Genomic DNA, 56,543 nt, shown 5'->3' with positions numbered 1-56,543 from the left:
CAGCGGCATACGCAGCAAACGGTTAATCACAAACAGCGACAACACAACCAGCAAAAGCGCGACCAGGTAGAGGAAGATAATCCTGTCGCCGGGGTTATACGCGACGTTAAAGAAGTTGCTGAAGGTGTCCCAACCGCCCTCACGCGCGCTACGGCTGAACTCCAGGCCAAACAGGGTTGGCTTTGGAATCTGGCTGATGCCGTTCGGGCCACCAGTGATTTCGGTGTTGTTAAGCAGCAGGATACGGACTATTTCACCGAAACCCAGCGTCACAATCGCCAGGTAGTCACCTCGCAGACGCAAGACCGGGAAGCCGAGCAGGAAGCCTGCCGCCGCCGAAACCAGTCCCGCGATTGGCAGGCAAGTCCAGAAACCCAGGCCGTAATAGTGGTTCAGCAGCGCAAAGGTGTACGCGCCAATGGCATAGAAACCGCCGTAGCCCAGAACCAGCAAGCCGGACAAACCGACCACCACGTTCAGGCCGAGGCCTAAGATGATGTAAATCATGGTTAGCGTGGCGATGTCGACCGTACCGCGCGAAACCACAAACGGCCAAGCCACGGCAAGCACCAGCAACGCCAGCAGGAACAGTTTTTGTTTAGGTGTGGAACCGTCTAACGCAGGCAGCACAAACTTCGGCCCGGAGACTTTTTTCATGCCTTTCTGGAATGCAGGTCGCAATAACTGGAAGACGAAGACAATCGCCGTGCCAATCAGAACCCATTCCCAGCGCACGGTTTCGGCGCTGTGTACCACAAGTTTAGTGCCATCGAGACTCAGCTGAACGCCCATAAAGACGCCCGCCAGCACGAAAAATATCGCCGCTGAAAGCAGCGCAAGAACAACATGCATCGGTTTCATACTTTTTCTACCTCCGGACGGCCCAGGATACCGGTTGGCATAACCAACAGCACCACGATGAGCAGAGCAAAGGAGACAACATCTTTATATTCAGTGCTCAGATAAGCCGAGGTCAGCGCTTCTGCGACACCTAAAATCAGGCCGCCAATCATCGCACCAGGAATGCTGCCGATACCGCCAAGAACCGCTGCGGTGAAGGCTTTCATCCCGGCCATAAAGCCGATGTACGGGTTGATTACGCCGTAGAATTGGCCGAGCAAGACGCCCGCCACTGCGGCCATTGCCGCACCAATTACGAACGTCAGGGAGATTACGCGGTCAGTGTTAATGCCGAGCAGACTCGCCATTTTCAAATCTTCTGCACACGCACGGCAGGCACGGCCCATGCGGGAATAGCGGATGAAAAGCGTCAACGCGAGCATGGCAAGGAACGTCACCACCCAAATCACCAACTGCATCGTCGTGATGGTTGCGGTGAAGCTTTCGCTAGAACCGACTACCCACTGGCCGTTGAACAGGCTTGGCAGCGCGATATCGCGCGAACCTTCCGTCAGGCTGACGTAGTTTTGCAGGAAGATGGACATCCCGATGGCAGAGATCAGGGCAATCAGACGTTTAGAGTTACGCACCGGTTTATAAGCGACGCGTTCAATACTCCAGCCGTAGGCGCTTGCGATGATAATTGCGCCAATAAAGCCAGCACCGACCAGCATCCAGCCCACATCAATGCCCAGCATCATCAGTGCGGCGATGATCATGAACGAGACGTAGCTGCCGATCATATACACCTCGCCGTGGGCGAAGTTGATCATGCCGATAATGCCGTAAACCATGGTGTAACCGATGGCAATCAGCGCGTAAGTACTGCCCAGCGTGACGCCGTTAAACATCTGTTGCAGGAAGTAGAGGAACTGCTCGGACATACAATAACCTTATTTATTCCCCCTCCGACGCATAGCCGCCGGAGAGGAGGGATGACCCAGAATTGCCGCTACTATTTCGCCACTGAAGACGAACCGTCGGCATGCCACTGGAAGACTCCAAAATCAAATCCCTTCAGATCGCCTTTCTCATCCCAGTTCAGCGGCCCAATCACGGTTTTCGCACCGTTTGCTTTCAAATCTTTGACTAAATCAGCAGGCTCTTCGCTGCCGGTGCGCTCAAGTGCTGTCGCCAGGGACTGCACCGCGGCGTAAGTGATCCACACATATGGGCCACTCGGGTCTTTCTTCTCAGCTTTCAGCTCGTCAACGATAACTTTGTTCGCTGGATCCTGGTCATAGCGTTTTGGCATAGTCACTAACATGCCTTCGCCCGCTTTGCCCGCGATGTTGGACAGCGAAGCGTTACCCACACCTTCTGGCCCCATGAACTGAGTTTTCAGGCCAACAGCACGCGCCTGGCGCAGGATCTGGCCCATTTCCGGGTAGTAGCCGCCGTAGTAAACGAAGTCGATATTTTCTTTTTGCAGACGCGCCACCAGCGTGGAGAAGTCTTTATCGCCCGCGGTGATGCCGTCGAAGAAGACGATGTTCGCGCCGCCTTTTTTCAGGCCGTCCTGTACAGAACGCGCCAGGCCTTCACCGTATTGCTGCTTATCATGAATGATAGCGATGCGCTGCGGCTTAACGGTTTCCAGAATGTATTTAGATGCCGTCGGGCCCTGGGAAGAATCCAGGCCAGCGGTACGCATAATCATTTTGTAGCCGCGAGCAGTCAGCTCCGGGTTAGTCGCACCCGGGGTGATCATCAGGATGCCTTCGTCTTCGTAGATATCAGACGCGGGCTGAGTTGAAGAGGAGCAGAGGTGGCCGATAACATAGCGCACACCGTCGTTAATGATTTTGTTGGCAACCGCAACGGCTTGTTTCGGGTCACAAGCATCGTCATATTCAACCGCGACAAGTTTGTCACCTTTGATGCCGCCTTTAGCGTTGATGTCTTTGATCGCCTGGCGAGCACCGTTAAATTCCATGTCGCCCCACTGCGCGACCGGGCCAGACATGGCACCAACAACCGCAACTTTGATATCAGCTGCTGTTGCCGCGTGAGACACCGCCAGCGCAATAACCCCAGCGAGTAATGTCTTCGCGTTCATTTTCATAGATCCAATTCCTGTTCGTGATTTGTGGTTTTATTTTGGCGAAAAAACAAACTGCGCGCTTTTTAGCCTTTAACCATTTTTATGAGCGCCTTTAAGGGCTTAGCGTTAAAATTTACAATTTTTAAGGCTAAACTCTCTATTTTTCAGGCTATTAAGCAAAGATATTATTCTGTATTTGCTTAGAGTTAAACAAAAAAAAGCAGCTTTTTCAGCATAAAATAGCGATACAAAGAGCGGAATAAATCACTAGGATTTAGCGTTTTATACTGACCATTTTTCAATCTGCCATTTATCGAGCTGGCATATGTTTGACGTAAAAATTAATCGTCTGGGATATGACAGATAAAAGAGAAAGCGTCTGGCGCAAATAAATTGGTTACACTCGGTGTTTTCCCGCTTTTTGGTTAGCTCGCTTATGAAACTCACCATCATTCGTCTGTTTGAGTGTAGTGCCCAGGATGAAATCGATCTCGCTAAGATCTGGCCGGAATATTCCAGCGCTTCGCTTACGCTTAGTGAGAGCCACAGAATTTATGCTGCAAAATTTAACGACCGACTGCTGGGCGCGGTGCGCGTCACGCTGGCAGGAACGGAGGGAGCGCTGGATTCGTTGCGGGTGCGCGAAATCACCCGCCGCCGGGGCGTGGGGCAATATTTAGTCGAAGAAATGATTCGTGATAACCCGGAAATCACCGGATGGTGGATGAGCGACGCGGGAGTAGATGACCGCGACGTGATGAATGAATTTATGCAAGCGGTAGGGTTTAGGGTTCAGAGTGGGGGTTGGGGTAAATAAAATTGCCCTCACCCCGGCCCTCTCCCACGGGAGAGGGAGAAAACCGAGCGATCCCCTCTCCTGGGGGAGAGGGTTAGGGTGAGGGGGTTAAAACTTATTTAGCGTCAGTCGCAGTGCCGTTCGCATGCCACGTAAACACGCCGAACTCAAAGCCTTTCAGGTCGCCTTTCTCATCCCAGCTCAATGGCCCCATTACGGTTTCAACCGTTGCGCCTTTCAGATATTTAGCGATTTCAGCAGGCTCTTCTGACTTGTTCAGGCCAGCCGCCAGCGATTGCAACGCTGCGTAAGTGGTCCACACAAACGCGCCGCTTGGATCTTGTTTCTTGGCTTTGATTGCATCTACAACTGGTTTGTTCGCAGGAACCTGGTCGTAGTTCTTAGGCTTAGTCACTAACAGGCCTTCGGCAGATTCGCCAGCGATGTTAGACAGTGAAACGTTCGCCACACCTTCTGGGCCCATGAACTGAGTTTTCAGACCTGCCGCACGAGACTGACGCAGGATCTGGCCCATTTCCGGGTGATAGCCACCGTAGTAAACGAAGTCGATGTTTTCTTTCTTCAGACGCGCGACCAGCGTGGAGAAATCTTTCTCGCCTGCGGTAATACCGTCAAAGAACACCACGTTCGCGCCGCCTTTTTTCAGGTTGTCCTGAACGGAACGCGCCAGGCCTTCGCCGTACTGTTGTTTGTCATGGATAACCGCGATGTTTTTCGGTTTCACATGGTCAAGGATGTATTTCGCCGCAGTTGGGCCTTGATCAGAGTCCAGGCCGGTGGTGCGCATCGTCAATTTGTAACCACGGGAAGTCAGTTCTGGCGCTGTCGCCGCAGGAGTGATCATCAGAATACCTTCGTCTTCGTAGATATCAGACGCAGGCTGAGTGGAAGAAGAACACAGATGGCCGATCACGTATTTGATGCCATCGTTAACCACTTTGTTGGCGACGGCTACCGCTTGTTTCGGGTCACAAGCATCGTCATATTTGGTGATAACCAGTTTGTCACCTTTGATGCCGCCTTTGGCATTAATATCTGCAACCGCTTGTTCTGCACCGGTAAATTCCTGGTCGCCATACTGCGCAACCGGGCCAGACATCGCCCCAACGACCGCGACTTTGATATCCTTCGCAAATGCTGCGTTGCTCATCGCAAGTGCAATACAACCAGCCAATAACGCTTTGCCCTTCATGTTCATCCTGAGAATCCCCATTCTTGTTGTGATTGGTATTTGTTGTGTTGTTTTGGCACGGTTTTATTTTTGATTTACGAATACCGCGTGTGCCTTCGCCGCACTCAGAGTTAAAAACATACCCGAATTTGCGGTTTTTGGAATAACAATTTTTTCACAATAAGAATGGGAAAGTGACAGGCATAAAAAAACCGCCCCGGAAGGCGGTTTTTTATCTGACGAAAGAACTTACGCTTCGATGGCCATGCGCAGTTTTTTCATCGCGTTCTTTTCAAGCTGGCGCACACGCTCGGCGGAAACGCCATAACGGTCAGCCAGTTCTTGCAGCGTGCTCTTGTTGTCTTCGTCGAGCCAACGGGCACGGATAATATCCTGGCTACGTTCATCCAGACCTAACATGGCATCGCTGAGTTTATCAGCGGCGTGCGATTCCCAGTTGTCATCTTCAATGCCGTCGGCAAAGTTAGAAGACTTATCCTGCAAGAATAGCACTGGTGCCATTGGCGCGCTGTCTGAATCGTCGTCGTTGCCCATGTCGAACGTCATGTCCTGCGCCGCCATGCGAGATTCCATCTCACGGACATCTTTGCTGGAAACACCCAGCTCGTTGGCGACCATTTCAACTTCGTCCTGGTTGAACCAACCCAGACGTTGTTTAGTTTTACGCAGGTTAAAGAACAACTTACGTTGTGCTTTAGTGGTTGCCACTTTCACAATACGCCAGTTACGCAGAACGTATTCGTGAATTTCAGCTTTGATCCAGTGAACGGCGAACGACACCAGACGGACACCCACTTCCGGGTTAAAGCGGCGCACCGCTTTCATCAGGCCGATATTACCTTCCTGAATCAAGTCAGCCTGCGGCAAGCCATAGCCCGAGTAATTACGAGCGATATGAACAACAAAGCGCAGGTGAGACAGGATCAGCCTTTTCGCTGCTTCCAGATCGCCCTGGTAATGCAGCTTTTCAGCAAGCTCCTTCTCTTCCTCAGCCGTCAACATCGGCCAGGAGTTAGCGGCCCGGATATAAGATTCCAGGTTACCAACAGGGGCTAAAGCTAAATTTTGCATTTCTTTGGTCATTCAAACCCTCTCTTAGAGACTAACGTACAGGTTGCTACACAGTGCACACCTGACTCCACGTCAAGCGCCAAACCGTACCACTCACAGTAAACTCAGACAGTGATGTTATCCACAAGTTCCGTGTAAAGCTGTGCATAGATTGCACACAAAATGTGACAGAGCTATGAAACTTGGCAGGAGAAACACTAACCGAGGTGGGAGCGAGTCCCCTGCTGATAGGTACTTCAGTAGCAGGGGACTAGTATATCAAAAAATTTTTACTCTGGGGTAAAACGACGTAAATGTTGTACTGTTGCAATCCACGCAGCCAACCAGCCGCTCATTGATGCCACCAGCAGCAACAGCAGACATTCGTCGAAACCTAAGCCCGTCAAATCGAACTTAGTGCCAAACACTTGCGCCACTTGAGTGACCGCAGATGATAAGCGCCACACCAGAATTTCAGTCAAAATCAGCGACAAAAACGCACCGCTAAAACCTAACAACGCACCGCCGTACAAGAATGGGCGCAGAATAAATCCATCCGTTGCACCAATGAGTTTCTGCACGTTGATGGTGTCGCGGCGGGCAAAAATGCTCAAGCGCACACTGTTACCGATCACCAGGAATACAGCGGCAACCATCAGCACGCCAATCATGGCGGCAACACGCCCCACAAGGCCGGTCAGCGAGGCAAGACGCGCAAACCAGCTGTCATCCATGCGCACTTCATCAACACCGTTAATACGCGCTACGCGATCGCGCAAAGTGTTCAGGTGGTCGGTGGTTTGGAAATCGAGTTTCGGATTCACCACCGCAACGGCTGGCAGCGGGTTTTCTTCCAGCATATCCAGCGCGCCGCCAAAGCCCGACCAGTTGCGGAATTCGCCCAGCGCTTCATCACGGGATAAATAGTTAACTTTATCAACGCCCTCTTCCGCTTGAATCGCGCCTACCACTTGCTGCGCGGCGTTGTCGTCCAGCGCTTTATCGAGGTAAACGGTGATTTGCGGCGAAGGGTAATATTGGGTGGCGGCCTGGTTTACGTTTTTGTAAACCATGTAGCACACGCTAGGCAGCGTCAGGGAAATGGCGATAACCATCACCGTCAAAAATGTGGCTATCGGCTTGCTGCGTAAGTCCTGTAAAGCCCCCTGCCAGGCGTAACGGAACTGTTCGTTCACGCCACCTTTAAGGGATTTGCTTTTCGATTGAGGTCCTTTGCCGCGTTTTTTCACCGAGCGGCCTAAATCCCCTAACTTATTCAGCGAGTTGATTTTATCCAGCTTGTTGCTGAAACGCTTTATGTGATTGAGCGCGCTGCGTTTATTCACCTGCCAGGCCTCCATGCAAATGGCCGTCACTTAACGTCAACATGCGATAATTACGGCGGGATATCAGGCTCATGTCGTGCGTTGCCATCAGAACCGTTACGCCTACACGGTTAAACTCTTCGAACAGACGCAAAATCCCTTCTGAGAGCGCATCGTCGAGGTTACCAGTGGGTTCATCCGCCAGCAAAACAGCGGGCTTATTCACCACCGCGCGGGCAATACCCACGCGCTGTTGTTCACCGCCAGAGAGTTGGATCGGGAGGTTTTTCGCTTTATCGAGCAGGCCGACCTTATCCAGCGCCGCTGACACGCGGCGGCGAATGTCTTCACCGCTGGCACCCGCGATGATCAGCGGGATCGCCACGTTGTCGTACACGGTTCTGTCCATCAACAAATGGTGATCCTGGAAGATCATCCCAATCTGGCGACGCAGGAACGGCACTTCGCGGCTCTTGAGGCGGCTAATATCATGGCCGCTAAAAGAGATCTTCCCGGCGCTTGGCCGCTCAATACCGCAGATAAGCTTGAGCAGGGTACTTTTCCCCGCGCCTGAGTGGCCGGTCAGAAAAGCCATCTCGCCAGGTTGCATATGGAAGGTGACTCCCTGCAACGCTTGTCTCCCACCGAGATAGGCCTTACTAACGTGTTCAAAGCGAATCATGGTTAATCCTCTCGGGCAAAAAGTGCCTCAATAAAATCGCCCGCATTAAACGGACGCAAGTCCTCAATACGCTCGCCGACGCCAATGTAGCGAATCGGAATACCAAACTGATCGGCAACGGAGAAAATCACGCCGCCTTTGGCTGTACCATCCAGTTTGGTTAGCGTAATGCCTGTCAATCCAACGGCTTCATGGAACAATTTAGCCTGGCTAATCGCATTTTGCCCAGTGCTCGCATCGAGAGTGAGCATAACTTCATGCGGTGCATCGACGTCCAGCTTTTTCATGACGCGGACGATTTTCTTCAACTCTTCCATCAAGTGCGCTTTGTTCTGTAAACGCCCGGCGGTATCCGCCAGAAGAACATCGACATTGCGCGCTTTCGCCGCCTGAATGGCATCGAAAATGACGGATGCGGAATCCGCACCGGTATGCTGCGCAATCACTGGAATATCATTGCGCTGGCCCCAAACCTGCAATTGCTCAACCGCTGCGGCACGGAACGTATCGCCCGCTGCCAGCATGACGGATTTGCCTTCCTGCTGGAACTGACGAGCCATTTTACCGATGGTGGTGGTTTTACCCACGCCGTTGACGCCAACCATCAGGATAACAAACGGGGTTTTCCCTTCGACTTTCAGCGGCTCATCGACTTTCGCCAGGATTTCGCCCATCTCTTCTTTCAGCAGACCGTATAACGCTTCCGCATCACGCAGATCTTTACGGCTCGCGCCTTCTGTCAGATTGGCGATGATTTTACGCGTGGTTTCAACGCCAACATCGGCAATCAGCAACTGCTCTTCAAGTTCTTCAAACAGATCATCGTCGATTTTCTTGCCGCGGAACAGACTGATAAATCCGGAACCGAGGTTCTGTTTGGTTTTAACCAGGCTGCGTTTGAGGCGGGCGAAGAAACCTTCTTTGGTTGGGCGCTCTTGTTCTTGCTGAGGTTGTTCTTGCTGGATTTCTTCTGCTGGCGTTTCTTCCGGTTCTTCGACGATAGCCGCAGCAACCGGAGTTTCTTCAACCAGCACTTCTTCAACCTGTACTTCTTCAAGGACAACGACTTCTTCGGCTTCGGCAACAACAGGCTCGACTTCCGGCTGCCACTCTTCTGGCTGCGTTTCAGCTTCTGGAGCTAACTCTTCCGGAATTGGCAATTCTTCGTGTTCTACGACAACTTGCGCGCTAACTTCAGGTTCATTAACAACAGGTTCATTAACAACAGGTTCGGGTTCTGTAACGACGGGTTCCGGTTCCGGAATAATTTCTGGTTCGACCGCCGCCGCTTCGCTCTCAACAAGCTTTTCGGTGACTTCAACAATTTCTTCTGCGAAGACTTCTGGCTCATCACGTAAAACATGCGCGACAGGCTCTTCTTCAGTCAGAATTTCTGGCTGAATTTCAGGCTTAGTCTCTTCTGGCTGTGCAGTTTCTTCAATCGCTTGCGGCTGTTCAGCTTCAATATTCTGCTCAACAACTTCTTCCGCAACCGGTTGTTCTTCAGCTAATTTTTGTTCTGTTTCTTGTTCAGAAGCCTGCTCTTTCTGGCCAAAGCCTAGCCATGAAAAAAAGCCACGTTTTTTCTCTTTCGCCATTTGCGAACACACTCCTCGCTGTTAATTCATGGCACAGGCCCGATTCGGCTTGCCACGGGCACTGAAAATAATTATCTATTGAATGCGTTAGTCTATCACTTTCCCCGCCTTACACACACCGTTACACTAGTCGGCAAGAAATTGCATCACTGTGAGTCTCATGAAAAAACCGCAATCTACTGGCGCTGGCCAGATTCGTATTATTGGCGGCCAATGGCGCGGCCGTAAACTGCCCGTCCCAGACAGCCCAGGCCTGCGCCCTACCACCGACCGGGTTCGTGAAACCCTGTTCAACTGGCTCGCGCCGTCAATGGTCGATGCAACCGTGTTGGACTGCTTTGCCGGAAGTGGTGCATTGGGGCTTGAGGCGTTATCGCGTTACGCCTCCCGCGCCACATTGCTGGAGATGGATCGCAACGTTTCACAGCAATTGCAAAAAAATCTTGTCACGTTGAAAGCAAATAACGCCAAAGTTGTGAACACTAACACGTTGAATTTCCTGGCGCAGCCCGGAGAACCGCACACCATCGTGTTTGTTGATCCTCCGTTCAGAAAAGGCTTATTGGACGAGACGTTAGCGTTACTTGAGAGCAACGACTGGCTGGCGGATGAAGCGCTGATTTACGTTGAAAGCGAAGTGGAAAATGGAATGCCTGCGGTACCGGCAAGCTGGTCTTTGCACCGTGAAAAGGTGGCAGGCCAGGTCGCTTACCGTCTATTTAGCCGTGAAATTTAAGGAGCGACGCAATGCTGATTAATATAGGCCGCCTGTTGATGCTGGGCGTCTGGGCGTTTTTGTTACTGAATATTTTCCACCCGTTTCCACGCCCGCTGAACATCTTTGTGAACGTTGCGCTGATCTTCACAGTGTTAATGCACGGCATGCAGTTGGCGTTGTTGAAATCGACTCAGCCGAAAGGCAGCCCGCCGCTCAGTCGCGCCCAGCAGATTAAAATTTTCATCTTCGGAGTGTTCGAGCTGTTGGTCTGGCAGAAGAAACTTCGTCAGGGCAAATAATCACTCGGGGACGAAGCCCACAAAACGCGTCCCCTTATACTGCAATGTCCCTTTGTCACCGACGCTCATTGAGTGATAAGCCTCTGGCGTCACGCGCATTTTTAGCTCCAGCCCGCCACTTTGTGGGCGAAACCAAACCTCATAACGCATTGTATCTTCTACTGGCGTAACCTGGCGTTGCCTTGAGCGCCGATCGTTGCTGGGCGTTTCACGTTTTGTTGCCACCAGCACGCTTCTTTCCATCACGGGGGCGGCATCATTTTCCGCATTCTGACGACGCTGCTGCACAAAGCGGAACGACGCGGCAACAACAATGACCGCAACGACGGCGATGAAGAAAAGGGGCATTTTACTCATAGATTTATCTCGATTTGTCAGGCACTTTTAAGAATACCCTGCTGCTCAGGACATTGTCATCTGTCGCTGTTGACCACTAGACTTAACTCAACGGTAGATTAACTAATAGAAAAAGGGACATGCCATGCTTTGGTCTTTCATCGCCGTATTCTTCTCCGGATGGCTCTACGTCGACGCCTCTTATCGTGGGCCAACCTGGCAACGCTGGGTGTTTAAACCCGTCACCCTTCTGCTGTTACTGTTGCTGGCCTGGCAAGCGCCGATGTTTAACGCCACGGGCTATTTAATTCTCGCGGGACTCGCGGCAACGCTGCTCGGCGATGCGCTGACCTTGCTGCCCACTCAGCGTATGTTGTATGCCATCGGGGCGTTTTTCCTCTCGCATCTGCTGTATACGCTCTATTTCGCCAGCCAGATGACCTTTAGTTTCTTCTGGCCGCTACCGCTGGTTTTGCTGGTTGTTGGAGCCTTGCTGGTTGCCGTTATCTGGACGCGGCTCGAAACCTTCCGCTGGCCGATTCTGACGTTTATCGGCATGACGCTGGTGATGGTTTGGCTGGCAGGCGAGCTTTACTTCTTCCTACCGACGCGTCCAAGTTTCTCCGGTTTTATCGGTGCCACGCTGTTGCTGTTAGGTAATATTGTCTGGCTGGGTAGCCACTATCGCCGCCGCTTCACAGGCGACAGCGCCATTGCCGCAGCCTGCTATTTTGCCGGGCACTTTATGATTGTTCGCGCCCTGTATATCTGACCCTCCGGGCGGTTTTTTCCGCCCATCAAATTTCCCTCTTGACTCTGGAGTCAACTCCAGAGAGTAACATGCGTAATGAGAACATTATCATTACCCAGGAGGGCGCATGCTCAACTCCCCAAAACCACCGCAATTTGCTAAAGCAAAACTCAGTCCGTTGCCGATAAAACCCGACGTATGCCACGGTAACGACTGCTGTAGCGAAGCCGTGCCTCCTGTGGAAAATGACGTGATTGCTGATACTGGCGAGCGTTATAGCTGGGTCGTCAATGGCATGGATTGCGCCGCCTGCGCACGTAAAGTCGAAAACGCCGTCAAGCAGGTTGCGGGCGTGCAGCAGGTTAAGGTGCTGTTCTCCACAGAAAAGCTACTGGTCAGCGCCGGGAGTGATATCCGCCCACAAGTTGAACAAGCGGTTAAAGCCGCGGGTTACACGCTGCGTAACAGCACCGCGCCGGCTCCGACAACATCGGCACTGCGCGAAAATCTCCCGCTCATCTTGCTGGTCGTGATGATGGCGCTAAGCTGGGGTCTTGAGCAATTCAACCACCCGTTCGGCAATATGGCGTTTATCGCCACCACGCTGGTTGGGCTATGGCCGATTGCTCGCCAGGCCGTGCGTCTGATGCGCAGCGGCAACTGGTTTGCCATCGAAACCTTAATGAGCGTCGCGGCGATTGGCGCGCTGTTTATCGGCGCAACCGCCGAAGCCGCCATGGTTCTGCTGCTGTTCTTAATTGGTGAGCGTCTGGAATCTTACGCCGCCAGCCGCGCCCGCCGTGGGGTTAGTGCGCTGATGGCGTTGAAACCAGAAGTCGCTATCCGCATTCGTAATGGTGAACGCGAAACCGTCGCGCTGGGCGATTTGCGCCCCGGCGATGTGATTGAAGTCGCGGCTGGTGGACGTTTGCCTGCCGATGGCCGCTTGCTAACGCCTTTCGCCAGCTTCGATGAAAGTGCCTTAACCGGGGAGTCGATTCCGGTCGAACGTCAGCAAGACGAAAAAGTCCCGGCAGGCAGCACCAGCGTCGACAGACTGGTTCAGCTCGAAGTCATTTCCGAACCGGGCGACAGCGCCATCGACCGCATTCTGCGTTTGATTGAAGAAGCCGATGAACGCCGCGCACCGATTGAGCGCTTTATCGATCGTTTCAGCCGCATTTATACGCCGATTATTATGGCCATCGCACTGCTCGCAGCGGTCATTCCACCATTGTTGTTCGGGCAAAGCTGGGGCGAGTGGATTTACAAAGGTCTGGCGCTATTGCTGATTGGTTGCCCGTGCGCACTGGTGATTTCTACGCCTGCGGCGATTACCTCCGGACTGGCAGCAGCGGCACGTCATGGCGCACTGATTAAAGGCGGCGCGGCACTCGAACGCCTCGGCAGAATCCAGCATATCGCCTTCGATAAAACCGGCACGCTGACCGCGGGCAAACCGCAGGTGACCGCCATTGAAGTGAATGGCGAGGTTAGCGAAAACGACCTGCTGGCGCTGGCAGCAGCCGTTGAGCAAGGTTCATCGCACCCACTGGCACAAGCGATTGTGCGTGAAGCACAAACTCGCGGTCTGACTTTACCTGAAACCAGTGCGCACCGGGCGCTGGCGGGTATTGGCGTGGAAGCGACGATTAATGGCGAAACCGTGCTGCTAAGTGCGCCGGGCAAACTTGCCGAAAACGTTCTTGATGCACGCTGGCAGGCACGGATTACCGAACTTGAAGCCAAAGGCCAGACGGTGATTACCGCTGTTGTGCAAGGCAAATTACTCGGCGTTCTGGCATTGCGCGATACCTTACGCAGCGACGCTAAAACGGCCATTGCAGCCTTGCAAAATATTGGCGTTCAAAGCGTGATGCTCACCGGCGATAACCCTCGCGCGGCGGCGGCAATCGCTCAGGAATTGGGGATGGATTATCGTGCCAGTTTGTTGCCAGCCGATAAAGTCAGCGCGGTCAATGAACTCAATGCCCGCTCACCGCTGGCGATGGTCGGCGACGGCATCAACGATGCGCCCGCCATGAAAGCGGCAACCATCGGTATCGCGATGGGCAGCGGCACCGATGTGGCACTCGAAACCGCTGACGCCGCCCTGACTCACAACCGCCTGACCGAACTCGCCAGCATGATTAGTCTGGCGCGGGCAACGCATAATAATATTCGCCAGAACATCACGATTGCGCTTGGGCTAAAAGGCATTTTCCTGGTGACAACGCTGCTGGGGATCACGGGCTTGTGGCTGGCAGTTTTAGCGGATTCCGGCGCGACGGCATTGGTTACGGCAAATGCGTTGCGGCTGCTGAGAAAACGTTAAATTGCGTACCGGCTCGGGGATTCGCAGCGAACTGATGGCGTGAAAAATGCTCACACATCACAATGGCAACTCACGGCTCCGGGTTGACTAATTGGCAACTCGGTGTTTAAATAGTTGCCAGATAGTCAACTTCAGGAAGAAGTATGCACTTAATCTCTCTAAAAGCGCTGAGCGAAGCCAGCCAACGATTTCCGCAGCATTCACAAGAACTGCTGATGCTGGCGCGGATTATTGAAAAAGGGAATTTCCCGACGCCTGAATCACTCAGGAAAATTTATCCGACACTGGATAATTTTAAGTATCTCGACAAGCACTACATCATCAATATCGCCCGCAATGAGTTGCGTGTGATCGCTCTGATTTTTTTTGAAAGCCAGAAATTCTATGTGCGCGACATCATGACGCATGCGGATTACATCAAATTTACCGAGGCCCATCGGGGAAAGAAAAGATGATTGCAGATGCACTAAAAGCCGCCGAAGCCCTGAAAGCCGCCGTGCCGTTCCTTGCCGGGAAAACAGGTGAAAAAGAGTATTTAGAAGTGCTGGAACTGGTGGAATATCTACTGGTGAATGACCCCGCCAATCCTTTGCTGGAATGGGTCAGCAATAAGATTTCTGAATATGAAAGCAATTTACCAGAGGTTATCGCATTTCGTGAGCAGATGAACGCGCTGCCACCCGGCATTGCGGTGCTACGAACCTTGATGGATCAATACGAGTTGAATCAAAACGATTTTCAGCAGGAGATTGGCAGTAAATCCATGGTTTCTCGCGTTTTACGCGGTGAGCGCCAACTCACCACAGAACATATTAGAAAGCTGGCGCAACGATTTGGTATTTCTCCGGCACTGTTTATTTAACCCTCGCCCATCCTGGATCGAGGGTTATTCAGCTTTTTAACTCGTCATTCCCAGTATATGCGGCAGCCACAACGAAACTGCCGGGATGTAAGTCACCATCGCCAGCACCACCAGCAGCATGGCGTAGAACGGCAACATGGCGCGAACCACTACCTCGATTTTCTGTTTGCTCACCGCGCTGGCAACAAACAGCACCGAACCCACCGGCGGCGTAATCAGGCCAATCCCGAGGTTGACCATCATGATCATGCCGAAATGCACCGGGTCGATGCCCAGCGAATTGGTCACCGGCAGCAATACCGGTGTCAGAATCAGGATAATCGGGGCCATATCCATCAGCGTGCCAATCAGTAGCAGCATGACGTTGAGATACATCAGGATCACGTATTTGTTATCAGACAGCGACGTGAAGAACTCCGTGATGCGTGAAGGCAACTGCATGTAGGTCATTACCGCGCCAAATGCCGCCGCAAAACCAATCAAAATCATCACGATAGAGACGGTTTTTACGGTGCGGAACATCAGCTTCGGCAGCTCGTTCCACTTGTAATCGCGGTAGATAAACATGGTGACGAAGAACGCCCAAACGCAGGCAACAGCCGCCGATTCCGTCGCGGTGAAAACCCCGGTTAGAATCCCGCCGAGGATGATAACCACCGTCATCAAGCCCCACAGCGCGTCGAAGAAAATCTTAACCGCCTGTTTGAAGGGAATGCGCTCGCCTTTTGGATAACCTCGTTTATGAGCAAAGGCCAGGCACATCGCCATCAGGCAGAAACCGAGCAATAATCCCGGCAGCACGCCTGCGATAAACAGCGTGGCGATTGACACCGTGCCGCCCGCCGCCAGCGAGTAAATCACCGAGTTATGGCTCGGCGGGATCAAAATCGCCTGCACCGATCCGCTCGCCGTAACCGCCGCCGCATATTCCCGCGGATAACCCTTTTTCTCCATTTCCGGGATCATCACACTGCCGATGGACGCGGTATCCGCCACCGACGATCCTGAAATCGCCCCGAAGAAAGTCGACGCCACGATATTCACCAGCGATAAACCGCCGCGAATAAACCCAACGAAGATGTAGGCAAAGTTAACCAGGCGGCGAGCAATGCCGCCTTCCGCCATAATCGCGCCAGCCAGGATGAAGAACGGGATCGCCAGCAGAGTGAATTTGTTCACCCCGCTGGTGATTTGAATCATGATCGCTTCCAGCGGTAAATCTATCCATAACGCGCCGACGATAGCACTTAGCCCAACGGCAAACGCCACGGGCATTCCCACCGCGAGTAGCACCGCAAGCGTTGCTAATAAAATAAATGCGTCCATGTTATCCCCTGACCTTAGCCGTGATTACCCAGCAACACTATTGGGCGGTTCTCTTGCGAGCCGAACATCAATCGTTCAACAACAAACAGAATCATCAAAATCGCGCCAATGGGCAGCGGAAGATAGGTTTGACCGGATGTGAGGATCGGGAATTCGGCAACAGGCTGTTCCCAGAGATCCGCGCACAAATAGAAGCTGTAATAAAACATCACCAGCGAAATCAGCAACATCAGCAAATCGACGACACGCGCACAAAACGCCTGCGCAGCCTGTGGCAGTCGGTCAGTCAGCATATTCACGGCGATGTGTGAACCGGCGCGGTAGCTCACCGCCGCGCCGATAAACGTGAAGGTCACCATGCAGATTATCGCCACCGGCTCCGGCCAGGACTCGCCACGGTTAAGGACATATCGTGAGAAAATCCCAATCGGAATAATGACTGTCATCACCAATAGCGACAGCCCGGCGATAACCATCGCCAGCAAATAAACTTTATCCATCAAGTCAGAGTAGCGTTGCGACATATTGCAAACCCCCACGGAACTAAAAGTTACTGAACGTCAGCAATGGCTTTCATCAGATCCTGATGCTTATCGCCGTACTCTTTACGCACCGGCTCCGTCGCTTTCACAAACCAGGATTTGTCGATTTCGTGGAACTGCACGCCACCGGCTTTCATTTTTTCCAGCGCTTGTTTGTTGTACGCATTCCACAGTTCACGCTGTTCCATTTGCGCATCACGAGCCAGTTTGAGGATTTTTTGCTGTTGGTCTGGGGTTAATTTGTCCCACTTCACTTTTGAATAAAGCAGCATTTCTGGGGTGATGAAGTGGCCGCTCAGAGTGTAGTTTTTGGCGACCGGCATGTAGTTGTGGGCAATAAAGGTTGGCGGATTGTTTTCTGCGCCGTCGATAACGCCAGTTTGCATGCCGCTATAAACTTCACTCACGCCCATCGCGACCGAGTTTGCGCCCATGTCTTTCAGCGTTGCCAGCGCGACCGGGCTGCCCTGAACGCGGATTTTCATCCCTTTCAGATCTTCAGGTTTCACCACCGGGTTTTTGGTAATCAGGTTACGCGTGCCGGAGTCCATCCAGCCGAGGAACACCAGGCGGGATTTCGGGTTGTTCGTCAGCTTGTCGCCAATCTCTTTGCCCAAATCGCCGTCGATCACTTTGTGCATATGATCTTCATCGCGGAATACATACGGCAGGGTAAAGACTTCCACATCCGGAAGGATTGCCGCAACCGGTGCCATCGAAACGCGGATGATGTCGATTGCCCCCATTTGCGCCTGTTCAATCATCTGTTTTTCGTCCCCCAGCACGCCGCTTGGGAACACTTTAATTTCTAAATCACCGTTAGTTTCTTGTTTGAGTTTTTCACCCATGTGCTGAACCGCAACTACGTTTGGATAGCCTTCAGGGTGGACGTCGGCGGCTTTAATTACTTGTGCGATTGCAGATTGCGCAAATAAAACGGACGCGGTAGACAGACATAAACCAGCAAAAGCAGGCAGAAAAGTCTTCTTCATTGTGTCGCTCCAGCAGAGGTAGGGGTAAGAAATAAAACAATGTTTTAATTTATCGTTTAAAAACTAGCCTAAGTGGAGAAAAACGTGGGTGAAGCACTTCACAAAAAGCGACAAAAAAATGAAATTGGGGTTCAACGCGGATGCAAAGAAGGTTCATAAGCCCAAAGCGGGGGAGCAAAGGGCTGGGCGGAATTACTGGCCTTTACGCAGCAAGTATTGGTAAGGCAATGATTCCACTTGTTTAGCGAGTAATTCGTGTTCCATAAAAATGCAAAAACCGGGAATGTCGCGGGTGGTTGCGGGGTCGTCAGCAATCACCAGCAGGGTTTCGCCAGGCTGCATACCGCGCACGGTTTTGCGCACCATCATTACCGGTTCCGGGCAACGAAGGCCCAACGCATCAAGCGTATGGTCAGGATTAGAGAAAAGATCGGTCATCAGCTGTCTCGGATTTAACAAACCGCGATAGTTTACGCGCGGTAAAATCTCGCGCAAGTGACGTGAACGATTGCGCTAAAATTAACCATTGCAATGGCGGGCTAAAGCAGTATCATCGCCACCGCTTTAAAAATCAGGGTTCCCTCACCCCTTTCACTAAAAAGGCTACAAAATGACGCAGTTCAATTCTATGCAGCGCACTAAAGCGCTGTTCTGGCTATCGCTATTCCATTTGCTGGTGATCACTTCCAGCAACTATCTGGTGCAATTACCGGTCGCGGTTTTTGGGTTCCACACCACCTGGGGCGCGTTCAGCTTTCCGTTTATTTTCCTCGCAACCGACCTGACGGTACGCATTTTTGGTGCACCTTTGGCTCGCCGCATTATTTTTGCCGTGATGCTCCCCGCGCTGGTGATTTCCTACGCCATTTCCGCACTGTTTTATATGGGCACCTGGCAAGGATTCGAAGCGCTGCTGCACTTTAACCTCTTCGTTGCGCGTATCGCTGTCGCCAGCTTTATGGCTTATGCGTTGGGGCAGATTCTCGATGTGCATGTGTTTAACCGCCTCCGCCAGAGCCGTTACTGGTGGCTCGCGCCGACCGCATCAACACTTTTCGGTAACATCAGCGACACGCTTTCCTTCTTCTTCATCGCTTTCTGGCGCAGCCCGGATGCCTTTATGGCGCAGCATTGGGTCGAAATCGCGGTCGTGGATTACTGCTTCAAAGTGTTAATCAGCATTGTATTCTTCCTGCCAATGTACGGCGTGTTGCTGAATATGTTGTTGAAACGGCTGGCAGATAAGTCTGAAAACTCAGCGTTACAGCCCGGTTGACGGTGGTTGAATTATCTTGTGATAAGATGATGAGATCGGCCGCAAAGGCTTGCTAACGTAAAGGAAGAAGTCATGGGTAACCTGGTAAAATATGTCGGTATTGGCCTGCTGGTATTGGGCCTGGCCGCTTGCGATAACAACGACAGCAAAACGGCCACAACAAACAACGCGGCGGAAAGTAGCGCGGCGGGTCAGCCGGTTAGCCTGTTAGACGGGAAAATTAGCTTTGCACTGCCTGCCGATATGACTGACCAGAGCGGTAAAGTTGGGACTCAGGCAAACAATATGCACGTTTATTCTGATGCATCCGGTCAGAAAGCGGTGATTGTGATTGTGGGTGATAACACGCCTGACGACCTGGCTGCACTGGCAAAACGTCTTGAAGATCAACAGCGCGCTCGTGACCCACAGCTGCAAGTCGTGACCAATAAATCCGTTGAGATTAAAGGCCACACACTGCAACAGCTCGACAGCGTTATCTCAGCCAAAGGCCAGACCGCTTATTCGTCTGTTATCCTGGGTAAAGTGGATAACCAACTGTTAACCATGCAGATCACGCTGCCTGCGGATAATCAGCAACTGGCGCAAACCGCCGCTGAGAACATCATTAACACCATCACTATCAAATAATTAAGATTGTGATGATGACGCGGCCTCCGGTTCTTCAACCGGGGGCCGTTTTTTTAGCTGCCTCGCCATCAAAAATGCGATACAAACCAATACCGCCGCTGAAAGATAAATCACCGAAACACCCGCGTATGCCATCACAAACCCAGCCAATGGCCCGGTAATCCCCAGCGATAAATCCATAAACACCGTGTAGGTCGCCAGTGCGCTGCCCTGATTTTGCTGCGGCACCATTTTCACCGCCACCACGCCCAATGCCGGGAACACCAGAGAGAAACCGGCGCCCGTCAGGAAAGTGCCCACTTTTGCCATCCACGGTTCAGCCGCAAAGCCCACCAGCAGCAAGCCGATAATCTCGACTGCAAAGCAAATCATCGCCACGTTCAGGCCGCCAAGCCGGTTAATGCCGTTCGGGAAAAGTAAGCGAGCGCCCACAAACGCGCAGCTAAACAGGGTTAATGCGAAGGCCGCGCCGTCCCAGCCTTTGGCGTCATAAAATAGCGTAATGAACGTGGCGATAACGCCGAAACCGGCTGATGCCAGCGCAAGTGCCATGCCGTAAGGCCAGACGCGCCCGAGCACTGCGCGGAACGGCAGCGGTTTGCCTTTGCTGGCTTTCACCGCCGGGCGCGGAAGTGCGAGCAGTATCGCAATCAGCGCCACCGCCATAATGATTCCCGCCAGTAATTTCAGCCCACCGAGATGATAGAACAGCACGCCGAGCGGTGCGCCCATCGCCATCGCGCCATAAGTGACGATGCCATTCCACGAGATCACGCGCCCGATGTGTAGCGAACCAACAACGCCCACGCCCCACAGCGTTGAGCCGGTTCCGGCAAAGCTTTGCCCAATCCCCAGAATCACGCGCCCCAGGCACAGCAACACCAGGCTAATCAACGGCCACGTGCTGCCAAACGCCGCCAGCATGTAACTCACGCCACTCAGGAAGCAGCCGCACAAACCGAAGATGACGATTTTTTTCGGGCCGAGAATATCCGCATAACGCCCGGCATGTGGGCGGCTGAGCAGCGTGGCGAAATATTGCAGACTGATCACCAGCCCCGCCCAAAACGCGCTGTATCCCATCACGTCATGAACGTAACCGGGCAATACCGCAAGCGGCAGGCCAATCGTCATGTAGCTGGCAAAATTGAACATCACGACAGAGACAATCTGTAGATTGAGTCGGAAACTGCTTGTTGCGGGCGCGGGGGTGAGATCAGGCATGGTCATTCACTTTTAAAACAGCGTTCCCAAGTATATACACGGAAGGATTCACATTTCAGCAACAGACTTTCAGACTCGCCCTGCAAGTGAGAAATAAACGAAGCGCTACACTATAAAGATCCCTCGTATACAGGATTTTTCCATGCTTGCTCCAGAACCCGATAAAACCGGGCTGCATATTCTTATCAAACTTTCAGCGCTGGTGATTATTCTGGCCGGTATTCATGCCGCCGCAGATATTATCGTGCAGCTGCTGATGGCGCTCTTTTTTGCCATTGTGCTTAACCCGCTGGTGACCTGGTTGCTTCGCCGGGGAGTGAATCGTCCGTTGGCTATTTCGATGGTCGTGTTTGCCATGTTAGTGCTGCTGACCATGCTGTTTGGTGTGCTGGCGGCGTCGATGAGTGACTTCATTGATTTGCTGCCGAAATACAACAAGATGCTGACGCAAAAGGTGTTTGAAATAGAAAAGATGCTGCCGTTTATGCATCTGCGATTATCGCCCGAGCGCATGTTGCAGCGCATGGATTCCGAGAAAGTCATGTCGTATGCCACAACACTGATGACCGGCCTTTCCGGGGCGATGGCCAGCATTCTGCTGCTGGTGATGACCGTGGTATTTATGTTGTTCGAGGTGCGCCACGTTCCGTACAAACTGCGTTTTGCCCTTTCTAACCCGAAAGTTCACATCGCCAGTTTGCACCGCGCATTAAAAGGCGTAACGCATTATCTGGCGCTGAAAACTTTAATCAGCCTGTGGACGGGGCTGATTATCTGGCTGGGCCTCGAATTACTGGGCGTACAGTTTGCGCTGATGTGGGGCGTGCTCGGCTTCTTGCTCAATTACATTCCCAATATCGGCTCAGTGATTTCCGCCATTCCGCCAATGATTCAGGCATTTTTGTTCAACGGCACATACGAAATGGTGCTGGTTGGCGTGCTGTTCCTGGTCGTCCATATGGTGCTGGGGAATATCCTTGAGCCGCGCATGATGGGTCGCGGCCTGGGAATGTCGACGTTTGTGGTCTTCCTGTCGTTACTGTTCTGGGGATGGCTGCTCGGCCCGGTGGGCATGTTGCTTTCCGTTCCGCTCACCAGCGTGTGTAAAATTCTGATGGAAACCACCAAAGGCGGCGCGAAACTGGCGGTATTACTTGGCCCTGGGCGTCCCAAATCCAGGCTGCCGGGATAGGTTCGGCATTCACCCGGTGGTAAGTTAAGGTTCTTCCAGGGAAAAGAAAACGGAGTTACAGACCCATGACGAACATTACCCTTACCACCATCAAGCAGCCTGAAATCTACCTCAACGTGCCGAGCGTTGTGTTAAATGACCAGACGATTGAACAGCGCTTGCGCAAAGTTTTGCAGGGAATGGCGCGGCAGAATCTTGATGCGTTAGTGGTTTACGCCGACAAAGAACACGGCGGCAACTTTGAATATCTCACCGGTTTTATCCCGCGCTTTGAAGAAGGTTTACTGGTACTGCACAAAAGCGGCGAGGCGGTGCTGGTGCTCGGCAATGAAAACCTCAAGCTCGCGCAGTATTCCAGAATCTCAGCCAGCGAGGTTCACGCGCCGTGGTTTTCGCTGCCCAATCAGCCGATGGACACCACGCTTTCCCTGCACCAAGTGTTGAAACAAGCCGGGCTGGGCGGGCAACAGCGCGTCGGTATCGCGGGCTGGAAGCTGTTCACCGGCAGCTACGATAACAACGTGTCACTGTTCGATATCCCAACTTTTATTTTCCAGGCACTTCAATCCGCGCTCACCAGTAATTGCCAACTGCTGAATGCGACCGGGCTGTTTATCTCCCCGCGCGAGGGCGCTCGCATAATTAATAACGCCAATGAAATCGCTCATTACGAATACGGTGCCAATCTGGCATCAGGTGCGGCACTGACCGCTCTTAACGCCATTGAAGTGGGTAAATCAGAAAAGGCGATTGCCGCCCTGCTGGCTGCTGAAGGGCAAGCCAATAACGTCGTCACCATTGCCGCCACAGGCGATCGCTTTGAAAACGCCAACCTTTATCCTTCCGATAAACAAATCCAAAAAGGCGATAAATTCTCGTTAACCGTCAGCTATAAAGGCGGTTTAACCAGCCGCGCGGCGTATGTGGTTAGCAACGCTGATGAGCTTAATCCAGAGGTTAAAGATTACGTCGACGTGGTGGCGATTCCTTATTATCGCGCGGTGGTCGCCTGGCTTGAGAATATGCGTGTTGGCGTGAAGGGCCATGAAGTTTACGACCTGATTGAGCGCGTATTGCCGAAAGCGGAGTACCACTGGCACCTGAATCCAGGGCATTTAGTGGCTGATGAAGAGTGGTTATGCTCGCCGATTTTTCCGGCTTCCGATATTCCTTTAGCCAGCGGAATGCTGCTGCAAATCGACATTATTCCGTCACGCAAAGGCTACGCCGGAGCCAGCATTGAAGACACCGTTGCGCTGGCAGACGAAGCGCTTCGCGAGCAGATCAAAACCGATTATCCCGCACTTTGGCAGCGTATTAGCGCACGTCGGGAATACATCCGCGACGTGCTGCATATTCAATTACCTGAAGATGTGCTGCCGCTGTCTAACACCGTGGGGTATTTGCGGCCTTATCTGCTGAACAAGGATTTGGCGCTAGTTTGCAGACTTAAACCTGATGCTGCCTGACCTGAGCTGAATTATTCAGCCGCCTGATGGATGGTGTGAAACTGGCGGCCATCGTCGCCAGCAACACGGCCAGCGCGCAAGCCAGTAACACTTTTTCATTGCCGTAGTGCATCGCCAGCGGGCCTGCGGCAAGCTCGCCAATCGGAATTGCCACGAACGAACCTAACGCGTCATAAGCGTAAACCCGCGCCAGTTTTTCTGGCGGAATATGGGTTTGCAATGACTGCGCCCACGCCACACCGAACAACCCGAAACCGATTCCTGCGACAAAGAATGCTGCCATTAAAAGCGATGTCGATGGCACGACAGCAAGAACCACAATCGGCCCGGCGCAAAATACGGTCAATATCGTGCCGATGAATAAGTCGCGGCGAGGCCGCCAGCGCAGCGCAATAACAGAGCCGATAATCAAGCCCGCACTTTGTGCCGCAATCGCCATTCCCCAACCCGCACGGCCAAATGTGGTATCGGCTACCACCGGACCGAGCACCATCATCACGCCGCTAAAGGCCGCATTCACGATAGTAAATTGCACGACGATCGCCCAAACCCAGGAGCGAGAAATAAACTCTGTCCAGCCGTCTTTCAAGTCCTGCAAGATGTTGGATTGCGTGCCTTGCGGCTGTATTGAATGGGTGCGAATCATCAAATAAAGCGGTGCGGATGCGGCAAAACCCAGGGCATCGACAGCGAGTCCCCAGCCCGGCCCCAGCACGCTGATGAGCACGCCGCCTAACGATGCGCCAATCACCGTTCCGCCGTAAATCCCAAGCTGAACCAGGGCATTCGCTTCACGCAATGAATGCACCGGAACGGTTTGCGGAACCATGGATTGCGAAGCCGGTAATGATGCTCCCGCCGCCGCGCCGTTTATCGCGCCAAGCACCGCCAGCAGTGCAATCGTCGCCGAGCCATCCAGCACCAGACCCGCCACAATGCCCTGCGAAACGGCAGCAATCACAGATGAATAAAGCAGAACTTTGCTTCGCGAGTAGCGGTCGGCGAGAACCCCGCCAATCAGCAGAAAGGCGACGTTAAAAATTGAACGTGCGGCAATCACAATGCCTAAATCAGCAGCCGTTCCGCCCATATCGAGCACCGCAAAGGCCAGCGCAATCGGCGCAATTCCATTGCCCAGAACGGTAAGAAGACGTGCGAAAAACAGATTACGGAACGACGCATAGTGAAACGCGCGCTTTGAAGATATTGCGGTCGCTTCACTGCTCATTATTTAAAATTCTCATCGTCTCAACTTTGCTTGAAAACCATCTCGTCAGTAATAGGTTAACACCACATTAGCTCGGGCCGTGACGTCACCGCCGTAATCCTGGCCTTCCGATTTTATGTCAGATTCGGTTTGCGTCATGGCGGCATAAAAGCGTTTATTGCCCACGCCCTGAATCGCGGCGCCGGTTTTTACCGCTTCGCCTAAAGTGACTTTATTGCCGTTTTCATCAAACAAACCGACGCCAATGCCCGAAATAGGCTTGCTTGAGCTGGCATCAAACATACTCAAATATTCATCGGTTTGCGCTGAATTGGCGTCACTAAAAGTGATGTCCATATTATCCATCGTGTTGCTGCATTCAATCGTTAAATCGAAAGCTTTACGCGAACCCTCATAAGGCAAGCCGCCGCCGCTTTTTTTCATTAAGTCGGGCAAATCGACAATCTGGTGTTTATTAATTAATTCGCAACTTGGCTGGGCGAGATAAACGCCTGTGCCCAGCAATACTGTCACGTAGGCGCTTTGATCGTTTGAGTTTTCAATATTATATCGTAGGGGAGAACCAATGACCGCGGGAGTGCCATCGTATGTAATAGTGCCATGTTTAACTAAATCGGCAGCCATCGCCTGCACGGCAAAGTTTTTTGCCCCGTCAAAGGAGTACTGGCTTTTATCCACATTATATTGCCCACCAAACTGGAACAACACAGAGGCCGTTTTATCCGTTAGCAGGTATTCCGTATTCAGGGTTTTGCCCGGAACCATTTCGGATGGGGGATAGCTATTTGCCACAGGTGAGTCGTTAACGGAAACCGCTTTGACATACAAGCGCAAAAATAAACCGGGGTTATTTGTTGCAGCGATCCCGTTAGCATAAATGCTGTTATTCACAGCGGTAAGATTCAGCCAGATATAGCCGTTGAACCCTGCCGGGAAGGTCATCATTTGCCCGCCAGTAGTGCAGGAAAACTTCATGCTGGGCAGGAATTCACCGTAATCCCAGTGCTTAATGACCGTTCCATCAGGCGTATTTTGCGAGACAACAATTGGGTTATCTGGCCCCATCAGGCTAAAAGGTTTCACGCCCCCGTCGTCAATTGAGCAGCTAAAAGCAGCCCAACCTGGTGTGGCGAGCGCCAGTAAAAACATCCCGGCAATACCATTTTTTAGCTTCATAGGGGCCTTTGTAGATAAGGTTATTTAACGCTTTTAGTGATAACCGCGCTGTTGCCACCAAAATCATTAATGGCTGAATAACTCACGTTCAGGTTACCGGCTGAGACTCCGGCAGGCAGGCGATAACGTGCTTCACCTTTGGCAGGCACCATTTCACGGCGATCGCTCAACTCTTTGGAATTGACATCCAGTTCGGCAAAGCTGACGTAATACGGCGTTGGGTTCTGCGCCACAAGCCAGCTCTCTTTACCGCTCGATTCCACGCGCCAGTTCAGTTTTTCCACGCTCTCACGCGGTTTGCCTTCTAAACCCTGAGGGCGAATAAACACTTTCATGCGCGTGCGAACCGCCACCACCAGTTCATTAGATTTAGCCGTGGTTTTCGGTGGGATTTCCTGAATCACCAGCCAGTAAACAGATTCGCGATCCTGAGGCAGTTGGTTTGGCACCACCATTAAACGCAGTTTAGCCTGTTTTTTCGGTTCAATTTTGAACAGCGGCGGAGTCAGAATAACGGGAATGTTTTTGTCGTTCCCTTTGAGATCCACAAGCCACGACTGCACCAGATAGGCAGTATCCGTGCTGTCGTTGGTAATCGGCACGCTGCCTTCTTTGTCGCTGACATAAATTAATGCGCGGGTCGATTCTGGCCTGACTGCGGCAAAGCTCGCAGAAGCGGAAACAATGCCCAATAAAAGAGCGGTATATTTTAAAAACTTAAGATTCATGCTGCACCTGGCTGACATATTTGCTGCGTTTGTTGATACCAATCAGAAGACGAGGACTCTGTCGTCGCGGGAAGGGTAAAGTGGCATTGCTCACTCCCTTTATCACCCCATTGCACCGTTAGTGGCGTCGTGCCTTTCGCCAGTACACCAGACAAATAAATAATGCCGTCATTGGCGACCATTCCGACTTCTACCTTTTCCTGATAAACGTAAGCACCGAATGGCGCGTTCTTACCGTCTGGCAGGGTTAATTTAACGATGGCTCGCCGACCGACGCGGGTCGCAAAACGGGTCAAAGTCACGGCGCCGCGTGTTGGCGTCACGTTCATTCCTGTTTGTTGCAATTCCACGTTTTGTGCCGCAGTGCGGGTATCGAGTGAAATTTTGTTTTCACGATATGGAGTAACATACGGCACTACCGCGTTACCTTTAGCGTTAGTTCGCACGCCAGGATGCCCGTCAATCGAGACATTCGCGGCGTCGGGCGCTTCGACGATATTCACCGTGTCGCTGAGGTTTTGCGCCAGAATCACGCCCCCGCTGTACCCCAACATGGCGCCAGAAACACCCAGTGAATACTGATCAGAATCTTTGCCTAACGACGTGCTGGCTGTGTAGTTTGCCGATGGAGTTCGGTAGTTTACTGCTGCCGAAGGCGACAACTCGCCCTGCTCGTTGCGCTGCGCACTAACGCTGTAATCCAGCGTGTTATCCAACACTGAATCCGATAGCGTCGCGTTCTGGCTGCTCTGACCGCCGCTGCTGGTCGTGGAGAACGACAATGAGCTGCTGTGGTGTTCGCCGAAATCCAGAGGTATAGAGATGTTCATCGACAACTGTTTGTCGTTGCTATTACTGCTACCTTCGGTTTTGTTGTAGCTGGCGTTAAGGCCCACGGAGGCTTTACCTATTAATGCATTATAGCCAAACGTCAGCGAGTGCCCGCCGGGTTTGTCCTGATAATACTGGGTTTTGTCCAGCGTCAGATACACGTTGCCATAGCTGCCTAATATCTGGTTTACGGTCAGCTCAAATTCGTTTCTACGATGCTCAGAATAGTCATCACCATCGCCCCAGCGACGGTCGGCATAATCGCTAAATTCCTGAAAATCTGGCGTGCGGAAGTGATAGCCCGACACCTGGACTGAGGTGTTCGTGGAATCGAACTGGCGTGCATATAACACCCGAACAGCCTGCCCTTGATGGGTGGTTTGCGCCGCCTGGTTTTCTACCTCTGAACCGTCGTCTTCATGGCGTTCCATCGCCCAGTCCAGGGACAGCGTTCCCCAGTAACCCAGGTTGTACGCGCCGCCAATCCCCACCGATTTGTAGCCTTCACCCGCCAGCAGAACATTACTCAACGTCATTTTGTCAAAACCGTACTCGAGGCTGGCCTGAGCAATATTTGGCGAATGGCTGAGGGAATCGCTGCCGCGATAACGGCCTGCGCTCACGCTGTAGCGCCAGCTTCCAGGGCGAATCATGTCGGGCACAGATGTATATGGCATGCTGAATGTCTGCTGCGTGCCGTCGCTTTCCTCAACGGTGACGTTCAGGTCAGTATCATGCTGGGCGTTGACCAGGTCGGTTATCGCAAAGCTGCCCGGCGGCACGGTTTTACTATAAATAATGTTATTACGCTGGCGAATAGTGACTTTGGCATTGGTTCGCGCCACACCACGAATCACCGGCGTGTAGTTAAAGGATTCATTGGGCAACATCTGCGCATTGGTCCCTATCGACATCCCATTTATAGGGATCGAACCCATAATGTTATTCGGAGCGGCGCTGTAAACCCCTCCCATCGAAAGCGTAGACAGCAGCGGATTAACGTCCACTTCGCCATAGGCGTGATCGTGGTTGTTTTCCCACTTTTCGTTGTCATTTTTATTGAATGTATCGAAACTATAAAAACGAAAGCGCCCCAAATTTATGGCCGAATTCAGACTTAAATAACTGCTGTTAGTGGTGGAATCGCCCGCGCCTGAATGGTTATTCGTCTGGTAGGTATAGGCGTTGTAATTCAGGCGTACCGCGTTAATTCCGTTATCCCACAGGCTCTGGTCTATGACTGCAAAAGGATCAACAGGGATTAAAACGGACTGTGGAACCGATAACGTGCCGCTTTGATTGCCTTCGTCATATTTGAAGGTGGCATCTGGCCATTTTTGGTTCATATCCAGGCAAGTTTCTTTTGGGGCATTTTGAAAACTTGAGGAATTTATTGCCTCAAGCCCCTGAGAGTTAACGCCCAGATTTTTTAATAACTCGGCAGTAAAGCAAGGCTCTGTTTCTTTTTTCTCTAAATTCTGAAAATAGACTATTTTAACTTTTTTATTGCTTTCCCCATTTACCGAGACTTCGGTTTCTTTTTCGCCAGCAGACACGGCATCCGGTTTATAAAAGCTGTCCGGTAATGGAGCGTTGTCATTTCCCTGACGTAAGAAATTCACGTCATAAATAGGTTGTGCATCTTCTGCACAAGCAGCGTTTGCAAAGAAACCACATAGAAGCCACGAAATAATAATTAATATAAAAGCGGGGGCATCTATATAATTCAGCAAAATACCCCCACTTTTCATTACAAACGGATTAATAAGAGAAATTAAGATGTAATTATGTTTTAAAGTGTAACGATATATTACTCGTAGGCAATATCAAAAATAGCTTTTGCGGAAACATTACCATCAGACATCAACGCAATTCCTTCAGTTGCTTTATAGGCCACTTTAAATTTCAACGCATTATCACCATTTACGATTGCCTGCTTAGCAGAATAAACACCGGGCTTAACGCTGATTTTGTCTGTGCCGTTATCTTCAAATAAAGCAATACCTACACCACTTGCACCACCGGCAGGGGCGTCGATGGTATTCCTCAAAACATCCGGATCATTAGGTGCCTCTGGCCCTTCAAAATGCACACTGGCATTTTGTTTGGTCGCAGTATTGCAGTTTTCTAACTCAAGGGTAAAAGGAGTCATCCCTGCTAACAGAGAGGTTTTGTTAAATTCACCTACATTAACATCAGGTAATGTAACAATAACACCTGTCTTTTGAGCCGTTCCATTAACACCTTTTAATACACAAGTAGAGGCAACAACTTTACCATTAAAAGTAACATCCCCTTCTTCCGCATTGGCGATCAACGGCGAACTTACTGCAGCTAAAATAATAGCAGCAGATAATGTACGTTTAGCTATACGTTTCATAAAATGCCTATTCTCTTTATATATTAGTTGAAATGATTATATTTTCTAAACAGACTGAATTTTACAACTTAATGAGTTAGCAGAACAGTTAGCCACGCTTATAGATAGTTTTAAAAATTCTTAATGCACGTTCCCCGTAAAAAAACCTTTAGATATCATTAGTAGTGACATCAGTAATAATTATTTATTCGACTATTTTTGTAGCGTTTAAGATAATAGATAAGCTTTCTTCTGCTATACTGCTTCCTAAAATAGAACAGGAAAAACAGCAAATCGGGCTTCTGGGCAATTTATAAATTCAGAGGGTTATATGTCTGACAACACACTTTTATCCAACATAGATAAAATCAAAGGTTTTGATTTAAACTTGCTTTTAACGTTTGAGGCAATTTTTATACATCAAAGCGTGTCTAAGGCTGCCAGTCTTTTTGGAATTACTCCATCAGCGGTGAGCCAGTCGTTGACTCGATTACGCAGCTTCTTTGACGATCCGCTTTTTGTGCGGGAAGGGAAAGGCCTGGTGGCAACGACGGTTGCTGAAAACCTGCACACGCACTTGAGTGAAGGTTTTGGTCAGCTAATTAATAGCCTGGACTACTTCAAGGACACCAGCACAAAAAGCAAATTTATCATTCATTCAACCGCCTACGGTGCCATGCGGATTTTGCCGCCAATATGCTCGAAAATTGAAACTACAAACTTGCGCTGTGAAATCTCGCACATCAGCGCAGATGCATCATTAAACAATGACGAAGATATTTTAATCTACCGCAAAGCAGACATCATTTTTGATACCAAACCTTATTACAGTTTTTCGACCGTCACAGAGCAGTTTATCACGGAACAAACGGTACCGATTTGCCGCAAGGATCACCCACGTTTAGGGTCAACCCTGTCGATAGAAGACATTGCAAGGGAAAACGCAACCTTACTCATGACCGGTTCAGAAGGGGTAAAACGTTTTCAAAATGATGTACTTGAACATTTTGGCGAACGTGAATTTTCGTTCAGCAGCAGTTCTATTATCGCAATTACGGCCATTACTGAATCGACCGACTGCATCAGTTTCATTCCTTTATGGTTTGCCAAAAAAGCAGCATTGAGCTTTAACATCAAAACGCTGGAAACCGATTTTGTAGCCGACCCCGTCACGTTTTATATGACCTACAATAGAAGCTCGCTAAAGAACAAAAACTTCACCGAATTGCTTAAGGTAATCAATGGCTGTAAAGAACTCTATTAACCTTTTCCTTCATACGAAAATGGTGGATGACGCTAGCGCTTATCCACCCTACAAAACCGTTCCCTTCGTAGGTCGGATAAGCGTAAGCGTCATCCGACAAATGCCTTTGAAACCTTGAACACAACAAAAATTATTTTCGTAACCTTTCATCTTTAACAATCTTAATGAATTTTTTCCAAAAGCTTCATGATCGGGTATTTTTCAAAATCATTTTGAAAATTCTTACGATAGCTCATATAGAGCATCGGTGCTTTAAAGCCTAAATTAAAATTATATCTTGGTGCTTTAATCATAAATACACTGCTGAATTTCACAAAAATGCTGGTCGGTATAATACAAATCAGGTCACTCACTTCCACGACGGAAAGCAGATCGATGTAACTACCGCTTTCGAACTCAACATTTTTGCCTATCAAACTGTCGCCGGGTTTGCTGTCATTCATGCGGATGACCGGAGATTTCCCTTTCAGAAGCGCATGCGACTCCTGTAAGTACTCTTTCTGCGTCATTGAATGTGAAATACGCGGATGGTTTTCACTACAAGCTATGCATAACTCTTCTTTTAATAGTTTCTTGTAAATGATATCCGGGTGGTTAATGGGATAATAATCAAAAACCACATCCACTGATTTGTTTAACAAATCATTCTCTGGTGAATCTGGTAATGGAACGTGTATGACAGAATTGATCTTCTCATCTTTTGCTAAATGAAAAGTGAGAGGGATGATATTGGGTGAGATATGCTCTGCACTCGAAATCACCAGCCGCTCACTGCCTGGAATCAGCTCCGACGAATCAGGCCGTGCAGTATTACTCTTTAATTTTAACTGTATGCGTTTGTGAAGACTACGCGCAAAAACGGTTGGCTCTAACTGCCGACTCACCCGAAAAAAGATTGGGTCGTTATACAGTTCACGCATATTTTGAAGAGTTTTACTTACGGTTGCCTGTGATATATCGAGAGCGGAAGCCGCACCTTTTATACTTTTAAGACGGAGGACAAGATCAAGTATTTGAAACGCTTTCAATTCTGCCTTTGTTATTTTATCTTTCATACATTCCTTTTTGACTTAGAAAGCCCGGTGTTTATCGCCGTTAACGCAGCCATTCCCGCTTATGTGCTGGCGGTGGCTAAAACAACGCGCCTAATGTTCCGACCCAGACTAATGAAGAACTATTTTTCTGGTCTTCCATCGCACGCGCCAGATGGCGCTGGGTAACGTGTGAGATTTCGTGCGCCACAACCGATGCTAGTTGGCTTCCATTATCGCTATAAACCAAGATGCTCGAGTGAATCACCACCTTGCCGCCAAAAAAGGGTCGTTAATGAGTGGCGTTGAAGCGCGCAACTGACGAACGTAAAAATCCCCATGCTCAGTTCTTGAGCAATGCTTAACGTGCTACCTGCTAATAACGTTGATGTTAAATACATAAATGGGTCAGAAAAACTGGTTGAATATTCAAGTCGCAGTTGCACCATTGGGAAAACAATAATAGACGAAGTTTCACATTTAATATGCAGTCACCGCCATTAGATTTACTAACAGATAAAACAATCAAAACTTAATTAAGAATTACTAAATGATTTTATGAAATTATAAAAGATGGGGGGGCAGATACCAAAGTTCGGTGGCTATGATATTATCTGTTCAGTTTTTAACTCACCACTTTACACCGATCTTATTAAAACAGATCGCCTATAAATAACCAAGTCAACCAAAAACCAGCGCGCAAAAGGACCCAAAAAAAATTCTGACTGAAGAAGAGGATAAACCCTGAACGTAAAAGTGAAATTCTTATATTTTTTAAGTAAGAAAAGACAAACGCCCCGGCTAATTCGTTAACCGGGGCGTTTTTTATTATATGAAACTAAAAAATCCAGCGACCATACATCCAGTATCCCGCTCCCAACACCGCCACGATATTCACGGCAATACTGAGCATAAACCAGGTTCTGAACGGCTGTTTTTGAGTTTTATGCCGGAACACCTGCTGGCCGAAAATCGCACCAATCCAACCGCCGACAAGTCCAAAAACTAACAGCGTGATTTCCGGGACTCGCTGCCAGCCTTTACGGGCCGCAAATTTGTCTGCGCCGTACACCAGAAACGTCAATAAAGTGACGAGGAACAACCACATCCCAATCGGATGAGTAAAGAAAAAGCTGGCGATTAGCGCCAGCCCCAGCAAGGTGTAACAAACAACATTAAGACGCATATCAGCAGCCTGGTTTATTGAACGAGAGGGTTATTGCGCACCCACTAATGCATTTCGTATCGAAGATTAAATAGCTTCGGCAAAGCGAGGTGGCTTAACTTCATTTTCCACCGGTGTTACTGCTGCGGCCTGTTGTTTACGAATGGCTTTCGTTTCAAAGTAGTGCTGAGCACTTGCCGTTTCGATAAAGTCCACATCGCTCCCGGCAACATCAAACACCGCTTCTTTAATTTCCTCGAGGCTCACGTTAAAGAATTCTTTTCGTTTGTTCACCAGGTTGGTGCGTTTCTCGTTGAAATGCTGATGAAGCGAGTTTTCCATGGCAGGAGCATCGTCACTATGAATCATTGCGTGAACATCAAACAGGAATGGGACTGAAGCACTTCCCAGTTCATCTACGCGGTCTTGTGGGTCAAGGCGACGCGTCATACCTATTTTAAAGACATTCTCTCCAAATGAGCCAATGTTAGAAATAACGTAAACATGACCCCGTTTGGTCTGCTGCGCCATGCTTAGGGCTTTTTGTCCTTTCAGCTCAGCTTCCGTTAACGCATCTTGTAATGCATCGATCTTTTCCTGATATTTTGACGCTTGTTCAGCGGTCATTTTCGCCAATTTCTCAGCCATTTCTTTACGGGCTTTATCCAGCGCTTTCTGGGCGCGGCGCTCTTCTTCTTCAGCTTCACGGATGGCACGGTCAATCTCAGCCTGAGCTTTTCGCTCTTCGGCCATCTGGGCTCGAATTTCTCGTTGCTCTTCTTTCTCTTCCTGCTTCTTTGCCCGGTATTCAAACGTGAGCTGCAATTCTTCAATTTTCAGATCACGGTAGGCGTGGTTAATGTGGATCTGGTTGACTTCATTTAACTTGTTCAACACATCAAAGGCTTTGTATATACGTGACTCCATGGTTGCCACGTTCTTAAAGTTGGTATTGGCAATGGCTGCATCACACTCACCATTAAATGCACGGGCGGTCATGTTAATGCCCCGTGTGGTCATTTTATTGCCCTCAGTCTTCGAGCCACCCACAGTCCATTCTGTAGTGCAATAAATAGCACCTAGCGCGGTTTTGACGCGCAACATATCTTTCTGCCGTTGACGATTGGCGCGAATAGCATTCTGGAAAACTTCAGAAGTATCAAAATCAAAATGCGGGGCATAGAAGCCCATTTCGGCAAATTCCATATCGTCTTTATAAATCGACAATGCTTCATCCAACTCGTCAAAAGTAATCTTCTTTTCGCGGTATGAATTACGTAGATCATCGATCTGCTTTTCAATTTCAGCACGTTTGGAACGTTGTTTTTCAACAGCGTCCAGAGCTTCAGTGTTCAGACGTTTGGCAGCGATACGCGCATCAGAAAGAATATTATCAGCGCGTGTAGTAATTGACTTTGCATCATCTTCACTCACAGCAATAGTCTTCGCAGCTTCGATCTTTGCTTCATCCAGGATGCGCTGTGAATCCGTTTCCAGCTCCTGTGCAGCTGCTTTGGCTATACTGACAATACGATCAGCTTCAGCCTCGGCATCAGTGATAGTCGCGTAGCGTTCCAGGCGAGCGGCTTTATCTGCGGCATCCGCTTTAACAGCTTTTAACTTTCTGTTGTTTACGACAAGCACAACCAAAAAGGCTATGAGAGCGACAACTCCTGCAATTGAGTAATAGATAACGTTCATAAAACTGTCCCTGTAATTTGATCACCTGATATGAATGAGGAAATAAAATTAACCCACTCAGAGTTTTGCCATCGGCATGGTATGTAATGTTTTAAATTTGGACGCTACTGACCCACTAAATCCTGCGCACAAGCCCAGGCGGAACTCCATGCCCATTGGAAATTATACCCACCTAACCAACCACTTACGTCCATCACTTCGCCGATGAAGTAAAGCCCCGGCACGTTACGCGCTTCCATGGTGCGTGAACTCAGTTCGTTGGTGTCCACGCCGCCGAGGGTGACTTCTGCGGTGCGATAGCCTTCGGTGCCGTTAGGTTGCACTTTCCATTCTTGCAGCGTTTCGGTTAATTCAGTTTGTTGGCGGCTATTAAGCTGCTTTAACGTCACATCAGGAATTTGCTCAAGCTGTTGCAGGCATTCCACCAGGCGTTTTGGCAGCACCATCGCCAGCGTGTTTTTCAGACTTTGATTCGGATGGGCGTTGCGCTGTTCGTTAAGAAGCTCATCCAGATCGGTATCAGGAAGTAAGTTAACGCTCACAAACTCGCCAGGTTGCCAGTAACTCGAAAGCTGTAAAACCGCCGGGCCGGAAAGGCCGCGATGGGTAAACAGTAAACTTTCGCGGAAACTGACACCGTTTTCAGCCGTAATAACAGAAGGAACCGAGACGCCAGAAAGCACCTGTAATTGTTCGAGCAGCGGTTTATGGAGCGTAAACGGCACCAGGCCAGCGCGAGTCGGTAACACTTTCAAACCAAACTGTTCAGCAATTTTGTAGCCGAATGGCGTCGCGCCCAGGCCCGGCATCGAAAGCCCGCCCGTGGCGATGACGAGTTTTGGCGCTTGTACGGTGTCACCGTTTAATTCGAGGGTATAGCCGTTTTCATCACGTTCCACGCTCAACACTTCACTGCGCAGGCGCGTCGTAACTTGCCCTTTTTCACACTCGGCCACCAGCATATCGACAACCTGCTGCGCGGATTCGTCACAAAAAAGCTGGCCCAGAGTCTTTTCGTGCCACGCAATATTGTGCTTACCGATCATGTCGATAAAGTCCCATTGGGTGTAGCGCGCAAGAGCAGACTTACAAAAATGAGGGTTTTGGCTGAGATACGCTGCGGGCTCGATATAAAGGTTAGTAAAGTTGCAGCGCCCGCCGCCGGACATCAGAATTTTACGGCCTGGTTTTTTACCGTTATCGATGAGCAGCACTTTGCTTCCCGCCTGCCCAGCCATCGCTGCACAGAACATTCCTGCGGCTCCCGCACCAATTATTACGGCATCAAACTTTTCCACGACCTACTCCCGACTATGCTTAATGCAAGGAATTGTAAAGATAGCGGGCTGGTCGCACCAGCTAAAAGCGTCTTAACAATTGCAGGTGATTGAAAATAAATACGTAAATCTTTTCAATGTTTGACGTTCAACTAACAAACATCAAGAAAAGGCCATATTTCTGTTGGCGCATTACGGAGTTGTCTTACATAATGCGCCGCGTTCATGTCCTCAAAATGGCGTAACGTCTATGGAATTTCTGTTTAACGGCCTGGATCTTCATACCGGGCTATTGCTATTACTTGCTCTGGCATTTGTTCTCTTCTACGAAGCGATCAACGGCTTCCACGACACTGCTAACGCGGTGGCAACGGTTATCTATACTCGCGCAATGCGATCGCAACTTGCGGTGGCAATGGCAGCATTATTTAACTTCCTCGGCGTTCTGCTCGGCGGATTGAGTGTTGCGTATGCCATCGTGCATATGTTGCCAACCGATCTGCTATTGAACGTAGGGTCCGCTCATGGTCTTGCCATGGTGTTCTCTATGTTGCTGGCCGCTATCATCTGGAACCTCGGCACCTGGTATTTCGGTCTGCCGGCCTCCAGCTCCCATACGCTAATCGGTGCCATCATTGGTATTGGTTTGACGAACGCATTAATGAACGGCACTTCGGTCGTTGATGCATTGAATATCCCGAAAGTGATTGGGATTTTCATGTCGTTGATCCTCTCTCCACTCGTGGGTCTGGTGATTGCGGGCGGGTTAATCTTTTTGCTACGTCGCTACTGGAGCGGCACCAAAAAGCGCCGTCGTATCCACCTGACACCTGCCGAACGTGAAAAACAAGACGGCAAGAAAAAGCCACCATTCTGGACGCGTATCGCCCTGATTATCTCCGCTATTGGCGTGAGCTTCTCCCATGGCGCAAACGACGGTCAGAAAGGCATCGGCCTGATCATGCTGGTTTTGATTGGCGTTGCTCCTGCGGGCTTCGTGGTGAACATGAATGCTTCCGGTTACGACATTGCTCGTACTCGCGATGCCATCACTCACCTCGAGCAGTACTACGCGCAGCACGGCGATGTGATTAAGCACGTGGTTGATCTCAACCCGGCTATTCCGACCCCTGAAGAAGTGAAGGGCCAGGATAAGCCTGCTGAGTTCCACTGCGATGCCAGCCGCGCCATTATTGCGGTACAGCGTGCGAAAGAACTGCTGGGCACTATCGACAGCTATGACAAGTTGAGCGTTGAGCAGCGCAGCCATATGCGCCGCCTGCTGCTGTGCATCTCTGATACTTCAGAGAAAGTGGCTAAACTGCCGGAAACCAAACCGGACGATAAGCGCTTCCTGAAAGAGCTGAAAACTGACCTGTTGTATACCATCGAGTACGCACCAATCTGGATTATCATGGCGGTCGCTCTGGCGCTTGGCCTCGGTACTATGATTGGCTGGCGTCGTGTGGCGACCACTATCGGTGAGAAGATTGGCAAGAAAGGCATGACGTATGCGCAGGGTATGTCCGCGCAGATGACAGCCGCCGTCTCTATCGGTATTGCGAGCTACACCGGGATGCCGGTTTCCACTACTCACGTGCTGTCTTCTTCCGTAGCGGGGACGATGGTGGTTGATGGTGGTGGTTTGCAGCGTAAAACGGTGACGAACATCCTGATGGCCTGGGTGTTTACTTTGCCGGTATCGATTCTGCTTTCCGGTACGCTTTACTGGATTTCACTGCACTTCATTTAAGATTGCAGGCGCTGTAAAAAGCAAAAAGCGAGTCAGGAAACTGGCTCGCTTTTTTTATGTGCTCAAAGCTGTTAATGCCAAATCATCAAACCGATAAGGCTGATCACCACAAGTCCGCATAACGCGCTGGTCAAAATAAACTGGCGACGCAGACGTTCACAGCGGCGGATAAACTCATCGTCGTGATGGTCAAGATAACGCTGAGCATAGATATAGCCCACTAAGCGAATCTGTTTGCTTGGCTGGCCGTGTGCGGTAAAAAAGCCCCCGCCATCGACATATTGATACAGCAGCGGATCGCAACCGCGCAGTACCACCAGCAGCGCACGCAAAGATGAGTAATAGCGCGCCATATTCACCACACAAACTACACAAAGCGCCCAAAAAAGCGCGACGGTGCTGATCATCATAATACCCCTCCCGGTGAAGCCCCAGAACATCACTCCAGGGCAACCGCACACCCCGAAAACCAGAAAGACCGTTCAGCGAGCCCAAAAAGCCGATCCGGCTCACATTACTATTCCGGAACGGCTTATTTAATAGTGTAGGAGATCCGCTACTTTTTTTGCCAGATCGTTAGCCTTTATCAAAGCGATTACGTTCATTTGGGGCTTCAATGTATAAAGCGGTGACACATTGACGATTTTTATCATTCGCTATAGGGTAGAAATACAATCTACAATTTAAGTCCTTACACGCGGTTAGCACTCGAGAAACACATCGTGCTATCCGGCCAGGCTGGTCATCGACAACTTATGGAAGGAGTAAAATTATGGCTTACAAACACATTCTGATCGCGGTAGACCTCTCCCCGGAGAGCAAAGTATTGGTGGAAAAAGCGGTTTCTATGGCTCGCCCATACAACGCCAAGGTTTCCTTGATTCATGTCGATGTAAATTACTCCGATCTCTATACCGGACTGATTGATGTAAATCTGGGTGATATGCAGAAACGCATTTCCGAAGAAACTCACCACGCGCTGAGCGAGCTTTCCACTGGCGCGGGTTATCCGATTACTGAAACCCTGAGCGGCAGCGGCGACCTGGGCCAGGTTCTGGTCGATGCGATTAAGAAATACGATATGGACTTAGTGGTCTGCGGGCACCACCAGGATTTCTGGAGCAAACTGATGTCTTCAGCACGTCAGCTGATCAACACCGTTCACGTTGATATGTTGATTGTTCCATTGCGCGATGAAGACGAAGATTAAAATTTATTCTAGATAACCTGAAGCCCCGCCTACACTGCGGGGCTTTTTCATATGCTCAGTAGCCATTAACGATGAAATCAACCGCATCACAAATTGTATGGCGATGTGCATTTAAATCCTGAACTGGGCGACCCAATTCTTTTTCAGGGATACCCGCAATCATATGCGTCATCGCCACGCAGTTATGTCCGGCAATAGTAATGACTGGACACGCTTTCTTCGGCGGTACCATCCCCAATCTCTGTAATCCCACTACAGGGATCACGACGACACGGCTCAGAATATTTGCAACCGGATGATGGATATTGATCAGATAAGGGTAAGTGGATTTACCAATCCCCTTATTCTCATAAGCAATAAATTGCTCCATCAAAACGCTCGCTGGAAATCACTAAATGTACCGTTTTCTTCAACAAACTTATTCAGTGCGTCGATGGCGTCCCGGTTTTCTTCATACCAGCTAGACTCGTTATTTTTCTGCTGCTTTCCACTTACAGAAGCCGGACACGCTGATTGCGCACCTTCTAATTCCCTTTTCCCACACATCTTTACCTCCGTATAAATGCATATTGATAAATTGATTTTATAACTGAGCAACCTGGAGCTAGCGTCCCCGGTTGCTGGGATGACAAGAGATTGTGCTTTTTGAAGGAGAATGGAAAGCGCAAGATCGAGGTTCTTCGCAAGCCCTCGTAAAATAATTTATCGCGCGGTTACATCAACAATTTTTTTGCGAGATCCCCCGCAATGCAGGGGATTATTTAGACTGCCGTACCCGAATAAATATCAAACCGGTGCCCTTTAGTGACCACCGCATTATGCGTTTCGACGCCACCGAGCGGCGGCGCGTAATCCGGGCGTTTCACGACCACACGTTTTGTCGCCAGCTTCTGCGCGGGCAACAGCAAACCATCTGCATCTTCGTCCGGCCCCACCAGCGACTGGAACACACGCATCTCTTTCTTCACCAATGCACTTTTTTGCTTATGCGGGAACATCGGGTCGAGATACACCACTTCTGGGCGCGGCGTGATATCGCTTAACGCCGTCAGGCTTGAAGCGTGAATCAGCTGCAAACGCTCCTGCAACCAGCCGCCGATCTCAGGATCTGCATAACCCCGGCGCAAGCCGTCGTCGAGCAACGCGGCAACCACCGGGTTGCGCTCCAGCATCCGCACACGGCAGCCGACAGACGCCAATACAAACGCATCGCGCCCAAGCCCCGCCGTCGCATCGACAACATCCGGCAGATAACCGCTTTTGATGCCGACCGCTTTTGCCACCGCTTCACCGCGTCCACCGCCAAACTTACGGCGATGCGCCATCGCACCCGAAACAAAGTCGACAAAAATGCCGCCGAGTTTGGGTTCGTCGCGCTTACGCAATTCGAGATGATCAGGCGTCAAAACCAGCGCCATCAGGGAATCTTCGTCGTGCTCAAGACCCCAGCGCTCGCTCAAAAGTGATAAGGCGCCGGGGTCGGCGCCTGATTCAGTCAATAAACAGATTTTCACAGAATGACTTAGCCCTTGATGCCGTAATGAGCCAGCATCGCGTCAAGCTGTGGTTCACGGCCACGGAAGCGTTTGAACAGCTCCATTGGCTCTTCTGAACCGCCACGGGTCAGAATGTTATCGAGGAACGACTGCCCGGTTTCACGATTGAAAATACCTTCATCTTCAAAGCGTGAGAACGCGTCTGCCGCCAGCACGTCGGCCCACAAATAGCTGTAGTAACCCGCCGCGTAACCGCCTGCAAAGATATGGCTGAACGCGTGTGGGAAACGGCCCCATTTTGGCGATGGCACAACCGCAACCAGCTTCTTAATTTCGAACAGAGTTTCCAGCACTTTCGCGCCCTGTTGCGGGTTAAATTCCGCATGCAGACGGAAATCGAACAGGCCGAACTCAAGCTGACGCAGAATAAACAGCGCCGCCTGGTAGTTCTTCGCCGCCAGCATTTTATCGAGCAACTCTTTTGGCAGCGGTTCGCCGGTTTCGTAATGGCCGGAGATAAACGCCAGTGCTTCCGGCTCCCAACACCAGTTTTCCATAAATTGGCTTGGCAGTTCGACCGCATCCCACGGCACACCGTTGATACCAGAAACGCCCGCAGTTTCGACTTTGGTCAGCATGTGGTGCAAGCCGTGGCCGAACTCATGGAACAGGGTGATCACTTCGTCGTGGGTAAACAGCGCAGGTTTGCCATTCACCGGGCGGTTGAAGTTACAAGTCAGATACGCGACTGGTTTTTGCAGCGAACCGTCTGCTTTACGCATCTGGCCAACGCAATCGTCCATCCACGCCCCGCCACGCTTGTTCTCGCGAGCATACAGGTCGAGATAGAAGCTGCCGCGCAGCTCGCCTTTTTCGTCATACAGCTCGAAGAAACGCACGTCAGAATGCCAGACGTCGATGTCTTTGCGCTCTTTCGCGGTGATGCCGTAAATGCGTTTCACCACTTCGAACAAGCCGTTTACCGCGCGGTCTTCCGGGAAGTACGGGCGCAGTTGCTCGTCGCTGATGCTGTACAAATGCTGCTTCTGTTTTTCGCTGTAATAAGTGATATCCCACGGTTCCAGCTCGGTAACGTTGAACTCTTTTTGCGTGAATGCGCGCAGTTGCGCCAGTTCCGCTTCGCCCTGTGGACGCGCACGTTTCGCGAGATCGGTTAAGAACTCGAGAACCTGCTGCGGGTTTTCCGCCATTTTGGTGGCAAGAGATTTTTCTGCATAGTTGCCAAAGCCCAGCAGTTGCGCCAGTTCGTGACGCAGCGCCAGAATTTCTTCCATCACTGGCGTGTTGTCCCACTTGCCTGCGTTCGGGCCTTGATCAGAGGCACGAGTCGCATACGCGCGGTACATTTCTTCACGCAGTTCGCGGTTGTCGCAGTAAGTGAGCACTGGCAAATAGCTTGGAATATCCAGCGTCAGCAACCAGCCATCTTGCTCTTTGGCTTCAGCCTGAGCGCGTGCCGCCGCCAGCGCGCTTTCCGGCATACCAGAAAGTTGTGCTTCGTCGGTGATCAGTTTTGTCCAGCCCTGAGTCGCGTCCAGCACGTTGTTGCTGTAGGTCGAACCCAGTTCAGACAAGCGCGCGGCGATTTCGCCATAACGCTTCTGTTTTTCTTCCGGCAAACCAATGCCAGAAAGCTCGAAATCACGCAGCGCGTTATCGACGGCCTTTTTCTCAGCAACGCTGAGATCGGCATAAAACGCGCCGTCGCGCAGGTTGCGATACGCCTGATAAAGCCCTTCGTGCTGCCCAACCCAAGTGCTGTATTCAGACAGCAGCGGCAGCGTTTGTTCGTAGGCTTCGCGCAGTTCCGCACTGTTCTGCACGGAATTCAAATGGCTGACCGGGGAGAAAATACGGCCCAGGCGGTCGTCCACTTCTGCCAGCGGTTGGCAAAGATTATCCCAGTTATAAGGCGCGCCTTGCGCTACCACGCTTTCGACTTTCGCACGGCAATCATCCAGCGCTTGCTGCACGGCTGGCACGATATGTTCAGGTTTTAGAGCGGAAAACGGCGGCAGATCGAAAGGGGTCAGCAATGGATTAGTCATAAGCGCGGTTCCTGATATCTGATAAGTGGAGCGCGGCTCGCGCGCTACAAAGGCAATACCTTTTAACATGAGGCTTAGTGTAGTTAATTTCAATGCCAGGCGGCGAGCATAAGGCTGTATACTGTGCAGAATAGTTGTTCTTCTTTTGTCTTTGGAAACCCTGCAAGCCATGCTCAGTTATCGCCACAGCTTTCACGCCGGCAACCACGCCGACGTACTGAAACACACCGTTCAAAGTCTGATCATCGAATCCTTAAAAGAGAAGGAAAAACCTTTTCTGTATCTGGATACCCATGCAGGCGCAGGCCGATACAAACTGAGCAGCGAGCACGCAGAGCGCACCGGTGAATATCTGGAAGGGATCGCCCGCATTTGGCAACACGATGATTTGCCAGCGGAACTTGAAGCGTATATTGGCGCAGTAAAAGCCTATAACCACAGCGGCCAACTTCGTTATTACCCAGGTTCCCCGCTGATTGCCCGTCAACTTCTGCGCGAGCAAGACAGCCTGCAACTGACCGAACTGCACCCGTCAGATTTCCCGCTGCTGCGTTCTGAATTCCAGAAGGATAACCGCGCGCGTGTTGAACGTGCGGACGGTTACACCCAACTGAAATCCAAATTGCCGCCAGTTTCTCGCCGTGGTCTGATTCTTATCGACCCGCCGTATGAGATTAAAACTGACTATCAGGCCGTTGTGACCGGCATCAACGACGGTTATAAGCGTTTTGCAACAGGCACTTACGCGCTGTGGTATCCGGTGGTGATGCGCCAGCAAATCAAACGAATGCTGCGCGAACTGGAAGAAACCGGCATTCGCCGCATTCTGCAAATCGAGCTGGCGGTTCTGCCGGACAGCGACCGCCGTGGCATGACCGCATCCGGCATGATTGTTATCAACCCACCGTGGAAACTGGAACAGCAAATGGCTAATGTACTGCCGTGGCTGCACAAAACGCTGGTGCCATCGGGTAATGGTTCAACCACGTTGAGCTGGGTTGTGCCTGAGTAAACAGGCTATCAGAGCTATCGGTGGAACCTTTTAGTGCACGCGTTACAATCGCGAATATTTTTTCGACTCAATTAGGGAAACATCATGACCAAACATTATGACTACCTCGCCATTGGCGGCGGCAGCGGCGGTATTGCCTCCATTAACCGTGCGGCGATGTATGGAAAGAAATGCGCACTGATTGAAGCGAAAGAGCTGGGCGGCACCTGCGTCAACGTCGGTTGCGTGCCTAAAAAAGTGATGTGGCATGCGGCGCAAATCGCCGAAGCGATTCACAACTACGGCCCGGATTACGGGTTCGACACCACAGTGAATAAGTTCGACTGGGACAAGTTAATCGCCAGCCGTACCGCCTATATCGACCGCATCCACACCTCTTACGACAACGTTCTGGGTAAGAACAACGTTGACGTGATTCGCGGCTTTGCCAAATTTGTCGATGCGCACACCGTTGAAGTGAACGGCGAAACCATTACTGCCGACCACATTCTGATTGCGACCGGTGGCCGCCCAAGCCGTCCGTCTATTCCAGGCGCAGAATACGGCATTGATTCCGATGGTTTCTTCGCGCTGCCAGCGCTGCCAAAACGCATTGCCGTAGTTGGCGCGGGTTATATCGCCGTTGAAATCGCAGGCGTGGTTAACGCGCTGGGTTCCGAAACGCATCTGTTCGTGCGTCAACACGCACCACTGCGTACTTTTGACCCGTTAATCGTCGAAACGCTGCTGGAAGTGATCAACACCGAAGGCCCAACGCTGCACACCCAAGCGGTGCCAAAAGCGGTAGTCAAAAATGCCGATGGCAGCCTGACGCTGGAACTGGAAGATGGCCGTTCTGAAACTGTCGATTGCCTGATTTGGGCGATTGGCCGCCAGCCAGAAACCGACAACTTCAACCTGGCAGCGACCGGTGTGAAAACCAACGCTAAAGGCTATATCGAAGTCGATAAGTTCCAGAACACCAGCGTTGCGGGCATTTATGCCGTGGGCGATAACACCGGCGCAGTAGAACTGACGCCAGTCGCGGTTGCTGCGGGCCGTCGCCTGTCTGAGCGCTTGTTTAACAACAAGCCAGACGAGCATTTAGATTACAGCAACGTGCCAACCGTCGTGTTCAGCCACCCGCCAATCGGCACGGTCGGTTTGACCGAACCACAAGCGCGTGAGCAATACGGCGACGACAACGTGAAGGTGTACAAATCTTCCTTCACCGCAATGTATACCGCTGTGACTTCTCACCGCCAGCCATGCCGCATGAAGTTAGTTTGTGCTGGCCCGGACGAGAAAATCGTCGGCATCCACGGCATCGGTTACGGTATGGATGAAATGCTGCAAGGCTTTGCGGTGGCGCTGAAAATGGGTGCAACCAAGAAAGACTTTGATAACACCGTGGCGATTCACCCAACTGGCTCGGAAGAATTCGTTACCATGAGGTAATTTATTCATTCCGTTACCGAATCTTAAAAGCTGACTCTCACAGGTCAGCTTTTTTTTGGGCTTTCTCTGGAGCTTGATAGCACTGTTTTGACGCCATTTGATTCATTTACGTAGGTTATAGTAATGAACTGTAACTATTCATAAATTGTATTGTATACCCACAATATTATTAGTAATTTACCAAACAGGAAAAACACAACAGAAACAAAGGGATATTAATGAAAAAGGTACTTGGTATCGTCGGATCACTGCTTCTTGTATCAGGCTCTGCAATGGCTGCCACTGCGCCAGACTGCGTCAAAACTGACAAAGCACAGATTGAAGGGTTGTTCGATAAATGGAACGATTCTCTGCAGACGGGTGATGCTAAAAAAGTAGCAGACAATTACCTGAGTGATGCGGTATTGCTTCCTACTGTTTCCAATAAAGTACGCCTGACGGATGCCGAGCGAGTTGATTACTTCGAGCATTTCTTAGAGAAGAAACCGTTCGGCAAAATTGACAGCCGCACCGTACGACTGGGTTGTAATAAAGCGGTTGATGCCGGGACTTATACCTTTACCTTCGCTGATAAATCAACAGTGTCAGCGCGCTATACCTTCACTTACGCCTGGGATGGGAAAGAGTGGAAAATCTCCACCCACCACTCTTCGGCGATGCCAGAAGCATAAGCAACGAATAGATAATCTGGTCAGTATTTAAATTGAAGGCGGATCTGCGTTAATGCTATCCGCCATTTTCATTTATCGCATCGCGATATAAATAATCTGCTATAGCTCGAATAATCAAAAATACCAACCCATTAAATTTCAAACACCTGCGAAATTAAACCTCTATTATTGAATAATAAATCATACTTCAAACTATTTGCTTACATTTAGACGCAATCGTCACACTTATACTAATCTGATTATATTCTTTTGAAATTGTCTATTTGCAGAGTCCATCTTATGAAACATAAATCTTCGATATTAATGGGTGTTATGGCGGGTATTTTTATGTTCTCCACGCTCTCCATCAACAATGCTTACGCCACTGAGCAAGGCCAGCAACGCCGCCAGGCGCGAGATGTTCGCCAGGATACCCGTCAGGATTCACGCCACGATAAGCGTGAATGTGTGGTTAACGACAATAAAAGTAATAGTGATTGCCGCCAGGATAAGCGTCAAAGCAAACAAGATGGTCGTGAAGAAGCACGCGATATTAAATATTAAAAATCAGGCCATACCCTTATCGGGTATGGCTTTTTTATTTTCTGCCCTGCATATCTGGAATAATCAAATCCCCTCGCAGCACATTCGAGCCTAGCGCACTTTGGGTTTTCTCCGTTAGCCACGCCACGATTCTGGCCGCCATTGCATCCATTGAATATTCAATCGCGGGAATATTTGGAATCCCCGGCAGATGCAGCGAACCCGCCAGGCTAAACACCATAATGTCTTTCGGGACCGATTTATTAAACGCCTGCAATTGCGGAATGATGCGTTGTGCTTCTTGCTCATCAGCCACTAATAACGCGTTGAAATTCAAAGTCGTGCTGTTATTGAGTAGCACCTGGAGCGCAACCGATGAAGAGCTTGAATCCATAAAAATCAGGTTGCGGTTGAACGGCAGGAAATTGTTTTCCAGCGCGCGTTTATAACCTAGCAGGATCTGATCAACCGACCCGCATGAGTCAGGGTTGATCACCGCAATCTGCCGCCTTCCCTGTTTAATCAGATAATTACAGGCCGTTTCCGCCGCAAAGGCGTGGTCAAACTGAATGCTGTTACTGGAATCCACATCCACGCAATCCACCAGAATCACGTTTTCCTGGCTGATGTTGAGCGGGAAACGCGCGCCGATGATCAGCACGTCATCACACAGCCCGCAGGTCAGCTCGTCGAGTGCGTGCATGACTTCCGCTTTGCTGTTCGCAAAACGCAAAAGCAGGTGTTTTTGATGCTGGCTGAGGTGTTTCTCCAGCGCGTAAAGATAACCGGTGGTCTGGTTGATATTTTCCTGTGCGCAAATCACGCCAATGCAGCCTGTCGATTGGCTGAGTAATGATTGCGCAATCATATTTGGACGGTAACGCAACTCTTCCGCCGCTTTGAGCACAGCCAGACGGCTGGCTTCCTTCACTCCGCGAGATCCACTCAACACCCGTGATACTGTGGCTTTTGACACCCCAGCCAAACGCGATACATCATTGATTGTAGACATCTTTTTCCTTAATCAGGCTCTGTTCATGCCTGTCTGTCCTGAGTACAACTGCGGCTCATATTGTAGCCAATTCCAGTATAGTCGTTTCCATTTTTGATGGAAACCGATTTTCCGCATGATGTCCAAACCAACTATTCATCAGACAATTTTGTGATGATGATCCAATAAGTAAAGCCTATAAATACGGGATCTTGATGGGTGTCACAGATCTGTTCACTGCAAATGGAAAACGGTTTCCATAAAGTATCAAATCATTTCCGCAATACTTTATTTACATTTTGAGGATGAGTGTTAATGGTCAAGATCATGTTGTGTTGTTCCGCCGGAATGTCCACCAGCCTGCTAGTTAAAAAGATGCTGACAGTGGCCGAAGAACGAGGAATGCCTGTTGAAATAGAGGCTTACGGTGTGGCGGAGTTTGATGTGCAGTTCCCGCGCTACCAAGTGGTGCTACTCGGGCCGCAGGTGAAATATATGTTAAGTACGCTCTCAGAAAAGACTGCCCCGCACGGCATCCCGGTTCAGGCCATCGACATGATGGATTACGGCATGCAGCGTGGCGATAAAGTGCTGGATTACGCTCTGTCGCTTATCGAAGCGGCTCACTAAAAGGGTTATTCATATGAGTTCGCTATATCAATCGATGGTGGCGGTGATTGAGCAATCCATCACCCCGCTGGCCGGGCGTCTGGGGCAACAAAAGTACGTTATCGCGATTCGTGATGGGTTCACCGCAGCCCTGCCGTTTATGATTATCGGCTCCTTTATGCTGGTATTTATTTTCCCACCGTTCTCCGCTGATACCACCATTGGCTTTGCCCGCGCGTGGCTGGATTTCTCACAGACTTATCGTGAACAACTGATGTTGCCGTTCAACCTGAGCATGGGCGTGATGACGTTCTTTATCTCAGTCGGCATTGGCGCAAGTCTCGGGCGGCAGTTTAATCTCGACCCGGTGATGTCCGGCCTATTGGCTTTCATGGCCTTTTTGCTGGTCGCCGCACCGTATGCGGACGGCAAAATTTCGACGCAGTATCTTTCCGGGCAAGGCATTTTCACCGCGCTGATTACCTCGATTTACTCCACTCGTGTTTATGCATGGCTTAAAGAAAACAAAATCACCATTCGCCTGCCAAAAGAAGTGCCAACCGGCGTGGCGCGTTCATTTGAGATTTTGATTCCGGTGGTGGTGATTATCGGCACGCTGCATCCGTTGAATTTATTCATCGAAGCGCAGACCGGCATGATCATGCCGCAAGCGATTATGCACCTGCTGGCACCGCTGGTTTCCGCATCCGATTCCCTGCCTGCGATTCTGCTTTCTGTGTTGCTGTGCCAGATTTTTTGGTTCTCTGGCATTCACGGTTCGCTGATTGTTACCGGCATCATGAACCCGTTCTGGATGACGAACCTCGCAGCAAACCAGGCCGCACTCGCCGCAGGCACCGCGTTACCGCACATCTATCTGCAAGGTTTCTGGGATCACTATTTATTGATTGGCGGCGTCGGTTCCACTTTGCCATTAGCGTTTTTACTGCTGCGCAGCAAAGTGACGCACTTACGCACCATCGGCAAAATGGGCATCGTGCCGAGCTTCTTTAATATCAACGAACCGATTCTGTTCGGCGCGCCGATTATTATGAACCCGCTGCTGTTTATTCCGTTTATTTGCGTACCAATGGTCAACGCCATTCTGGCTTATACCGCGACAAAATTGGGCTGGTTGGCACAAGTCGTTTCACTGACTCCATGGACAACTCCGGCACCGATTGGCGCGTCATGGGCAACAAACTGGGCCTTCAGTCCGGTGGTGATGTGTGTAATTTGCATGGTCGTTTCAACCATTATTTATCTGCCGTTCCTGCGCGCTTACGAGCGTTCATTACAAAAAACTGCCGCAGAAAACGAAGCGCGTGCCCCTTTAACCGAAACTGCTACCAGCAATTAATATCGTTTAATAACTCTGGAATAAATGATGATCGAATTAGAAGAAGCCGTGATGGAAATTATTATGAATGCCGGGCAATCACGCAGCCTGTGTTTTGAAGCCCTGCATTCTGCGCGTCAGGGCAATATTGAAGAAGCCAAACTGTTATTAGTGGAAGCCGATGGTTACGCCCGTGAAGCGCATAAAATGCAAACCAAATTGATTGAACAAGATGCCGGTGAAGCCAAACAGCCAATGACATTAATTATGGTACATGCTCAGGATCACCTGATGACATCAATGTTGGCGCGCGAGCTTTCCAACGAAATTATTCATCTGTATCAGCGCTAAGTATTACGTATAAAACAATAATATTACCTCTGGCAGGGAGAGATCATTACGTAAATAATTTAATTAATTCTAATCCGATGAAAGTATAAATAAAGATAAATATGTTTTGGTAATAGCGTTTTCTCTATTAACCCGGAACAGGATATTTATCGTCTAAAAAATAAATGACTAAATTGAGATGATAATGAAATTAATAAAACAGCTTCCATTAACAATGGCGGTTATCGCCGCGCTTTGCCCAATTTCTGTACTCGCACAAGAAGCCATGACTCAGGAACAAATTGACCAAATCGTGGCGAAAGCGGTGGATAAAGCACTGGCTGACCGCGATGCGAAAATCGAAGCCGCACGACTGAAAAGAACCGATACCCTGGTCACGCCGCAAGTTCCCACCACGCCGGACAAGTCTGTTCCGTTGGGGCTTAAATTCACCGGCTATGCGCGTTACGGTGCGCATTTCCAGGCGGGCGATCAGAAATATATTGGCGTTGACGGTTCCTATAACGGTTCCTCAGCAATTGGCCGTTTGGGTAACGAAGGCAACGGCGGCGAATTCCAGCTCACCAAAATCATTAAAGGCGATAACGGGGCCATCTGGGACATCGGCGTGATGATCGACCATTGGGGCGACGAAGTTAACCTGAAAAAGGCTTATGCGGGCGTCACCAATCTTTTTGAAGCGCAGCCAAATGCCTATTTCTGGGCGGGGCGTGACTTCCACCAGCGTCCACAACAGGGCATCAATGACTACTTCTGGATGAACCACGACGGGCAAGGCGCGGGAGTGAAGAGCCTTGATCTCGGTTTTGCACAACTGGATATCGCGGCGGTGGCCGCTGTGGATCAGTGCAATCCTGAGATGATTGATGACGGCGATAACCCGTCGCGCATTTCCTGTACCGGCGGCTCCGGCACGGGCGATAAAGGCAACTACGCGGCAACATCAAAACTGCACGGCATCAAGTTTGGCCCGATTGATTTCGAGCTGTACGCCAACTACGGCTTTGATTCCAAAGCCATCGACAGCGACGAACGCTCCAAAGCCTGGCAGGCCGCCGTGGTGTTAAGTCACACTGGCGACAACGGCGTGAACAAAATCATCACCCGTTATTCTGACCATTCAGACAACAGCGTGTACAACAAAACCAACGGCTTACACACCGTGTACGCCAGCTTCGAAGGGAACTATAAGTTCACGCAACAAGCGCAGATTGAATATCTCCTCGCCTTCCACGATTACGACAACGATGAACTGGCGCAGGACAACCGTCGTAACTACGGCGCGATTGTTCGCCCGATGTACTTCTGGAACGACATCCATTCGACGTGGCTTGAAGCGGGTTATCAGCGCGTAGATTACGAAAACGACGGTGATAACAAAGGCTGGAAACTGACGCTGTCGCAGAATATTTCCATCGCAATGGGGCCAGAATTCCGCCCAATGCTGCGTTTCTACATGACCGGCGGTCAGGTGGAAAACAACCACACCACGCGTATTGCGGGCGAGCCAAATACGCAGCTTGATTCGTTCAATGTGGGCGCGATGTGGGAAGCCTGGTGGTAATATCCCTTCATTCTTCAAGCTGCATCGGCGTTGGCTGCGCTCGTTCACCCCGGTCACTTACTTTAGTAAGCTCCCGGGGATTCGCTCCCTTGCCGCCTTGATGCAGCTCGAATTATTTGGGATATAAATTTTTACGACGTAATGCGGTGGGTTTTTCCTCACCGCATCGCATTATAAATAGCCTGCTGAATCTCAACGGTGCGTTTTTCCTCGGCAATGCCCTGCTCGTCTTTGCGCTGCTGTTGCGCATTCAGCCGCAGTTTTGCCCGCGCTAATTCCTCTTTCTGCCGCTGGACGGTTTCTGGCGCACTGCAAAAAGTTTGCAGGAATTGTTTGCGCAGCGAAGTCAGGCTTTGCCCGTCGTTCATCGCCTGGCTAATGGTTCTGACCATGCGCCGACACGGGCGATCTTCGTCCATTTGCGAACGGTATTGCAGCAACGTATTGAGCGCGTCGCGGTAATCCCCCGCCAGTGCCGATTCGGTGAAATAGACCTTCCAGTTCATGCCGCCCAACATAAACAGCCGCACCACCGTGGCGTCTCCACGTTCAATCGCCGACCGCAAATTGCCTTCTTCCCAGGTAATGCCGATGTTTGCCAGCTTCTCACGCGCACTTTCCGTTTCCGGCAATGAATCAAGTGCGGTCATTTTGGCCGGTGTGATTTTCGCCTCGGCGGGTTTGTTGGTCATCTCGCTGAGTAAAAACATCCCAAAGATTGCCGCGCTAATCACCGCTACGCCCGCCACACACCACAGAACCATGCGCATCGATTCGCCTGTGTCCTGTTTTTGCCGGGTATTACGCAATCCAGGCCGCTCGATGGCGTCACGGACTTCCTCGGTATCACGCCCGGTGGCCTGATATTTTTTGCGAGCCTGCTCCAGATAACTCGACAACGCGGCATCGCTGACAGCCATGAGTGCCGCCGGATTCACCTTCGTTCGCCCCTCATCAAAAGCGCGCTGAATCGCCGCACTGCTTTCCTGTGAATAGCTCTCGAGCAAGGCGAGTTGCACCGAGGTTAACGTCTGTTGCATCACCAGATCGTTGCGGATTTCGCGTACATCATCGAGAAAAGTTTGCAGCGTTTTGCGTTGATCGATAAGCAAACTCAGATGGGTTGAGTCCTGGAAAATCCCGGCATAATGATTGGCGTACTCTTTTTTATCGACCACCATCAAAGCCAGCTCGCTAAAGCGCATGCCGCTGAGAATGTCGCCGCGCTCGCCGTTTTTCAGCCAGCGCCGCACGCAATCCGCACCAAATTGCGATTTGAGTTTATGCACCAGTTTCGCCTGGCTCGGGTAGCTTTGATTCACCAGGCTTTTAAGCATCAGCTCCAGCGCACACATCTGGCGTGCCGCTTTTTGCTGCCGGGCGTCGTCGTTGTTTTCAATTTCACTCGAATAACCCAATAACGGCTGCTTTGCCCGCACGTGCTCGAGATAACTCACAAAACGTAACGCGGCAATTAACTGGTTATGGCTGACTTCCTGGCCGCTTTCATATTGCGGCACCAGTTGCTGCAAATGGCGCAGCAGCAGCGTGAAATGCGAGATTTCGGCGTCATTAAGATTTAAGCGTTTTGCCACCGCCATCCAGCTTCCAAGCACCTGTCGGGCCTGTTCGAGCTGTTGAAAAAACCATTGTGGATCTTTGCCATCGGAGGCTTTGATGGTGAGAAGTGGCAGGATTTGCAATGACGCCTGGCGAATCACACTCAGGCAAGTCTCGAACTTTTCCCGCATCAGCAACTGTGCAGCGCTGGTCATGATTTTCCTTTTTGAATAAGGCGCGAGTCACGACGCCATTGCACAGAATATTAGCGTAGCCGGAGTGGAAGCAATGGCGATAAAAGACCAGGAAAATTAAGCATTTTCAAAAATATCGCTGATTACCTCGCCCAATTTTCGCAGCGCGGTTTCGGTCGCATCATTGAATGGCAGCGCGTAGTTCAGACGCATACAGTTGCGATATTTGCCGGAAGCGGAAAGCAGTGACCCCACCGCAATGCGAATATTATGTTCACGCAACGTTGCAATAATTGGCACGATATCAATGTGTTCCGGCAGTTCTATCCACATCAGGAAACCGCCTTGCGGACGAGAAACGCAGATACCGCACGGGAAATAGTGACGCACCCAGCAGGTGAAAATGTCGAGATTGCGCTGATAGTGTTGGCGCATACGCCGCAAATGGCGATGGTAATGGCCATTACGCACAAACTCAGCAACCGCCATTTGCGTAAAGGTCGTAGAGCTGCCGGTGACGATATATTTCATATGCATCGCGCGGTCAAAATAGCGCCCCGGCACAATCCAGCCCACGCGCAAACCCGGCGCTAACGTTTTAGAAAATGAGCTGCACAACAACACGCGCCCATCGACATCCAGCGATTTTATCGTCATCGGTCGCGGATATTCATACGCCAGCTCGCCATAAACATCGTCTTCAATAATCGCGATATCAAAGCGTTGCGCCAGATTTAGCACCGCCTTTTTACGCGCATCGGGCATGATAAACCCGAGCGGATTGTTGCAAGTAGGAACCAAAATCACCGCTTTGATGGGCCACTGCTCCAGCGCCAGTTCAAGGGCTTCGACGCTAATCCCCGTTTCAGAATCCGTCGGTATTTCAATCACTTTAACGCCGAATGCACGCAGCATTTGCATGGTGCCGTGGAAACAAGGCGACTCAACCGCCACGATATCTCCCGCCTCGCACACCGCACGAATCGCAATCGACAGGGCTTCATGGCAACCGGTGGTGATCACAATGTCATCCGGCGTGACGACACAACCGCTGTCGAGCATCAGGCGGGCGATTTGGTCGCGCAGCACTTGCTTGCCGTTGATGCAGTCATAGCCCAAAACTTCGGCTTCCTGATACTGCACAATGCGGCTCATTTCACGCCACAACGGTTTAATCGTTGAATGGGTCACATCCGGAAATCCGCTGCCAAATGCGATACTGCCGCCATCTTCCCTTCCGGTGAGCTGTTCAAGAACCGCATCCCATTGAGTGATTTCTACCGGGCGTTGGGCCGGGCGCGTCAACGGTGGAACGGGCGGCAATGATTTGCGCGGCGTAACAAAATAGCCGGAGCGCGGCTGCGGAGAAATAAGCTGGCGGTCTTCAAGCAAATGATAAGCCTGCTGTACGGTGCTGATACTGACGCCGTGTTCGCTACTCAAATTGCGCACCGAAGGCAGACGCTCGCCGCTGCGATACAAGCCTTGTTCGATACGTTCTGCCAGCAAAGTGGCAAGATGTTGATAGCGCGTCATGCTGTATCCTCTTAATCAACCATACAGACGGGAAAACCAGTACAGAGCGATGGCAAAAGCCCCATTCAGATCTTGTTTTAGCGCGTCTGTATGTTAAATAAAAGTTATATTTGCCTCTGCCTGCGATCTGTATGGCGGCGCATGATTGTTCCCATCAACACGATGAGGAGCAACATCATGGGCTTTGAAGAAAACAGACCGCGTCGGCCTTTTTATGGCCTGGTGATGATTTACCAGTATTTCCGCCAAAGAAGGTTACTGCGCCAGACAGAGCGCACTTTAAAGGGACTGAGCAAAGAACAATTAAAAGATATTGGGCTGACGACGGATGACATATCACACTGGAAATAACTTTCATAAACAGCGCTTATACCCAAATAATTCGAGTTGCATCGCGGCGGCAAGAGAGCAAGTCCCGATGAGCTTAGTAAACTAAGTGATTCGGGCGAGTGAGCGTAGCCAACAAAAATGCAACTTGAAGTATGACGGGTATAAACATGGCGCCGTTATTATTTTGCTGATATCACTTAAAGAACAATCGGCAAAAAAATAATATCGTGAACTAAAAACCATGTTTCCACTCGCCACCTCCAGACTCGATTTAACGCAAATTACCGAACAAGAATGGTCGTTATTCTTGCGCTTGCAGCAAGATCCCGACGTGATGCGTTATGTTTCCGATAACCGTCAGGAAGCGGAAATTCGCCAGATTTTTAATGCTCGCCTGGTGCGCTGGGAAATTCACAGCCGCCACTGGCTTTGCCTGGTGATGCGCGATAAACACAGCGGCGTGGCGATTGGTTTTACCGGTTTTGTGCGCAGCGATGACGATATAGCGGAAGTCGGTTTTATTCTCGATCCCGCGTTTCACGGGCAAGGTTACGGGTTTGAATCGCTGCATGCGGTGTGCAAATTTGCCTTTGAAAAATGCCAGATACGCAAACTGACCGCGACCGTCACCGTCGGGAATATCGGCTCGAAAAAGACGCTGGAAAAAGCCGGTTTTAAGCAAGAAGGCGTGCTGCGCGAAAACTATTTTCTGGCGGGTATCTGGCAGGATGACTGGATTTTTGGCTTGCTGCGTAATGAGTTCAGATAAAACTGCATTCCATGACGCTTTCCTGACCTTATGCCAGGCTTAATGAGTGCCCATAAAAGCTTAAGCTCAGGAGAAAAGATGAAGAAACTGCTACTGTTGGCGGGATTTACCGCCATGCTCAGTCTGCCTGCCCTGGCTGATGATCAGGGTGGATTGAAAACCGACGAAGCGCCGCCACCGCCGCATGCGATGGATAAAGGTTATCGCGGCATGGAAGATGCCAAAGGCATGACCGTTGTTCAGGCAAAAGCCATGCACGACGGCGCAAGCGTGTCGCTCACCGGTAATCTCATCAAGAAAACCAAGGGTGACCGTTACCAGTTCAGAGATAAAACCGACACCATAGAAGTGGAAATTCCGCTGGCCGTGTTTGATGGTCGTTCCATCAGCCCCGATCATTTGGTGGCTATCAACGGTACGCTGGATAAAAAACAGAAACCTGCGGTGATGAAAGTGGATCATTTGCAGAAGCAGTAAATGATTTGCCGGCTCCCTCTTTGGATGGCTGTCTCTTATACAACTCGCCCTGGCAATCTTGTCAGGGTGAGCTCTGCAAGCCTCGCTGATTTTCCGTTCACCCGCGCGTTCAGTTATCTCTTTACTGCCCGAAAACGGTGAACGAATCAAGGAGAGAACGCCCTCTCCTTGATAATCCTGGCGCCCGGCCATTAAATTGCCGCTGCGCGGTAAACCCCAGCTTATCCCCAACATCAGGGTCGTTCGCGACTCGTTCCAGACGATCGCTCTCTTTCGCTGCTCCCGGCAGCTCAACCCTGACTTATGGGGAACACTGGGGCAATTTATACCGGG

56 protein-coding genes and 1 pseudogene (1 of these 57 running past the window's edge) are annotated in these 56,543 nt (G+C 50.6%); 25 read left to right on the top strand and 32 right to left on the bottom strand.

What is annotated here, in order from left to right:
* From D6029_RS18075 to livK, 3 genes are all read right to left on the bottom strand, one after another.
* Nucleotides 1–861, bottom strand: partial view of a high-affinity branched-chain amino acid ABC transporter permease LivM gene (locus D6029_RS18075; protein WP_120066123.1) — the 5' portion only. It extends 426 nt beyond the left edge of the window; the window shows 861 of its 1,287 coding nt (coding positions 1–861); it begins with the start codon at nucleotides 859–861; its stop codon lies beyond the left edge, outside the window.
* The gene (livH, locus tag D6029_RS18070; RefSeq protein WP_120066122.1) at nucleotides 858–1,784 is read right to left on the bottom strand and encodes a high-affinity branched-chain amino acid ABC transporter permease LivH; all 927 of its coding nucleotides are present in this window, start codon (nucleotides 1,782–1,784) and stop codon (nucleotides 858–860) included. The genes D6029_RS18075 and livH overlap by 4 nt, the downstream gene beginning before the upstream one ends.
* Before the next feature lie 71 nt (nucleotides 1,785–1,855).
* Nucleotides 1,856–2,965 (bottom strand): high-affinity branched-chain amino acid ABC transporter substrate-binding protein LivK, encoded by a 1,110-nt coding sequence (livK, locus tag D6029_RS18065; RefSeq protein WP_120066121.1) that lies wholly within the window; start codon nucleotides 2,963–2,965, stop codon nucleotides 1,856–1,858.
* Nucleotides 2,966–3,380: 415 nt separating this feature from the next.
* Between livK and panM the strand changes: the two genes are divergently transcribed.
* Nucleotides 3,381–3,761 carry an aspartate 1-decarboxylase autocleavage activator PanM gene (gene panM / locus D6029_RS18060; protein ID WP_120066120.1) on the top strand — a complete coding sequence of 127 codons (381 nt, stop codon included), beginning with the start codon at nucleotides 3,381–3,383 and terminating at the stop codon, nucleotides 3,759–3,761.
* Nucleotides 3,762–3,855: 94 nt separating this feature from the next.
* Here the strand turns inward: panM and D6029_RS18055 are convergent, their stop codons facing one another.
* From D6029_RS18055 to ftsY, 5 genes are all read right to left on the bottom strand, one after another.
* Nucleotides 3,856–4,959, bottom strand: coding sequence for a branched-chain amino acid ABC transporter substrate-binding protein (locus D6029_RS18055; protein WP_120066119.1), 1,104 nt, complete (start codon nucleotides 4,957–4,959; stop codon nucleotides 3,856–3,858).
* Between the two features lie 222 nt (nucleotides 4,960–5,181).
* Entirely contained in the window at nucleotides 5,182–6,036 is an 855-nt protein-coding gene (gene rpoH / locus D6029_RS18050) for an RNA polymerase sigma factor RpoH (protein ID WP_034499532.1), read from the bottom strand.
* 257 nt (nucleotides 6,037–6,293) lie between these two features.
* Complete coding sequence (ftsX, locus tag D6029_RS18045) at nucleotides 6,294–7,349, bottom strand: permease-like cell division protein FtsX (protein WP_120066129.1); 1,056 nt, start codon at nucleotides 7,347–7,349, stop codon at nucleotides 6,294–6,296.
* Nucleotides 7,342–8,010, bottom strand: a complete 669-nt coding sequence (ftsE, locus tag D6029_RS18040) for a cell division ATP-binding protein FtsE (protein ID WP_120066118.1) — start codon at nucleotides 8,008–8,010, stop codon at nucleotides 7,342–7,344. The genes ftsX and ftsE overlap by 8 nt, the downstream gene beginning before the upstream one ends.
* A 2-nt stretch (nucleotides 8,011–8,012) precedes the next feature.
* Nucleotides 8,013–9,608 carry a signal recognition particle-docking protein FtsY gene (gene ftsY / locus D6029_RS18035; RefSeq protein ID WP_120066117.1) on the bottom strand — a complete coding sequence of 532 codons (1,596 nt, stop codon included), beginning with the start codon at nucleotides 9,606–9,608 and terminating at the stop codon, nucleotides 8,013–8,015.
* A 160-nt stretch (nucleotides 9,609–9,768) separates the two neighbouring features.
* On the opposite strand from ftsY, the gene rsmD reads away from it, so the two are divergent.
* Nucleotides 9,769–10,344: a 16S rRNA (guanine(966)-N(2))-methyltransferase gene (gene rsmD, locus D6029_RS18030; RefSeq protein WP_120066116.1), complete on the top strand. Its 576-nt coding sequence runs from the start codon at nucleotides 9,769–9,771 to the stop codon at nucleotides 10,342–10,344.
* 11 nt (nucleotides 10,345–10,355) lie between these two features.
* On the top strand, nucleotides 10,356–10,625 hold the full coding sequence (locus D6029_RS18025; RefSeq protein ID WP_034460527.1) for a DUF1145 family protein: 270 nt from the start codon (nucleotides 10,356–10,358) through the stop codon (nucleotides 10,623–10,625).
* Here the strand turns inward: D6029_RS18025 and D6029_RS18020 are convergent, their stop codons facing one another.
* The gene (locus D6029_RS18020) at nucleotides 10,626–10,982 is read right to left on the bottom strand and encodes a DUF2500 domain-containing protein (RefSeq protein ID WP_120066115.1); all 357 of its coding nucleotides are present in this window, start codon (nucleotides 10,980–10,982) and stop codon (nucleotides 10,626–10,628) included.
* A gap of 124 nt (nucleotides 10,983–11,106) precedes the next feature.
* Between D6029_RS18020 and D6029_RS18015 the strand changes: the two genes are divergently transcribed.
* From D6029_RS18015 to D6029_RS18000, 4 genes are all read left to right on the top strand, one after another.
* Nucleotides 11,107–11,733 (top strand): lysoplasmalogenase, encoded by a 627-nt coding sequence (locus D6029_RS18015; protein ID WP_120066114.1) that lies wholly within the window; start codon nucleotides 11,107–11,109, stop codon nucleotides 11,731–11,733.
* Between the two features lie 106 nt (nucleotides 11,734–11,839).
* Nucleotides 11,840–14,047 carry a Zn(II)/Cd(II)/Pb(II) translocating P-type ATPase ZntA gene (zntA, locus tag D6029_RS18010; protein WP_120066113.1) on the top strand — a complete coding sequence of 736 codons (2,208 nt, stop codon included), beginning with the start codon at nucleotides 11,840–11,842 and terminating at the stop codon, nucleotides 14,045–14,047.
* 143 nt (nucleotides 14,048–14,190) lie between these two features.
* Nucleotides 14,191–14,502: a type II toxin-antitoxin system HigB family toxin gene (locus D6029_RS18005; protein ID WP_120066112.1), complete on the top strand. Its 312-nt coding sequence runs from the start codon at nucleotides 14,191–14,193 to the stop codon at nucleotides 14,500–14,502.
* Entirely contained in the window at nucleotides 14,499–14,909 is a 411-nt protein-coding gene (locus tag D6029_RS18000) for a helix-turn-helix domain-containing protein (RefSeq protein WP_120066111.1), read from the top strand. The genes D6029_RS18005 and D6029_RS18000 overlap by 4 nt, the downstream gene beginning before the upstream one ends.
* Before the next feature lie 36 nt (nucleotides 14,910–14,945).
* Here the strand turns inward: D6029_RS18000 and D6029_RS17995 are convergent, their stop codons facing one another.
* From D6029_RS17995 to tusA, 4 genes are all read right to left on the bottom strand, one after another.
* Nucleotides 14,946–16,235, bottom strand: a complete 1,290-nt coding sequence (locus D6029_RS17995) for a TRAP transporter large permease (RefSeq protein ID WP_120066110.1) — start codon at nucleotides 16,233–16,235, stop codon at nucleotides 14,946–14,948.
* A gap of 14 nt (nucleotides 16,236–16,249) precedes the next feature.
* A complete protein-coding gene (locus D6029_RS17990) occupies nucleotides 16,250–16,759 on the bottom strand; it encodes a TRAP transporter small permease (RefSeq protein ID WP_120066109.1) in 510 nt (169 codons plus the stop codon).
* A 26-nt stretch (nucleotides 16,760–16,785) separates the two neighbouring features.
* On the bottom strand, nucleotides 16,786–17,769 hold the full coding sequence (locus tag D6029_RS17985; RefSeq protein WP_120066108.1) for a TRAP transporter substrate-binding protein: 984 nt from the start codon (nucleotides 17,767–17,769) through the stop codon (nucleotides 16,786–16,788).
* A gap of 192 nt (nucleotides 17,770–17,961) precedes the next feature.
* Nucleotides 17,962–18,207: a sulfurtransferase TusA gene (tusA, locus tag D6029_RS17980; protein WP_120066107.1), complete on the bottom strand. Its 246-nt coding sequence runs from the start codon at nucleotides 18,205–18,207 to the stop codon at nucleotides 17,962–17,964.
* Nucleotides 18,208–18,379: 172 nt separating this feature from the next.
* Between tusA and D6029_RS17975 the strand changes: the two genes are divergently transcribed.
* Together D6029_RS17975 and D6029_RS17970 are read left to right on the top strand one after the other, a co-directional pair.
* A complete protein-coding gene (locus D6029_RS17975; RefSeq protein WP_120066106.1) occupies nucleotides 18,380–19,045 on the top strand; it encodes a 7-cyano-7-deazaguanine/7-aminomethyl-7-deazaguanine transporter in 666 nt (221 codons plus the stop codon).
* Between the two features lie 72 nt (nucleotides 19,046–19,117).
* Nucleotides 19,118–19,675 carry a DcrB family lipoprotein gene (locus D6029_RS17970; protein ID WP_120066105.1) on the top strand — a complete coding sequence of 186 codons (558 nt, stop codon included), beginning with the start codon at nucleotides 19,118–19,120 and terminating at the stop codon, nucleotides 19,673–19,675.
* Here D6029_RS17970 and D6029_RS17965 read toward each other — a convergent pair whose 3' ends face one another.
* Nucleotides 19,676–20,899 carry an MFS transporter gene (locus tag D6029_RS17965; protein ID WP_120066104.1) on the bottom strand — a complete coding sequence of 408 codons (1,224 nt, stop codon included), beginning with the start codon at nucleotides 20,897–20,899 and terminating at the stop codon, nucleotides 19,676–19,678.
* A 142-nt stretch (nucleotides 20,900–21,041) separates the two neighbouring features.
* Between D6029_RS17965 and D6029_RS17960 the strand changes: the two genes are divergently transcribed.
* On the top strand, nucleotides 21,042–22,091 hold the full coding sequence (locus D6029_RS17960; protein WP_120066103.1) for an AI-2E family transporter: 1,050 nt from the start codon (nucleotides 21,042–21,044) through the stop codon (nucleotides 22,089–22,091).
* A 65-nt stretch (nucleotides 22,092–22,156) separates the two neighbouring features.
* Nucleotides 22,157–23,560, top strand: a complete 1,404-nt coding sequence (locus D6029_RS17955) for a M24 family metallopeptidase (RefSeq protein ID WP_120066102.1) — start codon at nucleotides 22,157–22,159, stop codon at nucleotides 23,558–23,560.
* Here the strand turns inward: D6029_RS17955 and D6029_RS17950 are convergent.
* From D6029_RS17950 to D6029_RS17930, 5 genes are all read right to left on the bottom strand, one after another.
* Nucleotides 23,541–24,788: an MFS transporter gene (locus D6029_RS17950; protein WP_120066101.1), complete on the bottom strand. Its 1,248-nt coding sequence runs from the start codon at nucleotides 24,786–24,788 to the stop codon at nucleotides 23,541–23,543. The two genes, D6029_RS17955 and D6029_RS17950, sit on opposite strands and share 20 nt — an antisense overlap.
* 45 nt (nucleotides 24,789–24,833) lie before the next feature.
* Entirely contained in the window at nucleotides 24,834–25,964 is a 1,131-nt protein-coding gene (locus D6029_RS17945; RefSeq protein ID WP_120066100.1) for a fimbrial protein, read from the bottom strand.
* Nucleotides 25,965–25,984: 20 nt separating this feature from the next.
* On the bottom strand, nucleotides 25,985–26,692 hold the full coding sequence (locus D6029_RS17940; protein ID WP_120066099.1) for a fimbrial biogenesis chaperone: 708 nt from the start codon (nucleotides 26,690–26,692) through the stop codon (nucleotides 25,985–25,987).
* Entirely contained in the window at nucleotides 26,689–29,145 is a 2,457-nt protein-coding gene (locus tag D6029_RS17935) for a fimbria/pilus outer membrane usher protein (protein ID WP_244212425.1), read from the bottom strand. The genes D6029_RS17940 and D6029_RS17935 overlap by 4 nt, the downstream gene beginning before the upstream one ends.
* Nucleotides 29,146–29,333: 188 nt before the next feature.
* Nucleotides 29,334–29,903: a fimbrial protein gene (locus D6029_RS17930; protein ID WP_120066097.1), complete on the bottom strand. Its 570-nt coding sequence runs from the start codon at nucleotides 29,901–29,903 to the stop codon at nucleotides 29,334–29,336.
* Between the two features lie 310 nt (nucleotides 29,904–30,213).
* On the opposite strand from D6029_RS17930, the gene D6029_RS17925 reads away from it, so the two are divergent.
* Nucleotides 30,214–31,146: a LysR family transcriptional regulator gene (locus D6029_RS17925; RefSeq protein ID WP_120066096.1), complete on the top strand. Its 933-nt coding sequence runs from the start codon at nucleotides 30,214–30,216 to the stop codon at nucleotides 31,144–31,146.
* 161 nt (nucleotides 31,147–31,307) lie between these two features.
* Here the strand turns inward: D6029_RS17925 and D6029_RS17920 are convergent, their stop codons facing one another.
* From D6029_RS17920 to D6029_RS17900, 5 genes and pseudogenes are all read right to left on the bottom strand, one after another.
* Nucleotides 31,308–32,201: a LysR family transcriptional regulator gene (locus D6029_RS17920; protein ID WP_120066095.1), complete on the bottom strand. Its 894-nt coding sequence runs from the start codon at nucleotides 32,199–32,201 to the stop codon at nucleotides 31,308–31,310.
* Between the two features lie 62 nt (nucleotides 32,202–32,263).
* Nucleotides 32,264–32,626 (bottom strand): annotated as a pseudogene (locus D6029_RS17915) (M48 family metalloprotease); the annotation flags it as partial.
* 389 nt (nucleotides 32,627–33,015) lie between these two features.
* Nucleotides 33,016–33,363: a DUF1294 domain-containing protein gene (locus D6029_RS17910; protein WP_120066094.1), complete on the bottom strand. Its 348-nt coding sequence runs from the start codon at nucleotides 33,361–33,363 to the stop codon at nucleotides 33,016–33,018.
* A gap of 66 nt (nucleotides 33,364–33,429) precedes the next feature.
* Nucleotides 33,430–35,043, bottom strand: coding sequence for an SNIPE associated domain-containing protein (locus tag D6029_RS17905; protein WP_120066093.1), 1,614 nt, complete (start codon nucleotides 35,041–35,043; stop codon nucleotides 33,430–33,432).
* 104 nt (nucleotides 35,044–35,147) lie between these two features.
* Entirely contained in the window at nucleotides 35,148–36,341 is a 1,194-nt protein-coding gene (locus D6029_RS17900; RefSeq protein ID WP_120066092.1) for a BaiN/RdsA family NAD(P)/FAD-dependent oxidoreductase, read from the bottom strand.
* A 229-nt stretch (nucleotides 36,342–36,570) separates the two neighbouring features.
* On the opposite strand from D6029_RS17900, the gene pitA reads away from it, so the two are divergent.
* The gene (gene pitA, locus D6029_RS17895; protein ID WP_120066091.1) at nucleotides 36,571–38,073 is read left to right on the top strand and encodes an inorganic phosphate transporter PitA; all 1,503 of its coding nucleotides are present in this window, start codon (nucleotides 36,571–36,573) and stop codon (nucleotides 38,071–38,073) included.
* 71 nt (nucleotides 38,074–38,144) lie between these two features.
* Here the strand turns inward: pitA and uspB are convergent, their stop codons facing one another.
* Nucleotides 38,145–38,480: a universal stress protein UspB gene (gene uspB / locus D6029_RS17890; protein ID WP_120066090.1), complete on the bottom strand. Its 336-nt coding sequence runs from the start codon at nucleotides 38,478–38,480 to the stop codon at nucleotides 38,145–38,147.
* 365 nt (nucleotides 38,481–38,845) lie between these two features.
* On the opposite strand from uspB, the gene uspA reads away from it, so the two are divergent.
* A complete protein-coding gene (gene uspA / locus D6029_RS17885) occupies nucleotides 38,846–39,283 on the top strand; it encodes a universal stress protein UspA (RefSeq protein WP_034460563.1) in 438 nt (145 codons plus the stop codon).
* A gap of 55 nt (nucleotides 39,284–39,338) precedes the next feature.
* Here uspA and D6029_RS17880 read toward each other — a convergent pair whose 3' ends face one another.
* From D6029_RS17880 to prlC, 4 genes are all read right to left on the bottom strand, one after another.
* Nucleotides 39,339–39,653 (bottom strand): CcdB family protein, encoded by a 315-nt coding sequence (locus D6029_RS17880; protein ID WP_120066089.1) that lies wholly within the window; start codon nucleotides 39,651–39,653, stop codon nucleotides 39,339–39,341.
* Nucleotides 39,653–39,829: a type II toxin-antitoxin system CcdA family antitoxin gene (locus D6029_RS17875; RefSeq protein WP_120066088.1), complete on the bottom strand. Its 177-nt coding sequence runs from the start codon at nucleotides 39,827–39,829 to the stop codon at nucleotides 39,653–39,655. The genes D6029_RS17880 and D6029_RS17875 overlap by 1 nt, the downstream gene beginning before the upstream one ends.
* A gap of 215 nt (nucleotides 39,830–40,044) precedes the next feature.
* Complete coding sequence (gene rsmJ, locus D6029_RS17870; RefSeq protein ID WP_120066087.1) at nucleotides 40,045–40,797, bottom strand: 16S rRNA (guanine(1516)-N(2))-methyltransferase RsmJ; 753 nt, start codon at nucleotides 40,795–40,797, stop codon at nucleotides 40,045–40,047.
* An 8-nt stretch (nucleotides 40,798–40,805) separates the two neighbouring features.
* On the bottom strand, nucleotides 40,806–42,848 hold the full coding sequence (prlC, locus tag D6029_RS17865) for an oligopeptidase A (RefSeq protein WP_120066086.1): 2,043 nt from the start codon (nucleotides 42,846–42,848) through the stop codon (nucleotides 40,806–40,808).
* A gap of 169 nt (nucleotides 42,849–43,017) precedes the next feature.
* On the opposite strand from prlC, the gene D6029_RS17860 reads away from it, so the two are divergent.
* From D6029_RS17860 to D6029_RS17845, 4 genes are all read left to right on the top strand, one after another.
* Nucleotides 43,018–43,860, top strand: coding sequence for a 23S rRNA (adenine(2030)-N(6))-methyltransferase RlmJ (locus D6029_RS17860; protein WP_120066128.1), 843 nt, complete (start codon nucleotides 43,018–43,020; stop codon nucleotides 43,858–43,860).
* A gap of 84 nt (nucleotides 43,861–43,944) precedes the next feature.
* Nucleotides 43,945–45,297, top strand: coding sequence for a glutathione-disulfide reductase (gorA, locus tag D6029_RS17855; protein WP_120066085.1), 1,353 nt, complete (start codon nucleotides 43,945–43,947; stop codon nucleotides 45,295–45,297).
* Nucleotides 45,298–45,515: 218 nt separating this feature from the next.
* Nucleotides 45,516–45,968, top strand: coding sequence for an SgcJ/EcaC family oxidoreductase (locus D6029_RS17850; RefSeq protein WP_120066084.1), 453 nt, complete (start codon nucleotides 45,516–45,518; stop codon nucleotides 45,966–45,968).
* Nucleotides 45,969–46,247: 279 nt separating this feature from the next.
* A complete protein-coding gene (locus tag D6029_RS17845; protein WP_244212424.1) occupies nucleotides 46,248–46,511 on the top strand; it encodes a hypothetical protein in 264 nt (87 codons plus the stop codon).
* Nucleotides 46,512–46,545: 34 nt separating this feature from the next.
* On the opposite strand, the gene D6029_RS17840 is transcribed toward D6029_RS17845, so the two are convergent.
* Nucleotides 46,546–47,502, bottom strand: coding sequence for a LacI family DNA-binding transcriptional regulator (locus D6029_RS17840; RefSeq protein ID WP_120066083.1), 957 nt, complete (start codon nucleotides 47,500–47,502; stop codon nucleotides 46,546–46,548).
* Nucleotides 47,503–47,796: 294 nt separating this feature from the next.
* Between D6029_RS17840 and D6029_RS17835 the strand changes: the two genes are divergently transcribed.
* The 4 genes from D6029_RS17835 (at nucleotide 47,797) to D6029_RS17820 (ending at nucleotide 51,344) form a co-directional block, all read left to right on the top strand.
* Nucleotides 47,797–48,111 carry a PTS sugar transporter subunit IIB gene (locus D6029_RS17835; protein ID WP_120066082.1) on the top strand — a complete coding sequence of 105 codons (315 nt, stop codon included), beginning with the start codon at nucleotides 47,797–47,799 and terminating at the stop codon, nucleotides 48,109–48,111.
* A 13-nt stretch (nucleotides 48,112–48,124) separates the two neighbouring features.
* The gene (locus tag D6029_RS17830; protein ID WP_120066081.1) at nucleotides 48,125–49,450 is read left to right on the top strand and encodes a PTS sugar transporter subunit IIC; all 1,326 of its coding nucleotides are present in this window, start codon (nucleotides 48,125–48,127) and stop codon (nucleotides 49,448–49,450) included.
* Between the two features lie 27 nt (nucleotides 49,451–49,477).
* On the top strand, nucleotides 49,478–49,780 hold the full coding sequence (locus D6029_RS17825) for a PTS lactose/cellobiose transporter subunit IIA (protein ID WP_147365249.1): 303 nt from the start codon (nucleotides 49,478–49,480) through the stop codon (nucleotides 49,778–49,780).
* Nucleotides 49,781–49,964: 184 nt separating this feature from the next.
* Nucleotides 49,965–51,344: a carbohydrate porin gene (locus D6029_RS17820; RefSeq protein ID WP_120066126.1), complete on the top strand. Its 1,380-nt coding sequence runs from the start codon at nucleotides 49,965–49,967 to the stop codon at nucleotides 51,342–51,344.
* 158 nt (nucleotides 51,345–51,502) lie between these two features.
* On the opposite strand, the gene D6029_RS17815 is transcribed toward D6029_RS17820, so the two are convergent.
* The gene (locus D6029_RS17815) at nucleotides 51,503–53,119 is read right to left on the bottom strand and encodes an STY4199 family HEPN domain-containing protein (RefSeq protein ID WP_120066079.1); all 1,617 of its coding nucleotides are present in this window, start codon (nucleotides 53,117–53,119) and stop codon (nucleotides 51,503–51,505) included.
* Nucleotides 53,120–53,215: 96 nt separating this feature from the next.
* Entirely contained in the window at nucleotides 53,216–54,634 is a 1,419-nt protein-coding gene (locus D6029_RS17810) for an aminotransferase-like domain-containing protein (RefSeq protein ID WP_120066078.1), read from the bottom strand.
* Between the two features lie 177 nt (nucleotides 54,635–54,811).
* Between D6029_RS17810 and D6029_RS17805 the strand changes: the two genes are divergently transcribed.
* The 3 genes from D6029_RS17805 (at nucleotide 54,812) to D6029_RS17795 (ending at nucleotide 56,210) form a co-directional block, all read left to right on the top strand.
* Nucleotides 54,812–54,985 (top strand): DUF1127 domain-containing protein, encoded by a 174-nt coding sequence (locus tag D6029_RS17805; RefSeq protein ID WP_120066077.1) that lies wholly within the window; start codon nucleotides 54,812–54,814, stop codon nucleotides 54,983–54,985.
* A gap of 220 nt (nucleotides 54,986–55,205) precedes the next feature.
* Nucleotides 55,206–55,733 (top strand): GNAT family N-acetyltransferase, encoded by a 528-nt coding sequence (locus D6029_RS17800; RefSeq protein ID WP_120066076.1) that lies wholly within the window; start codon nucleotides 55,206–55,208, stop codon nucleotides 55,731–55,733.
* Between the two features lie 78 nt (nucleotides 55,734–55,811).
* Nucleotides 55,812–56,210 carry a YdeI family stress tolerance OB fold protein gene (locus D6029_RS17795; protein WP_120066075.1) on the top strand — a complete coding sequence of 133 codons (399 nt, stop codon included), beginning with the start codon at nucleotides 55,812–55,814 and terminating at the stop codon, nucleotides 56,208–56,210.
* Nucleotides 56,211–56,543 lie beyond the last annotated feature (333 nt).

This window comes from Buttiauxella izardii (assembly GCF_003601925.1).
Classification (GTDB): domain Bacteria; phylum Pseudomonadota; class Gammaproteobacteria; order Enterobacterales; family Enterobacteriaceae; genus Buttiauxella; species Buttiauxella izardii.
Note: the sequence above shows the minus strand (reverse complement) of the source record. Positions and strands in the feature narration are given on the sequence as shown.

What these genes read in the sequence shown, in the direction of transcription:
- livH (WP_120066122.1), bottom strand. Translation starts at nt 1,784, where the DNA reads ATGTCCGAGCAGTTCCTCTACTTCCTGCAACAGATGTTTAACGGCGTC.
- livK (WP_120066121.1), bottom strand. Translation starts at nt 2,965, where the DNA reads ATGAAAATGAACGCGAAGACATTACTCGCTGGGGTTATTGCGCTGGCG.
- panM (WP_120066120.1), top strand. Translation starts at nt 3,381, where the DNA reads ATGAAACTCACCATCATTCGTCTGTTTGAGTGTAGTGCCCAGGATGAA.
- D6029_RS18055 (WP_120066119.1), bottom strand. Translation starts at nt 4,959, where the DNA reads ATGAACATGAAGGGCAAAGCGTTATTGGCTGGTTGTATTGCACTTGCG.
- rpoH (WP_034499532.1), bottom strand. Translation starts at nt 6,036, where the DNA reads ATGACCAAAGAAATGCAAAATTTAGCTTTAGCCCCTGTTGGTAACCTG.
- ftsE (WP_120066118.1), bottom strand. Translation starts at nt 8,010, where the DNA reads ATGATTCGCTTTGAACACGTTAGTAAGGCCTATCTCGGTGGGAGACAA.
- ftsY (WP_120066117.1), bottom strand. Translation starts at nt 9,608, where the DNA reads ATGGCGAAAGAGAAAAAACGTGGCTTTTTTTCATGGCTAGGCTTTGGC.
- rsmD (WP_120066116.1), top strand. Translation starts at nt 9,769, where the DNA reads ATGAAAAAACCGCAATCTACTGGCGCTGGCCAGATTCGTATTATTGGC.
- D6029_RS18025 (WP_034460527.1), top strand. Translation starts at nt 10,356, where the DNA reads ATGCTGATTAATATAGGCCGCCTGTTGATGCTGGGCGTCTGGGCGTTT.
- D6029_RS18020 (WP_120066115.1), bottom strand. Translation starts at nt 10,982, where the DNA reads ATGAGTAAAATGCCCCTTTTCTTCATCGCCGTCGTTGCGGTCATTGTT.
- D6029_RS18015 (WP_120066114.1), top strand. Translation starts at nt 11,107, where the DNA reads ATGCTTTGGTCTTTCATCGCCGTATTCTTCTCCGGATGGCTCTACGTC.
- zntA (WP_120066113.1), top strand. Translation starts at nt 11,840, where the DNA reads ATGCTCAACTCCCCAAAACCACCGCAATTTGCTAAAGCAAAACTCAGT.
- D6029_RS18005 (WP_120066112.1), top strand. Translation starts at nt 14,191, where the DNA reads ATGCACTTAATCTCTCTAAAAGCGCTGAGCGAAGCCAGCCAACGATTT.
- D6029_RS18000 (WP_120066111.1), top strand. Translation starts at nt 14,499, where the DNA reads ATGATTGCAGATGCACTAAAAGCCGCCGAAGCCCTGAAAGCCGCCGTG.
- D6029_RS17995 (WP_120066110.1), bottom strand. Translation starts at nt 16,235, where the DNA reads ATGGACGCATTTATTTTATTAGCAACGCTTGCGGTGCTACTCGCGGTG.
- D6029_RS17990 (WP_120066109.1), bottom strand. Translation starts at nt 16,759, where the DNA reads ATGTCGCAACGCTACTCTGACTTGATGGATAAAGTTTATTTGCTGGCG.
- D6029_RS17985 (WP_120066108.1), bottom strand. Translation starts at nt 17,769, where the DNA reads ATGAAGAAGACTTTTCTGCCTGCTTTTGCTGGTTTATGTCTGTCTACC.
- tusA (WP_120066107.1), bottom strand. Translation starts at nt 18,207, where the DNA reads ATGACCGATCTTTTCTCTAATCCTGACCATACGCTTGATGCGTTGGGC.
- D6029_RS17975 (WP_120066106.1), top strand. Translation starts at nt 18,380, where the DNA reads ATGACGCAGTTCAATTCTATGCAGCGCACTAAAGCGCTGTTCTGGCTA.
- D6029_RS17970 (WP_120066105.1), top strand. Translation starts at nt 19,118, where the DNA reads ATGGGTAACCTGGTAAAATATGTCGGTATTGGCCTGCTGGTATTGGGC.
- D6029_RS17965 (WP_120066104.1), bottom strand. Translation starts at nt 20,899, where the DNA reads ATGCCTGATCTCACCCCCGCGCCCGCAACAAGCAGTTTCCGACTCAAT.
- D6029_RS17960 (WP_120066103.1), top strand. Translation starts at nt 21,042, where the DNA reads ATGCTTGCTCCAGAACCCGATAAAACCGGGCTGCATATTCTTATCAAA.
- D6029_RS17955 (WP_120066102.1), top strand. Translation starts at nt 22,157, where the DNA reads ATGACGAACATTACCCTTACCACCATCAAGCAGCCTGAAATCTACCTC.
- D6029_RS17950 (WP_120066101.1), bottom strand. Translation starts at nt 24,788, where the DNA reads ATGAGCAGTGAAGCGACCGCAATATCTTCAAAGCGCGCGTTTCACTAT.
- D6029_RS17945 (WP_120066100.1), bottom strand. Translation starts at nt 25,964, where the DNA reads ATGAAGCTAAAAAATGGTATTGCCGGGATGTTTTTACTGGCGCTCGCC.
- D6029_RS17940 (WP_120066099.1), bottom strand. Translation starts at nt 26,692, where the DNA reads ATGAATCTTAAGTTTTTAAAATATACCGCTCTTTTATTGGGCATTGTT.
- D6029_RS17930 (WP_120066097.1), bottom strand. Translation starts at nt 29,903, where the DNA reads ATGAAACGTATAGCTAAACGTACATTATCTGCTGCTATTATTTTAGCT.
- D6029_RS17925 (WP_120066096.1), top strand. Translation starts at nt 30,214, where the DNA reads ATGTCTGACAACACACTTTTATCCAACATAGATAAAATCAAAGGTTTT.
- D6029_RS17920 (WP_120066095.1), bottom strand. Translation starts at nt 32,201, where the DNA reads ATGAAAGATAAAATAACAAAGGCAGAATTGAAAGCGTTTCAAATACTT.
- D6029_RS17910 (WP_120066094.1), bottom strand. Translation starts at nt 33,363, where the DNA reads ATGCGTCTTAATGTTGTTTGTTACACCTTGCTGGGGCTGGCGCTAATC.
- D6029_RS17905 (WP_120066093.1), bottom strand. Translation starts at nt 35,043, where the DNA reads ATGAACGTTATCTATTACTCAATTGCAGGAGTTGTCGCTCTCATAGCC.
- pitA (WP_120066091.1), top strand. Translation starts at nt 36,571, where the DNA reads ATGGAATTTCTGTTTAACGGCCTGGATCTTCATACCGGGCTATTGCTA.
- uspB (WP_120066090.1), bottom strand. Translation starts at nt 38,480, where the DNA reads ATGATCAGCACCGTCGCGCTTTTTTGGGCGCTTTGTGTAGTTTGTGTG.
- uspA (WP_034460563.1), top strand. Translation starts at nt 38,846, where the DNA reads ATGGCTTACAAACACATTCTGATCGCGGTAGACCTCTCCCCGGAGAGC.
- D6029_RS17880 (WP_120066089.1), bottom strand. Translation starts at nt 39,653, where the DNA reads ATGGAGCAATTTATTGCTTATGAGAATAAGGGGATTGGTAAATCCACT.
- D6029_RS17875 (WP_120066088.1), bottom strand. Translation starts at nt 39,829, where the DNA reads ATGTGTGGGAAAAGGGAATTAGAAGGTGCGCAATCAGCGTGTCCGGCT.
- prlC (WP_120066086.1), bottom strand. Translation starts at nt 42,848, where the DNA reads ATGACTAATCCATTGCTGACCCCTTTCGATCTGCCGCCGTTTTCCGCT.
- D6029_RS17860 (WP_120066128.1), top strand. Translation starts at nt 43,018, where the DNA reads ATGCTCAGTTATCGCCACAGCTTTCACGCCGGCAACCACGCCGACGTA.
- gorA (WP_120066085.1), top strand. Translation starts at nt 43,945, where the DNA reads ATGACCAAACATTATGACTACCTCGCCATTGGCGGCGGCAGCGGCGGT.
- D6029_RS17850 (WP_120066084.1), top strand. Translation starts at nt 45,516, where the DNA reads ATGAAAAAGGTACTTGGTATCGTCGGATCACTGCTTCTTGTATCAGGC.
- D6029_RS17845 (WP_244212424.1), top strand. Translation starts at nt 46,248, where the DNA reads ATGAAACATAAATCTTCGATATTAATGGGTGTTATGGCGGGTATTTTT.
- D6029_RS17840 (WP_120066083.1), bottom strand. Translation starts at nt 47,502, where the DNA reads ATGTCTACAATCAATGATGTATCGCGTTTGGCTGGGGTGTCAAAAGCC.
- D6029_RS17835 (WP_120066082.1), top strand. Translation starts at nt 47,797, where the DNA reads ATGGTCAAGATCATGTTGTGTTGTTCCGCCGGAATGTCCACCAGCCTG.
- D6029_RS17830 (WP_120066081.1), top strand. Translation starts at nt 48,125, where the DNA reads ATGAGTTCGCTATATCAATCGATGGTGGCGGTGATTGAGCAATCCATC.
- D6029_RS17825 (WP_147365249.1), top strand. Translation starts at nt 49,478, where the DNA reads ATGATCGAATTAGAAGAAGCCGTGATGGAAATTATTATGAATGCCGGG.
- D6029_RS17820 (WP_120066126.1), top strand. Translation starts at nt 49,965, where the DNA reads ATGAAATTAATAAAACAGCTTCCATTAACAATGGCGGTTATCGCCGCG.
- D6029_RS17815 (WP_120066079.1), bottom strand. Translation starts at nt 53,119, where the DNA reads ATGACCAGCGCTGCACAGTTGCTGATGCGGGAAAAGTTCGAGACTTGC.
- D6029_RS17810 (WP_120066078.1), bottom strand. Translation starts at nt 54,634, where the DNA reads ATGACGCGCTATCAACATCTTGCCACTTTGCTGGCAGAACGTATCGAA.
- D6029_RS17805 (WP_120066077.1), top strand. Translation starts at nt 54,812, where the DNA reads ATGGGCTTTGAAGAAAACAGACCGCGTCGGCCTTTTTATGGCCTGGTG.
- D6029_RS17800 (WP_120066076.1), top strand. Translation starts at nt 55,206, where the DNA reads ATGTTTCCACTCGCCACCTCCAGACTCGATTTAACGCAAATTACCGAA.
- D6029_RS17795 (WP_120066075.1), top strand. Translation starts at nt 55,812, where the DNA reads ATGAAGAAACTGCTACTGTTGGCGGGATTTACCGCCATGCTCAGTCTG.